The following is a 57671-nucleotide window of genomic DNA, read 5'->3' as shown; positions in this document are numbered from 1 at the left end:
CCACCCTTTTTTACATAAGGTAAACACCATTCTGCCAATATAGGCAACCGTGCCACAGCCCGACTAGTAACTATATCAAACGCTTCACGATACCCTTCCTGATGGGCCATATCTTCTGCTCGTCCATGCAAATACGTTAATTGCTGTTCACTCAACCGCTGAATGACCGATTCGATAAAATACAGCCTTTTTTGCAAAGAATCAAAAAAAGTAATCTCCAAATCAGGATTATATATAAACAAAGGCACTCCAGGAAACCCCGCGCCACTACCAAGATCTAACACTTTTTTGTGACCTAAAAAATACCGTTCATCATAACAAGATAAACTATCTGCAATATGCTTCCATGCCACATCCATAGACGATGTCAAAGCAGTTAAATTCATCACTTTATTCGTTTCTACCAACGCCTCAAAAAACAATGTATATTGTGTGATTTGTTTCTCCGTAAGTGAAATGCCTATAGCTTGCATCGCTTTCTTAAGCTCATTTTGAAACATATTCTTTTCTCTCCCGTTGATGTTGTTCCAAATAAATTAATAAAGCCGTAATATCTGCCGGCGATACTCCAGAAATTCGTGCAGCCTGTCCTAATGAACGAGGACGAATTTGAGCTAACTTTTGTCTACCTTCAACCGATACCGTATCAATGCTTTCATACTTTACATCCGTTGGCATTAATTTTTGTTCTAATTTATTTAATTTTTTAACCAGTTCTTGCTGTCGTTCTATATATCCCTCATACTTCACCATGATTTCAATTTCTTCCATTACTTCTACAGATACAGTAGGTAAAGAAAAAATAGATTGCAACGACGCATACGTAACATCTGTGCGGCGCAATAAATCATAAGCCGTTGTTCCCGTTTTAATCGGAGCGGTACCTATTTGAACTAATTTAGATTGACTATCTGCAGTCGGCGTAATGACCGTTTCTTTTAACACGTTAATCCCCATTTCTAAAGCCTGCTTTTTCTGTTTAAATAAGGTATAACGTTCTTCCGTAACTAATCCTAAATCATATCCTTTTTGCGTTAACCGTAAATCCGCATTATCTTGTCGTAATAACAGACGATATTCTGCCCGACTCGTCATCATTCGATAGGGTTCTTGCGTCCCCTTAGTAACCAAATCATCAATTAAAACCCCAATATACGCTTCTGCACGTGTTAAAACAAATGGTTCCCTTCCTTGTACATATAAAGCCGCATTAATTCCTGCCATCAATCCCTGTGCCGCCGCTTCTTCATATCCACTCGTACCATTTGCTTGCCCCGCTGAATACAATCCTTTTTTTCCTAAAACGGCTAACGTTGAATCTAATTGCAACGGATCCAAACAATCATATTCAATTGCATAAGCAGGCCGCATGATTTTAACGTCTTCTAATCCTGGAATAGTCTTTAAAAAAGCATATTGTACATCTACAGGCAAACTAGTACTCATGCCTTGAATATACATTTCGTTTGTTAAAGCTCCTTCAGGCTCAATAAACAATTGATGCCTTTTTTTATCAGCAAATCGCTGTATTTTAGATTCAATCGACGGACAATATCTCGGTCCAATCCCCGTTACAGCACCATTGCAAGTCGGTGCCCGATGCAAATTTTCACGTATAATCCGATGTGTTTCTTCATTTGTAAAAGTAAGCCAACAGTGATCCGAATTTCGATTTTTCCGCATAGATAAAAACGAAAAAGCATGTCCATCGAGATCCCCTTCTTGTATATCCATTTCTTTCGTCCGCAATGTTCTTCTATCTACACGTGCAGGAGTTCCCGTTTTAAATCGCATTAATCGAATCCCCATTTTACGTAAAGAAGTAGACAATTGGTCGGCCGATCGTTGCCCCATAGGACCACTAGCATATGAACAATCCCCAATTAAAATTTTTCCTTTTAAATAGGTCCCCGTTGCTAAAATAACACAACAAGCTTTATATATTTCCCCTAATTCGGTAACCACGCCAGTAATACGATTATTTTCATATAATAGCTCCGTTATCATAAGCTGTTTTACATCTAAATGATCTTGATCTTCTAATCTTTTGGTCATCATCATTTGATATAACTTTTTATCTGATTGTGCACGTAACGAATATACAGCTGGTCCTTTACCTGTATTCAACATACGCATTTGTATACAAGTTTTATCCGTATTAATTGCCATTTCTCCACCAAGTGCATCAATTTCACGCACTAAATGACTTTTTCCTGGCCCCCCAACAGCAGGATTACAAGGCATTAACGCAATATTATCCAAATTTAACGTGGCAATTAATGTTCGTGCTCCTAACCGAGCAGACGCTAATGCCGCTTCACACCCCGCATGCCCAGCACCTATAACAATTACATCATATGAATCGACTACAAACATAGTTTGTAAGCCTCCTTTATTTTCCTAAACAAAATCTACTAAATATTTCAGTTATAATATCTTCTCCTACAGTTTGACCTGTAATAGCTCCTAGGGCCTCCCAAGCAGCTCGAATATCAATAATAGCTAGATCAAGCGGTAAGCCTGCATGAACCGTTTCTAACGCTCTGTCTATAGATAATTTGGCTTGCCTTGTTAAATCAATATGACGTGTATTCGCCAATAAAACACTACGCTCTCCTTGTAACCCCGCATCCATAATCATGTCAAGAATTGCCTGTTTTAATTCGCTTATACCTGTTCCCTGACCAGCAGAAATAGAAATAATAGGTAATCCATATACAGCTATATCATCTGCTTCAATCACGGGCGCTAAATCAGTTTTATTTAGTATAACAACGCAAGGCTTTTGTTGTTGCTGCATTAATAAATCTCTTTCCTCATGACTCAAAGAACGCGAACTATCTAGCACAATTAAAATAATATCCGCTTTATCCATATAAGCTTGTGCTTTTAAAACACCGATTTGTTCTACTTTATCCTCCGTTTGTCTAATACCCGCTGTATCTACCAAACAAACAGGAATCCCTTGAATAGTAATCCATTCTTCAATAACATCTCGTGTCGTGCCTGGTACATCCGTAACAATAGCTCGCTCTTCCTCTAATAAACAGTTAAGCAAACTTGATTTTCCTACATTCGGAACACCATTAATAGCTACTAAAATACCATCACGAATACATTTCCCCGTTTGCGATTTTTTCAACATTTCCGCTAATAGTACTTGTATATTCTGCAATGCAGCAGAAATATCTTTTACTTCTATCTCTTCTAAATCTTCTTCAGGATAATCTACCATGACTTCAAGCCGTGTAATAAAATCCGTTAATGCTACTCTTACCTCTTGGATAGTTTTTGATAATCGCCCTTCTAATTGTTCTTCTGCACACGTTAAGCCACGTGAACTTTTAGCTTGAATAATATCCATAACCGCTTCTGCTTGGACTAAATCTATACGTCCATGCAAAAATGCCCGTTGCGTAAATTCACCCGGCCGTGCTAACCGAGCCCCATTTGCTAAAACAAGATTTAGTATATGTTGTAACACATAACGATTTCCATGGCATTGTATTTCCACCACATCTTCTGCCGTATACGAATGAGGCCCTTGCATTAGTAATAATAACACTTCATCGATTATCGTACCATCTGTATGTACAATATGTCCGTATTGAATACTACGATCTTGCCGCATTTTTAATGGGGTGGCTACATTACTTTGAAAAATAGCATCCCCAACAGAAAAAGCCTCAGGACCACTAATCCGAATAACCCCCACGCCGCTTTCTCCTAAAGGTGTAACAATGGCCGCTATTGTTTCATTAATTTCTATCATGCATGAACTCCTTTCAAAAAAACCGGTGCATAGCACCGGTTTTTTTTATAACTCATAATGAATGACCACATGACGATACGGCTCTTGTCCTTCACTATCCGTACGTACATTCATTTCATGTTGTAATGCTAAATGAATAATTTTTCGTTCATACCCGTTCATTGGCTCTAAAACAATTTTTTCTTTTTCTAAGCGCACTTTTTTGGCTAATCGAAATGCCAATTTTCGCAATGTATCTTCTCTTTTGCTACGATAATTTTCTATATCTAACATAATAAAATGACGTTCCGTTTGTCCCTGATTCGTCGTCAAATTAGTTAAATACTGCAATGCATCTAACGTTTGTCCGTGTTTTCCTATTAAAAATCCTAAATTTTGACCATGCAAAGATAAAATAATTTTATCCGATTTAATCATTTTTTCTATCATGACCGATACCCCCATATTTTTTAAAATGGAGTATACAAATTGTTTCGCTTTAGTTGCTGCTTCTTCTTGTGTAAAAAGATGTTCCTTAACAGATTTTTCCTCTAATGGTTCCTCTGCTATCGTAGAAACGTCTTCCATTTCATCACAAACAGTTGTTTGTACGTTAACACTCGCTTTTTCCGTTAATCGTACCCGTGCTAATTTACTACCAAAACCTAAAAAACCGCTTTTAGGCTCTTCTAAAATTTCTATATCAACTTCATCTTGAATTAATCCCAAATGAACTAACCCTGAACGAATTGCATCGTCAATCGTTTTTCCCGTTCCTTCCACGCTTCTCATGTTTATTCTCCTTTACTCGTATTGCGAAACATGATCATTTGTTGAGCCCACTGAAAAACATTCGATAATACCCAATAAATAACTAAGCCACTAGGAAAACGCCAACTAATCCAACCAATAAATAAAGGCATCACAATTTGCATAATCTTTTGCTGTGATCCTTGTCCTTCACCTTCATTAGCCTGTACCCCAGTCATTTGTTTTTGAATTAAAAACGTAGATACTGCTGATAATACAGGTAATACATGGGTCGGATCTGGTGCACCTAAGCTAGATAACCACAAAAAGCTTTCAAAAGCTGGGTCATACGGATATGTACGCAATGCATAAAAAATAGAAATTAAAAAAGGCATTTGAATAATAATAGGTAAACAGCCTGAAAGAGGATTAACACCCGTTTCTTTATATAACTTTCTCATTTCTTCTTGTAATTTTTTCTGATTACCCTTATATTTCTTTTGTAACTCCTTAATTTTAGGTTGAATAACTTGCATTCCTTGCATAGATTTTATTTGCTTAGCCGTTAACGGAGATAAAATTAACTTAATAATTACCGTTAACATAATAATAGCAATACCGTAACTTGGATAACCTGCATGTTGTGTTACCGTATAACAGTAGGTTAAAAACGTTGTCATAATATATGTCAATGGGCTTATAAGATGTTCAAACAATTCTGTCAACTCCTGTCAGTTATAATCGTCCTATCAATGTATGACAATATGTTATGGTACTGGATCATACCCTCCTTTATGAAAGGGATGACACTTCAAAATTCGACGAATGGATAAATACAACCCTTTTCCCAAACCATATTTTTGTATTGCTTCTATCGCATATGCTGAACAAGTGGGCATGAATCGACAACACGGTCTATGTAAAGGAGATATCCATTGTTGATAAAAACGAATTAAAAAAATTGCTGTTTTTTTCATAATTTTTTATTATCTATCACGTTAGCTATATATAATAATTTTATAATATATTGTTCTGCTTGTATATAATTAGCATGTTTCAAGGCACTGCGACCTATTAATATGAGATCAAATCCAGAAGGCAATTCATACTGATGTAAGCGATATACTTCTTTCATTAATCGGCGGCAACGATTTCTTTCTACAGCACACCCGATTTTTTTTCCTGTTACAAAGCCTATTCGTGTCGGTTGTTTAGAAGAACGTCGTAAAACATATAACACCACCAACCGACTTACATATGATTTCCCTCGACGATATACGAATTGATACTCTTTATTTTTACGTAACCTTTTTGCTTTTATTAATTCATACATATATCAAATCCCAAAAATATCAGAAGAACAGAAAAATCCACACTGGACCTTTCTGTTCCTTCCTAAAAATAATTAAGCAGAGAGTTTTTTACGTCCTTTTAAACGGCGTCTTTTTAATACCATGCGTCCGCCTTTCGTTTTCATACGTTCACGAAAACCATGCGTTTTCTTTCTCCACAATGTATTTGGCTGATATGTTTGTTTCACAAGAGACACCTCCTTTATTACATATATAGGCAATATGAATTTACACCATAACAGCATAATTATATTGAAAAAATATACTACTGTCAATTATTTTATATTCTCTTATAAAAAAAAGAACAATTTATTTTTAAATGTAGTTGCTTAAAATAATAATTTTATTGTAAAATGTGGATAGATGAACAACTTATCAACAACTTATTCACATTTTGTGGATAAGTTGTTTTATCGAAACGCTATGTATATAACCGGACTTATTACTTTTTTTCTCATCTATGCACAATACTTATAAATAATTTATCCACTTAACGATTTTTTTATCTTTAACCACGCACATTTTATCCACACGTTATCCGCTTTTATTATTTACCCTCAAAATAGTAACTATAGCGTATAATATTAAGACGCTGACTTTTTTATATATTAAATTATGCACAATATATCCACTTTTTTTTTATTACACATAGATAGGATGAATAGACATGACTGAATTAGATGTAACGACTTTATGGATTGGAATGTTAAATAAATTAAAAGAAACAATTCCACCTAATTTATACACAATATGGATTGAATCTTCTATTATTCCTTATTCATATGAAAACAATATACTTATCTTAGATACTTCACAAAAATTTTTGTGTTCCTATCTTTCTAATAATTATTTAGACGACTTAAAAAAAGCAGCATTTTCCGTCACAGGTGTACCTACAACGGTAAAATTAATTTGTAGTGCAAAAGAATCTATAGATACAACTACTCCTTCTAAAACAATAGACAAATCTGACCTTCAACCTATACCAAAACAGGTAAAAGAAACCCATACTGATTTTGAATTAGTACCTGTAAATATGACCCTCTCGACATCGGAGAAAAAAAAGGAAACGCCATCATTATCAATAAAAGAAGCAAAAAATATATCGATTCCATCAACAGAAAATCAATTAGATACAACCTATACCTTTGATTCTTTCATTGTCGGTAATAGTAATCGTATTGCTTTTGCCAAAGCATTAGCAGTTGCTGAAGCACCTGGACGAAAAGAATTTAATCCTTTATATATTTACGGTGCTAGCGGTTTAGGCAAAACCCATTTAATGCATGCCATTGGTCATAGTATTTTAAAAAAATTTCCACATATGCGTTTACGTAGCATTACTAGTGAAGACTTTGTAAACGAATTTATTAAATGTATTCAAGATAAAAATACAGAAAGCTTTCGACAACAATATAGAAATATTGATGTCTTATTAGTAGATGATATTCAGTTTTTAGGTCGAGGTGATAAAGATAGCTCAAAAGAAGAATTTTTTCATACCTTTAATAAATTACAGCAAGATAAAAAACAAATTGTCTTAACCAGTGATCGGCCTCCTTTAGATATAGAACGAATGGAAGAACGATTAAGAAGTCGTTTCCAAAGCGGATCCGTCGCATGGATTGATCCCCCTGATTTAGAAACACGTACAGCTATTTTAAAAACATGGGCAGATAAATATAATCTTTCCATTGATAATGACGCAATCAATTATATTGCTTCTAATGTAAGTGAAAATATTCGTGAATTAAGTGGTGCTTTTAATAATATTCGTGATTTAGCATCTACTGAACATACATCAATTACCTTATCGTTAACGCAACGAGCATTACGATATTTGATTCAAAATAAAACAACTAAAAAATATATTTCCATAGAAGAAATCATTAATGTAGTATGTAAATTTTATAATATTAATTATAAAGATATTATGGGCAAAAAAAAGACGAAAGATATTGCTTTACCACGACAAATAGCAATGTATTTATGCCGCGAATTAACAGAAAATACATATCCATATATCGGTACATGTTTTGGTGGGCGCGATCATACAACCGTTATGCATGCATGTACAAAAATTAATACTAAATATATAGCAGACGAACGATTTAAAAATAGCATTGATAAATTAATTAATACAATCAAACAAGTGGATAACTAGGTATATATTTTTGTGGATGGTTTGTGATATTTTAATATATTCCGAAAAACAGTGGAAATGTGGATAATTTAAATTTAATTATCCACTGATTATACACATATGTGGATAGTGTAAAATAGCTTTATCTATACACATATCCACAATTTCACAATATCTATTATTAAGAATACGATCTTATAATAAATTAATTAAAAAAATATTCATCATAAAAAAGGGGATAATCTTATGAAATTACATTTAAAAAAAAATGATCTAAACAAAGGATTGCAAGTTGTATCCAAAATTGCTCAAAATAAAAATAATAATATGAACACAGAATATGGTATCTTCATTAAAGCTGTTAATAATCAAATTGAAATACAAGCAAATGATTATGCTATGGGTATAAAAACAATTATTCCTGGTATTATCGAAGAAGAAGGAGAAACATTTGTTGCTAATCCATATTTAATTGAATTAATTCGTAAAATATCAAATGATGATATTACTTTTATAAAAAAAGATACCGATTCAAAATTAATAATTACTGGTGGTAATTTAAAATTTGAATGTGCCACTATGAATGCAAGTGATTTTAATGCTGTTGAAATCGTAGATTTAGGCTATACTCAATTGGAAACAAATAGTTTAATTTTAAAAGATTTGATTGATAGTACTACTTTTTCTTGTGCTACTGATATGTCTAAAGCTATTTTTATGGGAGCTTATTTAGATATACATGATACGAATATTTCTATGGTAGCAACAGATACACACCGATTAGCCATAAAAAAAGCATTACTTGAAACACCAATTGAAACACCATTACAAGTAGTTATTCCGAGTAAATTATTAGCAGAAATTTCAAGACAATTACCCGTTGATATACCTGAAATTGTAACTATTACAGCTATTCGTAATTATGTAGCTGTTCGTTTTGGTAATGTATATATTAAAACACAGTTAATTGAAGGAAATTTTCCTAATTATGAACGCGTTATTCCTACAGATTTTCAAAGTGAAATTATCGTAGATAGAGATATCTTTACAGGTGCTGTCGAACGTACTTCAGTTGTAGCTAAAGATGCACAATATAATGTAATTAATTTTACTTTTTCTAATCAAAAAATTAAATTAATGAGTCAACATCCTGAATATGGTATTGTTGAAGACGTGGTTCCATGTACAATGACAGGCGAAGATTTAACCATCTCTTTTAATGGTAAATATATAATTGATATTTTAAAACATTGTCGCCAAGATAAAATTTCTTTAAAAGTAAAAAATAATAGCCCCATGTTAGTAACGGATCAAGATAAAACAGATTGTTTATTTGTTGTAACACCAATGAGGAATAAATAAATGAAAACAATTACTATACATACAGCGTATATACAATTAGATCAATTTTTAAAATGGGCTAATATTACTGCTAATGGTGGAGATATACGTTTTTTTATAGAAGAAAAACGTATTTTAGTGAATAATGAAATTTGCTTAGTAAAAAGAAAAAAATTGTATCATGGTGATATTGTTACTATAAAAAATATAGGTACATGGAAAGTATTAAGGTCTGAAATATGATTATAAAATCTATACGTTTGCTTAATTTCCGTAATTACGAACAAGTAAATATAGAATTTCCTAAAATGATTCATGTATTGTATGGAAAAAATGGACAAGGAAAAACGAATTTATTAGAAGCTCTATATATGATCGGAACGAGTAAGTCATATAAAGGGATACATGATCAAGATTTAATTAATTGGCATCAAATAAGTGGATCTATTATTGTACATTGTATTCGTAATGATGTAGAACAAGAAGTAAAAATTATTCTTTCACGAGTACAAAAAAAAGAATTATGGATTAATAATACAAAATATTCATCAAAAGATTTTTTTGGCTTTGTCAATGAAGTATTATTTTCACCTGATGATTTGCAATTAATCAAAGGAACTCCTTCGTTAAGAAGACATTTTATTGATATGGAAATATCGCAAGCAAATGCTGTTTATTACAAGGATTTATTACAATATAATAGGGTACTAAGTCAACGAAATTTTATTTTAAAAGAATTAAAAAGTGGCAAACATATATCTTTAGAGGAATGGGATAAACAATTAGCGATATTAGCAGCAAAGCTTGTTAGAAAAAGAAAAGAAGTAATTTATAAAATTAATGTATTAGCTGGAATGATTCAACATCGGTTGACGAAAAAAGAAAGTATTCATTTAGTATATTATCAACCTTATGTATTAACAAAAGAAGCTCAAGAAGCAGATATATTATATGCTAAATGGTATTATGAGGCATTAAAGGCGAATGTAAAAGAGGATATATATAAAACGTATACATCTATAGGTCCGCATAGAGATGATTTTATCGTTCATATTAATGGACAGGAAGCTAAAAAATATGCTTCTCAAGGACAACAAAGAACTGCTATATTATCATTAAAGTTATCTGAATTAGAATTTATAAAATCAGAAACAGGAGAATATCCTATTTTATTATTAGATGATGTAATGAGCGAATTAGATGAACAACGTAGACTAGCTTTAATTAAATTTGTGCGAAATCGCATCCAAACATTTATTACAACTACGGATCCCTTTTTATTTTCATCTATGTCTGATTGTTATTATTTAGGTATACACCAAGGAAGGGTTTTGCATTATGGAGAAAAAGCAGAATGAGTTAAAACCAATTGGTGACTTATTACCAAAACTGTTAAAAGAGTATAAATTAGATATTCCATTAAAAATAATGAAGTTAAAAACAGAATGGGCACAAGTTGTAGGGGAGAAAATAGCATCTTTTTCATATGTCCAACATTATAATAAATCGATTTTGTATATCGGGGTTTTAAATTCAGTATGGATGCAACATTTATTTATTCAAAAAAAATCATTAATTTTTAAAATTAATGATTTTTTAGGCGGTACATTTGTTTATGATCTATGTTTTAAAAGAAGTGGGATAAAAAAAAATATATCTTCTTCAACAATACAACCAGTAGAAGAAGATAAAAAAATGGAATATGATTCATCTATCAAAGATTATGTTTTATCTTCACAAACCATAGCTAAAATAAAAAAAGATACAGAAACTATTATATCTCCCTTACGAAGACAATGGCGTAATATTCTTGTTTTACAAGAAAAAAAGAAACAGGTATTATTACAAGAAGGAAAAAAAACATGTCCTATTTGTGGTAATTGGTTAGAAAATAAAGAAAAAATATGTTTACTTTGTCAATTAAAAAAAAGAAGTGAATATAAACGCGAAATACGACAATGTTTACAACTTATGCCTTGGTTATCATTAGAAGAATTTGTTGAGCAAGGACATATTCCTAAAGGTTGTGAAAATTATATTGAATTATATAGGGAAGTTAGACGAGATTGTATTTATCATTATATGGAGAAAATTTATTTAAATGTGGATACACTTGAAGATAATATGATGCTTGCTTTATTTATTACTCAATCAAAGCCTTATGAAATAACGGATGAATTTATTGAAAGACTTACTAAAAAATATCATATGAGAAATAATAAAAATAAAAAAAAGAGGTAAGATATGTATTTACATATTGGTGGTAATTATATGGTTGATATCCATAATATTGTTGCTTTTTTTAAAACAAATCCGAAACGCATAGAAAAAACAAATTCATTACAAAAATATTATAGACCTTTTATTTTTGTAGAAGATGGTACAGATACAAAAATACGTTCTTATATATTAACTGATAATTATATTTATGGATCACCTTTAACCTTAAAAACAATTATTCATAGATATAATCAGTTATTTAAACTTTTAAAGCGTCCTATTTGACTAGCTAAGATAAGAATATGTATAATTAAGTGTTAATAGTGTAGAGGAGGAACTTATTCATGTCGGAAGACCAACAGAAAAATTATGGTGCTGAACAAATTCAAGTATTAGAAGGGCTAGAAGCTGTTAGAAAACGTCCGGGTATGTATATTGGTAGTACATCGCTGCGTGGATTGCATCATCTTGTATATGAAGTAGTAGATAATAGTGTTGATGAAGCATTAGCTGGATATTGCACTCACATAGAAGTAAATATAGAAGCTGATAATAGTATTATAGTTAAAGATAATGGTCGTGGTATTCCTGTTGCTATGCATAAAATAGGAAAGCCAGCTGTTGAAGTTGTTTTAACGGTTTTACATGCGGGTGGAAAATTTGGCGGCGACGGATATCCTATTTCTGGTGGTTTACATGGTGTTGGTATTTCTGTTGTGAATGCATTAAGTGAGTGGACTAAAATAAAAGTAAAACGAGATGGTTATTTATGGGGTATTTCTTTTGCAAGAGGTATAACGAATACCTCTTTGGTTCAAGAAAGACCGTTATTAGATAATGAAGAAACGGGTACAGAAGTTCATTTTAAACCAGACATAGAAATTTTTCCTGATATAGTTTATGATTTTGATACATTAAAAACGAGATTAAGAGAATTAGCTTTTTTAAATAAAGGTTTACATATTACCTTAGAAGATAAACGAATCAAAGATAAAAAAGAAGAATATTGTTATAAAGGAGGTCTGGTTTCTTTTGTTGAATTTTTAAATACGAATAAAGAAAACGTTCATCCGACAGTAGTTCATTTTGAAGGACAAAAAAATCAAGTCATAGTTGACATTGCCATGCAATATAATACAGGGTATAGTGAAAATATTTTAACGTTTGTTAATGATATTTTTACAGAAGAAGGGGGAACACATTTAAGTGGATTTCGTACAGCTTTAACGCGTTTAATTAATGATTATGCTCGAAATATGGGAATTTTAAAAGAAAATGAAGAAAATTTATCTGGTGAAGATGTGCGGGAAGGTTTAACAGCCATTGTTAGTGTAAAAGTAAGAGAACCACAATTTGAAGGACAAACAAAGACTAAATTAGGAAATAGTGAAGTAAAAGGCGTTGTTGATACTATTTTTTCTGATGGATTACGTGAATTTTTTGAAGAACATCCGGTAGAAGCAAAAAATATTATTAATAAAACAATTTCTGCTTCTAGAGCTAGACAAGCTGCTCGTCGTGCAAGAGAATTAACACGTCGTAAAAATGCTTTAGAAATTAGTAGTTTACCAGGAAAATTAGCAGATTGTTCTGAAAAAAATTCAGCTTATACGGAAATTTACTTAGTAGAAGGAGATTCAGCAGGTGGTTCTGCAAAACAAGGAAGAGATAGAAAGTTTCAGGCTATTTTACCTTTGCGAGGAAAGATTATTAATGTAGAAAAAGCTCGGTTAGATAAAATTTTGGCAAATGAAGAAATTCGTTCGATGATTACTGCTTTTGGAACAGGAATTGGAGAAGAATTTGATATTTCTAAGCGACGTTATGATAAGATTATTATCATGACAGATGCTGATGTAGATGGATCTCATATTAGAACCTTATTGTTGACCTTTTTCTATCGGTTTATGAAACCGTTGATAACAGAAGGACATGTGTATATTGCACAACCTCCTTTATATCAAGTTCGCAAGGGAAAGCAAGTATGGTATTTTTATACGGATGAAGAAATGAACGAGAAATTAGATGAATTAGGTCGCGATACTAATAATATTGTTGTACAACGATATAAAGGGTTAGGTGAAATGAATCCAGAACAATTGTGGGAAACGACAATGGATCCTCAATATAGGACTATGTTAAAAGTAGAATTAGAAGATGCGATTAAAGCAGATCGTATTTTTTCGGTGCTTATGGGAGATAAAGTTGAACCACGTCGTCAATTTATCCAAGAAAATGCTAAAAATGTTCGTAACCTTGATTTATAAATGTATGATTGTATAGAAAATCCCCCTATACCGTAATTACGGCTGGGGGTTTTTTATAAGAAAGGATCGATAATGGAAGTTTCATTAGGAAAACAAATTTTAGTTATTTTAATTTTAATTATAGCCAATGGTATATTTTCCTTGTTAGAAATGGCTATTGTTAGTTGTCGAAAGACAAAATTAGAAACGATGGCGGAGAATGGCAATTCAGCTGCAGCAATTGTTTTAAAATTACAAGAAAATCCGAATAAAATGTTTTCAATGGTACAATTCGGTATTACTGTTATTGCGTTATTGACAGGTGTATATGGTGGAACAGAATTAGTTAAACCGTTATCTATGTATGTAGCACAAATTCCTTTCATTAATATGTATGCCCATATTATTTCGTTAGTGGCTATTATTGGAAGTATTACTTATTTATCTATTATTTTGGGAGAAATCGTACCTAAACGCATAGCCATTGATAAACCGGAGAAAATCGCTTGTATATTAGCTCGTCCTATGTTGTATTTTTCTTTACTCTGTACGCCTATTATTTGGTTTTTAGCTATATCTACTCAGTTTTTTACAAAACTATTTGGGATATCAACGACAACTGCTAGACCCGTAACAGAAGAAGAAATTAAAATTTTATTAGAACAAGGGGCTAAATTAGGTTCATTTGCTAAAGAAGAATCAGTCTTGATCGATCGTGTTTTTCGTTTATCTGATATGGATGCTAGTGATATTATGACGAATAAAATGCAAATAGAATGGTTAGATTTGGATGATGATGATAATACTATTATGAAAGAAATGATGTCTTTTACACACAGTAATTTACCCGTTGGTAAGGGTTCGTTAGATGAATTTTACGGTATGATTTCAATTAAACAAGTATTTAAAACGTATTATGAATTAATCCAAAATAAGCATAGTATATCTATTCAGCATTTATTACAACAATGTTTATATAAGCCTATTTATATACCCGAATCAATGAATATCATAAATGTCTTAAGTTCCTTTAGAGAGCATAGTGTGCATGCTGGTATAGTATTAGATGAATATGGTAATTTTACTGGTATTATCACGTTACATGACATTTTAGAAGAATTGGTAGGTATTATGCCAGCAGGGGAAGAAGAAAAGAAAGAAGAGGCAAATAAAATTATACAAAGAAATGATAATGAATGGCTTATTGATGGCATGGTAACGATTGAAGAGTTTAAAGATTATTTTCATATCATGGATTTATTGCCAGAAGAAGATGATGATTTATATAAAACGATAGCAGGTTTTATTATTTATGGATTAGGAAGAATTCCTATTGAAACAGATTGTTATAGTTGGCGTGGATTTACTTTTGAAGTTATAGATATGGATCATTTGCGAGTAGATAAGGTATTAGTTACAAAAAAATCATAGTGAATTATAAATATGTTTACAAATAAAGAAGAATATGGTAAACTATTAATAGTAAAAATCATTTTCGATTTAAATGTGAGATAGTTTTTTTGAGGAGGTAATAGTAATGGAAAAATTGATTGAAAAATTAAACATGTATATGTCTAATTTGGCTGTATTACATCGTAAGTTACAAAATTATCATTGGAATGTAAAAGGACCTGAATTTTTTGTTTTACATGCTAAATTAGAAGAATATTATGATCATATTAATGATAGTATTGATGTTATAGCTGAAGAAATTTTAAAATTACAAGGTCAACCATTAGGAACGATGGCAGATTATTTAAAAGTAGCTACTTTAAAAGAAGCTGAAAATAAAAAAGTATCAGGTGCTGTTATTATTAAATCTTTAATTGAAGATTTTACGTTTATGAAAAAAGAAATTAGCGATATTAAAGCACTTGCTGATGAAAATAATGTTTATGAAGTTTCTGCTATGGCAGATAATTATATTGGTGAATATAGTAAATCTATTTGGATGTTACATCAGTCACAAGAATAATACAGTACAAGATAAATTATAATATAAAATAGAGAATAATGTATTTACATTATTCTCTATTTTTGTGATTAGCCGGAGGAGAAGATATATGGATACATTAGCAGGTGTTAGTTCTACATTATTGATTCCTTTATATGTTCGTGCACAAGATGCTATGCAAGATAATCCTATTTTGGGTGACATGAAGGCGATAGATATTTATTATTCTTTACGAGAAAAATATGATTTTAGTATTTTTAAGGGAAAGAAAAAATCTTATTATGGTATTTTAGCAAGAGCCACTGTGATGGATAGGGAAGCTAAAAAATTTTTAATGAAATATCCTAATAGTATTGTTATCTCTTTAGGAGCAGGATTAGATAGTCGATTTTATCGTATCGATCAAGGGAAGATAGAATGGTACAATGTTGATTTTCCAGAAGTAATACAATTAAGAGAGAGGTATTTTTCTCCTCATGAACGAATTCATAATATTGGGAGGTCTTTATTAGATTCTGATTGGGTATATGAAGTAAAAAATAAGAATAAACCTATTTTGTGCATGAGTGAAGGTGTTTTTATGTATTTTCATATTGATGAAATACTAGCATTATTTCGTATTTTACAAAGTGCTTTTTCATCATATACAATTCATATTGATTTACTTTCAAAATATTTAGTGCATAAAGAAAATATTCACGATATGTGTAAAAATATGGATATCCCTTTTACTTGGGGATCACAAACGGGAAAAGAATTAGTTGAATTAGTTCCACACTTAAAACAAGTAGATCTTATTTCTTTTACACCGAAATTATTAGCAATAGGGCCATGGTATTGGAAGTTATTCGCACCTATTATGTATATGATGAATAATCGATTAGGCATTTATGAATATTCTACTAAAAACTAGGTTGTTCTCTTAGAGAACAACCTAGTTTTTAGTTATGAGCCAATGCCCTTATAATGGCTTGTGTATATTCTTCTGTTGTTGCTGTGCCACCGATATCAGGTGTACGAATAGTCGTATTTTTTAGTACATGTTGAATCGCTGTACGAATTTGTTCTGCTATGTCATTATGGTTTGTATGGTCTAATAATAAACAAGCTGATAATAAAAGAGCAGTTGGATTAGCAATATGTTTTCCTGCAATATCCGGAGCACTACCATGTACAGCTTCAAATAAAGCATAATCATCACCAATATTCATTGAAGGAAGTAACCCTAGACCACCGATTAAACCACTAGTGAGGTCAGATACAATATCACCATATAAATTAGGCATGACTAATATATCGAATTCGTCTGGTTTCATTACTAATTGCATACAGAGATTATCTATAATTTTGGTATCACTTTGGATATGGGGATATTCTTTAGCTATTGTATTAAAACATTCTAAAAATAAACCGTCACTCTTTTTTAAAATATTTGCTTTATGAACACAGGTTATTTTTTTTCTTTGATGCTTTTGTGCATATTGATAGGCCGCGTTTATAATTCGCAAACAAGCTTTTTTTGTTATTTTTTTTATTGCATGAATTGTATCGGCATCCATATTATATTCTACGCCAATATATAAATCTTCTGTATTTTCTCTAAATGTAATGATATCAACATGAGAAAAAGGTGTTTTGATAGCTGGGGTACTTTTAGCGGGACGAATATTAGCAAACAGATTGTATTTTTCACGTAATAGTACATTTAAGGAGCGAAATCCACAGCCAATAGGAGTAGTAATAGGTGCTTTTAATAATAGTTTTGTTTTTTCAAAGGATGCAAAAGCTTGTGGTGGAATTAGAGCACCATGGGAATGATATTCCTTTTCACCCACTTCAAATATTTCATAAGTAAAAGGAGCTTTTACTTCGTTTAAAATAGTTAGTACGGCATCGGTAATTTCAGGACCAATGCCATCTCCTCTAAATACGGTAATTGGTTTCATTATCTTTCCTCCCAAGGTATATATGATTCTGTATTGCCTACATATTTTGTAGCGGGTCGGACAATACGGTTATCGTATAATTTATGTTCTATATTATGGGCTAACCAGCCTACAAAACGGCTAATAACAAATAATGGTGTATATAAATCACGTGGTATACCTAGTAATTGATAAGCAAACCCACTGTAAAAATCAACATTTGTGCAGACCGCGGTTTGATTTCTTTCGGATAAAAATGATTTAGCTAATTTTTCAAATCGTACATAAAAATCAAATAATTCTTTTACTTCTGTACGTTCTTTTGATAATTGTTGGCAATACATTTTAATGAGTTCTGCTCGTGGATCAGTTAAGGTATATACAGCATGACCAAAGCCGTATATCAATCCTTGGTTATCAAAAAATTCATGATTTATTATTTTCTCAATTATTTTTTTTATTTCTTTTTCTGAAGCATGTAAGCCAAGCGTTTTTATAATTTCTTCCATCATAAGGGATACTTTTATATTAGCACCACCATGACGAGAGCCCTTTAAGGCACCGATAGATGCAGCCATACTGGAATATAAATCGGTGTTTGTAGAAGAAACGACTACATTGGTAAATGTAGAATTGGTACCGCCACCGTGATCGGCATGTAGAAATAAGAGTAAATCAAGTAATCGTGATTCTTGTGGTGTGAATGTTGACTGTGGTCTGAGAATAGATAAAATATTTTCTGCGGTAGAATAATCTGCTCGGGGATAATGAATAATAAGACTTTTGCGATGATAGTAATGCATTTTCGACATATATGCATATACTGCAATAGAGGGTAATTTACCCATAATGTTAAGTCCTTTTTGCAATGTAGGATATACTTCTGTATTATCAGGATCGCTATCATAATTATAAAGTGTTAACAAAGCATGTTGCAGTTTGTTCATTAAATGTTTTCCCGGCAAGCGAAGTAAGTTCATTTCTAAAAACTCATGAGGTAATTCGTAATTTTTTTGTAAGATAGAACAGAAATCGTCGAGTTCTTTAGTTGTGGGTAAATACCCAAATAATAGCAAAAAAGACGCTTGTTCATATAAATATTTTTGGTATATATCGTTTGTTACTAATTCATTAATATCTATACCACGATAATAAAGAACGCCATTACAATTTATTTTGTTGCCTGTATCATCACGAGTGTAACCGATAACATCGGCTATACGAGTTAAACCAACGAGGACGCCTGTATGATCTTCATTGCGTAATCCTCGTTTTACATTATACTTATTATATAAAGTACGGGAGATTTTTGTGTAATTTTGTGATTTCCCATAAAATTGAGCTAAGCAAATATTATTATCAATCATAGCCATACCTCTCTTATTGATGATTTGAAAATTGTAATTATAGTATATTATATCATAAAAATAAAAAAAAAAGTGATTATTTTTGAATTATATGATATTATATGTAATAAAATATCATTTTATTTTATAATAAGAAAATAATAATATATTATTTTTTATAATAAGAAAATAATAATAAAAAGGTGATTTTATATGATTATATTGCATGATGATGGTGTATATGTATTGCAAGGAAAAAAATGGATAGAAAAAGAAATATATGAAAAAAAATATGGGCGAGAAGAAAAAATAATAATGCGAAAACGAGCAAAAAAAGGAACTATTTCTTATGGAATTTTGCAAAAACATAACATGGGAACTGATAAAAATGCGTTACGCATTCGGTTTGATGCGATGGCTTCACATGATATTACCTATGTGGGGATTATTCAAACGGCAAAAGCTTCAGGGATGGAATCATTTCCGGTACCGTATGTATTAACAAATTGTCATAACTCATTATGTGCTGTGGGTGGTACGATTAATGAAGATGATCATGTTTTTGGGTTATCTGCTGCAAAAAAATATGGTGGTATTTTTGTACCACCTCATATTGCCGTTATTCATCAATATATGCGTGAACGAATGGCAGGTTGTGGAAAAATGATCTTAGGTTCAGATAGCCATACGCGTTATGGTGCGTTAGGAACCATGGCGATTGGTGAAGGAGGCGGTGAACTAGTTAAACAATTATTATTGGATACATATGATATAGCTTATCCAGAAGTTATTGGAGTATATGTAACTGGTAAACCCTCACCTGAGGTAGGCCCGCATGATATTGCGTTAGCTATTATTGGTGCTGTTTTTAAAAAGGGATATGTAAAAAATAAAGTAATGGAATTTATTGGTCCAGGAATTCAATATATGAATACAGATTTTCGTAATAGTATTGATGTTATGACGACAGAAACAGCTTGTCTTACATCTATTTGGCAAACGGATGAAGATACGGAAGAGTATTTAGCGTTACATGGACGAAAAGAAGCGTATGTAAAATTAGAGCCACGTGAAATTGCGTATTATGATGGTTTTATTGAGATTGATTTATCTACGATAAAGCCGATGATTGCTTTGCCTATGCATCCGAGTAATGTATATACAATTGATGAATTTATACAACATGCTAGCGATATTTTACGTACTGTTGAGAAAGAAATAGAAGAACGCATAGGGATTAATGTTGACTATTCGTTGACAGATAAATTAAAAAATGGTCGCTTTTATGTACAACAAGGTGTTATAGCCGGGTGTGCTGGTGGAAATTATGGTAATATTGTAGCGGCTACACATGTGTTAAAGGATGCTAATTGTGGAAATGATCTTTTTTCCTTAGAAGTTTACCCGTCTTCACAACCTGTATATATGGATTTAATTCGTAATGGTTGTGTAAGTTCACTAATGGCGGCCGGTTCGGTTGTGAAAACGGCCTTTTGTGGACCTTGTTTTGGTGCAGGCGATACGCCAGCAAATAATGCGTTTAGTATTCGGCATACGACTCGTAATTTTCCAAATCGTGAAGGCTCTAAACCAGGAAATGGACAATTTTCAGCAGTTGCTTTAATGGATGCTCGTTCTATTGCGGCAACGGCTAGAAATGGTGGCTTTTTAACATCGGCAGAAGGCTATTTTGATGATTATGTAGAAACTTCTTACGCATATGATAATACGTCTTATGAAAAACGTGTGTATGAGGGATTTGGTAAGAAAAAAATAGAAAGTCCTTTGATTTATGGGCCGAATATAAAAGATTGGCCAATATTACCGCCTTTATCGGAACATTTAGTGTTAAACGTTTGTGCAAAAATTATGGATGCTGTTACTACTACAGATGAATTAATTCCCTCTGGAGAAACATCTTCTTATCGTTCTAATCCGTTAGGATTAGCAGAATTTACGTTATCAAGAAGAGAGCCACTTTATGTATCACGAGCTAAGGCCGTGGCAGCATTAGAAAAAACACGCCGTCAAGAAAATGAGATGTTAGCATATACAGATAGCACATTAATTGAAATAGGCAAAAAAATAAATACAATTGAAGGTAAGGCAAATTGGAATAATACAAGCATAGCAAGTTTGATTTATTGTGTTAAGCCTGGTGATGGATCTGCGAGAGAACAAGCGGCTAGTTGTCAACGTGTGTTAGGTGGGGGTGCGAATATTTGTCAAGAATATGCAACCAAAAGATATCGCTCTAATGTTATTAATTGGGGCATGTTACCTTTACAAATGAAGGATATACCTATGTTTGATGTGGGTGATTATATTTTTATTCCTTATATTCGTCAATATGTAATGGAAGGGCGAAGGGAATGTAAAGCATATGTTTTAGGAGAACAAATATACGAAATTACATTATATATGGAAACGCTTACAGATATGGAACGGGATATTATATGTGATGGTTGTTTAATTAACTTTAATAAGAAGAGAAAATTAAACATAGAATAACAAAATATTTTCATATATTATTTTCTAGTTTCTATAAAATTAAGTATAATGTAAGTAGTAAAGGAGGAAGATTTATGAAATTTGTGAAAATGCATGGTTTAGGAAATGATTTTGTTTTTTTTGAAGATAAAAATGGAATGAATAAGGATTTTTCACAAGTAGCTATTACGTTGTGTGATCGGCATACTGGTATAGGTGCAGATGGCATTATCGTTATTGTGCCTAGTAATGTAGCAGATATACGTATGCGTATTATTAATGCGGATGGTAGTGAAGCTGAAATGTGTGGTAATGGTATTCGTTGTTTTGCTAAGTATGTATATGACAATGGCTTTATTAGCAAAAAAGAGTTTACCGTAGAAACATTAGCTGGTATTATGAAACCAAAAGTTATTGTCGGGGAAGATGGTAAGGTTAGCTTAGTTACTATTAATATGGGAAAACCTTATATGGAACGGGAACAAATTCCTATGAATGGACCAGAAGGAAAAGTCGTTAACGAACCATTAATTATTGATGGTGACACTTATTATATTACGAGTATTTTAATGGGTGTTCCACATACAATGACATATGTAAAAGATGTAGAAAAAGTTGATTTACTTACACTTGGACCAAAATTTGAAACTAATCCTGTTTTTCCTAAAAAGACCAATATGAATTTTGTTCAAGTGATAGACGATCATACGATTAAAGTTCATACATGGGAACGCGGTGCTGGTGCTACTTTGGCGTGTGGAACGGGATCTTGTGCTTGTGCCGTTGGATCCTATTTAAATGGATTTACAGGGAGAAGTGTTGATGTCCAATTGTATTTAGGCACCTTACATATAGAATATAATGAAGACGATGGAAATGTTTATATGACGGGACCGGCGGCTGTTTCGTTTGTAGGGGAATGGAAAGAATAAAATAAAAAGGCATAATTGGTAAGGTTGTTTACGATTATGCCTTTTCCCTTGCTAAATATTTATTAATAAGCTATAATAATATAGCTTATTAATAAAAGTACTGATGTATGGTAATTCGTTGGGGCCTATGCAATGAAAACCTATGAACCTCGTCAGGTCTGAGAAGAAGCAGCGATAAATAGTTATTTTTATGTGCCATGGGGAAACCTGGCGAATTATCATACACGAGTACTTTTAAAATAGAGTGAAGCAGCGGTAGCTGCTTTTTTTGTATATTATGAGAGGTATCTTATGGCTTATATTGCGTTATATCGTAAATGGCGTCCTAAAAGTTTTTCCGATGTAGTAGGACAAAAACAAGTAACAGAAATATTGCAAAAAGCTATTTGCTTAGATAAGATTGCCCATGCTTATTTGTTTTCAGGCCCTCGTGGTACAGGAAAAACAAGTATGGCTAAAATATTTGCAAGAGCTATTAATTGTGAACATGAACAAAATGGAAATCCCTGTAACACTTGTTCTATTTGTACTCAAATTATAGAGGGAGATTCATTAGATGTAGTAGAAATTGATGCAGCTTCTAATCGTAGTATTGAAGATATTCGTACCTTACGTGAAACGATAAAATTTTTACCTGCAGAAGGTAGAAAAAAAATATACATTATTGATGAAGTACATATGCTTACGATTGAAGCTTTTAATGCATTATTAAAAACATTGGAAGAGCCACCAAGTCATGTTATTTTTATTTTAGCAACAACGGAGCCGGAACGTATTCCGATTACTATTTTATCTAGGTGTCAGCGGTATGAGTTCCATCGTATTTCTAGTGACGATATTATGTCTCGGTTATTATATATTGCTAAAGAAGAAAATATATCTTTAACTGTTGAAGCGGCAAGGCTTTTGGCTGTACAAGCTGAAGGAGGTATGCGAGATGCGTTGAGCATGTTAGATCAATGTGTGGGAAATGGTACACAATATATTGATGATAATATGGTCCGACAAGTTTTAGGATTATTGGGAAAAGAGTGGATTTTTTCTTTAAGTACGGCTATATTTCATAATCAGGGTAAAGAAATTATAAAACAAATAGATCACATTATTCATTTAGGAAAAGAGCCATATATTATCCTGTCTAGTTTTATTGAACATATTCGGGCATTAATGTTTATGCAAGTTCATGCTACATCAGACGTCATGGCAGATTATGCCGAACAAATGCAAGAATTAGAAAAACAAGCACAATCAATAACATCGGAACGATTGTTTTATATATTAAAAGTACTACAAGAAACCCTGTTACAAGTTAAAACATCGCCTATGCCGAGAGTTATTGTAGAAATGGGTTTATTAATGGCGGCACAAGGAGAAAATAAGAATACCAATATAAGTGATAGTGCCTTAGCTTTGCAGGTAAATCAATTAGAAAACATGGTATTACAATTACAAACAAAGGTCGATACATTAATAAAAAATAAACCGATTATAACCTCTGTAACTTCAAATATACCTGAAGATAAGGATGAAATTGATGATTATGAAGAGGATTATACAGTTGCTTCTGAGATAGATGTACCATGTAGTCAAGACAATATAAAAGAAGCACGCACAAAAGAAGCAAAAGAAGCAGTAGTTTTATCAGAAAAAGTGGTTTCTACGGGGAATATAACCAATAAAACTACATCTGAAAAGAAAGAAAAATTATATTCTTCTATAGAATACGAAGAAATTTTTCAACAGGTATTAAGGTATTTAAATGATAAAAAAAAGAAGAGAATTGCTTATGCTTTTGGACAGGGAAAAATCGTATGCATAGAAAAAAATACGATTGTGATAAGTTTGAATGATAAATTTAGTTTTGGTTTTAATTTACTTAAAGAAGAGAATGCTCGGAAGATGCTAGAAGAGGCCTTTGGTTCTATTTTACAAGGTACATGTTATGTACAGGTTTATTTAGATAGTGATTCTCAAATAAAAGCATGGGAGAAAAAAAGTACCGCTTTATTAAAAAAAAATAATGATAATGTACAAAAAAAAGAAGTTTTTCATCAAAAGAAAGAAACGCTTGCAGCAGTAGTATCGGCAACTCATGTGCATATGGATAATACTGAAACGAATACAGTGCTTGATGCACAAGTGAACGATGTAAAAAAAATGAATTTAAAAGAAAAGAGTGTTGTCGAACCATTGCTCAAAAGGTTAGGAGAATGTAATATATATATAGAAGAAGATCCTTATAAAGGCGAGCATGAATAGGAGGAAATAATATGTTTGGTGGAAATATGCAAGGTATGATGAAAAAAGTACAAAAAATGCAAAAAGAAATGCAAAAATTACAAGAAGATTTAAAAAAACGTACGGTCGAAGTGACTGTTGGTGGTGGTGCATTGGTTGTTGTTATGAATGGAGAAAAAATGCTTGAAGCTGTTCATATTGATAAAAATATTTCAGTTGAAGACGATATGGAAATGTTAGAAGATTTATTTTTAGCTGCAGTAAATGAGGCAAATCGAAAAATAGATGAATTAACAGCAAAAGAAATGGGAAAAATTACTGGTGGCATGAATATTCCGGGGCTCTTTTAATGGATCATTCATTAGAACGATTAACCGAACAATTTCGTCGTTTACCTGGAATTGGTGTAAAAACAGCACGTAAATTAGCTTATTATATTGTGCAGGAACCGAATGAAAAGGTTGATGAATTTATTAGTGCGTTGCAACAAGCGAAGGCAAGTATGTGTTTTTGTTCCCAGTGTTTTAATTTGTCTGATCAAGATCCTTGTCCTATTTGTAGTGATGTAAAAAGAGATCATACTATTATTTGTGTGGTTGAAACAACACAAGATGTGTTGGCTATCGAACGTAGTGGTAATTATCATGGTTTATATCATGTTTTACAGGGAGCTTTATCTCCGCTTGATGGCGTGAGTGTTGATGATTTGCGCATTAAAGAATTATTGCAACGGTTAGGGAATACGGATATTAAAGAAGTAATACTTGCAACGGATCCGGATGTAGAAGGCGAAGCAACTGCGTTATATTTAGCAAGATTATTAAAAACAGCAGGTATAAAAGTAACAAGAATTGCTCGCGGTATTCCTATGGGGGGCGATATTGAATATGCCGATGAAGTGACCTTAGCTGGTGCCGTAGAAAATCGACAGGAGATGTGAGAATAATAATGCAGTATGGATGGATTATAGGGGGTATAATTATTTTATTTATTATTAATAAAATATTTTTAATGCCATTGCGTAAATTGACTATGCATATTATTATGGGAATTGTTGTGTTATATGTTATTAATACCTATGGTTCTATAATTGGCTTAGCAACTGTTCCTATTACAGCTGTTACGGGAATCATTATAGGTATTTTAGGATTTCCCGGAACTATATTGTTGACATTGTATTATACGTTTTTACAATAGATAGCGGAGTGATATTGTGCTAGGTAAAAAATGGATAAGTTGTATAGTTATCATAGTTTCTATTGTTATTGGAATAACGGGATGTCATACGAATGGAAAAATGCAGGTTGAAAAGATTTCTGTTTCCAATCAACCTGCAGTGGTAACATTAGAGGGACATATATCACCTTTAGTAAGTATCAATATTATACCTAATATATCAGGAAAGATAGTGACTAAACCGTTAATAAAAGGTCAATTGGTGAAACAAGGAGAATGTATCGTTAAAGTGGACGATACATCTTATAAGAAGCAGTTAGCTTTATCTCAGCAAATGGGCACATCACAACAATTAGTAGCAGCTCATAAAGTAACGATAAAAGAAAAAGAAGAACAAGATAAATGGTATCGTTTATATAAAGAAGGTATTATTTCGCGAGTAGAATATGATTCGTTGACACAGCATATGAAAACATCTAATGTAACGACATCATCTACCTCTACGGCATTACAAGAAGCGATGAAAAATGCTCAGTTTATGGTTCAAAATGCTACGATTATAGCACCTGTTAGTGGATGTATTACTATGGTTGCTAAAAATCCAACGATGGCTGTTGCAGGGCAAGTGCTAGCTATGGTTCAACAGACTTCTCCATTATTAGTAAGTGTAGCTATACCTGAACAATACATAAGTGTATTAAGAAAAGCACAGCAAACAGGTAATTTAACAATTCATATAATATCTGATATAGGAATGATGGAAGAGGGAAAATTGACTTATATATCAGCTGCCAAGGATCCGTTGACAGGACTTTTTGTAGGTAAAATTTTATGTAATAATAGTAAGCAAATTTTTCGTTCGGGAGAAGTATGTAAAATTAAGTTGATAACCAATCAATTAACGCCTCAAATTACAGTTCCTAAAATGGCTATTCGTACTAAAGATAGCGGAGATTTTGTATATATTGTAAATAAAAAAGGTATTGTTGATGTTCGCTCTGTATTAACGGGAGAGGGTATAGGTGGCCGTGTTATTATTTTATCTGGTTTAAAAAAAGGCGATACTATTGTGGTTAATCCATCTGCTACATTACAGATTGGAATGCGTATTACATAGTTGGCATGGAAAGGAGAGTATAGTGCGAGATATAGCATCACATTCAATGGTTTTATTAAAATCGTTAGAAAAAAGCTTAGATGTGTTAGATATTTTTTTAGAATGTAATAAAGAAATGAGTCTTAATGCTATTGCTAATAGAGCAAAGTTAAATATATCAACGACATTTCGTATTGTAAGTACATTAGAACGGCGGCAGTATTTACAACGAGATCCAATCTATCGAAAATATAAATTAGGCCCTAAAGCATTAGCTTTAGGGTATTCGTCACATTGGACAGAAAATATTGTAACATTAGCAAGACCTTATTTATACAGGTTACAACAAGATTTTAATGAAACAGCTAGTATTTATGTAGCTGAAGGAGATAGTCGTATTTGCTTGGATTTTGTTGAAAGTTCTCGTTCATTACGACGAGTTATTCCGGCGGGAGAGTCTCTACCTATATACAAAGGGGCGGCAGGTAAAGTATTATTAGCTTGGTCGACAGAAGAGGTACAACAACGTATTTGTGAAGATTATGGTGTGGTAACATTAGCTGATTTAAATGTTATACGGCATAATGGTTATGCTGTTACACAGGATGAAAGTGAACACGGACTATTTGCTATTTCTGTTCCCGTTTTCAATTTTAATAGCACTATTGCCGCAGCTTTAACTATTGCTGGTCCAACGATGCGTTTTTATGAGTCCGTACGCCAAAAAATGTTATTTGCGTTAAATCAATATGCAGGAGAATTATCTCATTTATTAGGTCATCAGCGAGGCATATAATGTATATACCGTGGAAGTATACCGATTTTCAAGATAAGGCAACAAATGTTGCTCAAAAATTATTAGGTATGTATTTAATTCATCGTACATCTGAAGTAGAATATATTGGTAAAATTGTAGAAACAGAAGCATATGGGGGGAGTTATCGGGGGAAGATAGATGATGCTTCTCATGCCTGGAGAAAACGGACGAATAGAAATGAGCCAATGTTTCAAAATGGTGGTATCAGTTATGTATATTTGATATATGGCATGTATCATTGTTTTAATGTTGTGACGAGCCTTAAAGATGATGCTCAAGCAGTATTAATTCGTGCTATTGAACCCATTCAGGGAAAGGAATATATGTTGGCAAATCGAAAGTTGTCTATACCAGACAAACGTATTTCTAATGGTCCAGGAAAACTTTGCACAGCAATGAATATTACGATAAAAGAAAATAGTATTCCATTATGGAAAGCTCCTTTATTTATTGCTACACCGACTAACAAGGAAATGATACGCATTGTAAAGGGAAAGCGTGTCAATATTTCGTATGCTGAAAAAGGAAAGTATTTTCCTTGGCGTTTTTTTATTCAAGGTAATCCCTATGTTTCAAAGGGATAATCATTCGCATTAAGGAGGAATTATTATTATACAGTTTAAAGAAATTGGGATAGAGGATAAAATTATTTTAGATTCATATTTTCATCAAAGGAGATATGAGCAGGCAGATGCTACATTTATGACCTTATTCGCATGGCAAAAACCTTATCAAATACAATGGGCAGAGGAAAATAATATTTTATATATTCGGTCTGGTCGGGGAAATAAACAGTTTTGGATTCCTCCGTTTACTCGTAGAGATAGTGATTTTGCAAAAGGGATGGAACGCATGCAAAAATGGTTTAAAGAACATGATTATCCTTTTTTGTTAAAAGGGGTTACGCCTAAAACAGCACAACGAATATATGAATGCTGTCCAGATTGTTATGTTTTTACGCCTGATCGTGATAACTATGAATACGTTTATTTGACACAAAATTTAATTAATTTATCTGGAAAAAAATACAGACAAAAGAAAAATAATTTAAATCATTTTCGTAATGAATATATTGGTAAATGGGAATATGTTTCTATTACGGATGAGCTTTTTGAAGAATGTTTAGCAGCGGAAATGAATTGGTATAAGCAGCATCAAGATAAAGACGATGCAGAAGATCTGGCAGGAGAAAGACAAGCGATTGAAATGGTTTTTAAACATTGGAATGAATTGGGCGTTACGGGTGGAGCTATTCGTATTTTTAATCGTATTGTTGCTTTTTCTATTGGTGAAATGATGAATGAAGATACAGCTATTATTCATTTCGAGAAAAGTGATCCTACAATTCGAGGTTTATATCAGGCAATTAATCATGAATTTGTAGTACATGCATGGAGCCATACTACATATATTAATCGAGAGGAAGATATGGGTATTCCGGGGTTACGACATTCAAAAGAATCTTATAATCCCTGTCATTTTGTAGAAAAATTTGAAGTGACTTTGCGTAATACGTAAGAGGCATGAATGGCTGTAAGGAGAGGATGATATGAATTTTCGTATATCTACATTAGCAGATAAAAATCAAGTTGAGAATTTATGGGCATATTGCTTTGAACCTCGAGAAGATCCTTTTTTTCGCTGGTATTTTACGCATTATTATCGACCTGAGCAGGTATTGATTGGAGAAGAAAACGGAGTCATGTGTTGTGTAACCCATTTAAACCCGTATCGCTTGGTTCTGCGGGGAATACAAGTGAATACATCATATGTTGTAGGGTTAGCTACACATCCAGCGGCACGTTCACAGGGCGTAGGAAAACAATTATTGCAGGCTACGTTAGAGGAAATGAGAAAGAAACAAGAATATGTTCAGATTTTGATGCCGTCTAATGCAGGTTTTTATCAGATGTATGGGTATGAATTATATTGTCACCAGTGGCAAGAAACGAGAAATGTGGGATCATTATGTGTAAAAGTTCCGGACTCTCTTCAATATGCATTCATTTCTTCTCCTGAACAGTGGCGTTATTTAGCGTCCGTATATGAGCAGTATACGCAAGGATTGTCAGGATATGCTATACGGGATGAAGTTTCTTGGCGCAGTCATATTGCGGCACAATTGGCAGAAGGATATATTGTTGCTTGCTTTATGGATAAAATGCCTATTAGTTATGCTTTTTATCGTATTAATACACCTATGATTCAGTGCGGTGAGTTTATATATACATCTTTTCAAGGAAAAAAAGGTTTGCTTCATTATATGTATAATCATCGTTCTCAAGGGGAAATTTTGCAATGGAATGAAGGGTTGCATGATCAATCATACCGATTTTATTCTGATGGGAAAAAGGGACATCAAACTATTCCTTTTATGACCTGTCGTATTGTAGATGTGAAGGGAGTATTAGAAATGATTCCTTATCCCGCTGAATGGACAGGAGAAATTATTTTTCACATAAAAGATCCGTTGGTAGCATGGAATGGTGGTAATTGGAAGTTACAGGTTAACCATGGACAAGGACATGTAAAACGAACAGAGGATACGCCGACTGTAGAAATGTCAGTAGGTGCGTTAGGAATGTTAATTTTTGGCACGGTTTCGGCGAAAGCGTTAGCATATAATGAAAAAATACATGGAAATGATGAGGCTATTTTATTGTTAGATAGGTTATTTCCCGTAGAGCATTGTTTTATTAATGAGTGGTATTAGTAGTGCATAGTGAGATAAGTTAAATCTTTTAAAATTTAATTAAAAAATACGGTTATATTAAATTTGAAGTATACCATATACTATCGTATAATAATTTTGTGATTTTAAGATAGACATATTATTTTGAAAGGAAGTTTTTGTTATTGTGAAAAAATTAGGGTTAAGTACACAAATTTTAATAGGTCTTATTCTAGGTGCTATTGTTGGATATTTATTTCCTGATGTGGGAGATAAATTAAAACCATTTGGTGATGCTTTTTTAAGATTAATTAAAATGATTGTTGTACCATTGATTTTTAGTACGTTAGTTATGGGGATTGCTGGAACGGGTGATTTTAAAAAATTAGGTCGTTTAGGAGGAAAATCAATTATTTGGTTTGAATTTGCTACGACTATCGCACTGGCTATTGGCTTGATCGTTATGAATGTAGCTGAACCTGGTGTAGGGGTACATATTACAGCAGCAGCGGGAGACGCTGATAAAGTTGCTACTGCAAGTCAACATAGTATTAATTTAGTAGATTATGTGGTACATATTATACCTACGAATATCATTGATGCGGCAGCTCGGCAAGATATGTTGCAAATTATTTTATTTTCGTGTTTCTTTGGTGTAGGTGTAGCCCATATTGGTAAAGATGGAGAGAGCATCGTTAATGCTTGTCGTTGCATTGCTGAAACCATGTTTAAAGTTACTAGTTATGTGATGCATTTAGCACCGATTGGTGTATTTGCTATGATTGCTTATACAGTAGGTAGTTATGGTATTGAGATGTTAATTCCTTTAGGCAAGCTGATTCTTTCTGTTGCAATTGCAACGCTTATTTTTATTTGTATTATTGCTTTAGTGGCGAGTGCTTTTACTCGGATTAACTTCTTTTGTTTATTAAAAGCGTTGAAAGACATTTTGTTATTAGCTTTTTCAACTGCTAGTAGCGAAGCGGCATTACCAGGAGCGATGCAACGCCTTGAAGAATTAGGCGTGCCTAAAAATATTGTTACCTTTGTTATGCCTACGGGATATTCTTTCAACTTAGATGGATCTACTTTATATAGTTCCGCATGTATTTTATTTATTGCTCAATTATATGGTATTCACATGCCGATGGAACAACAAATTTTGGTGATGTTGACTTTAATGCTTTCCACGAAAGGGATTGCTGGAGTTCCTGGAGCAGGTATTATTGTTGTAGCCGCTACGGCCGTAGCTTTTAATTTACCAACTGAAGGAGTAGCTATTTTATTAGGGATTGATCGTTTGTTAGACATGATTCGTACGATTTGTAATGTTAGTGGCAATTGCATGGCAACGATGGTAGTTGCTTGTTGGGAAGGAGATATGAATAGTCAAAAATTCAAGGAGAGGTATCATTTATTTTTGGCAGAAAAAAGATAAAAAATATAGTCATTATTGATTAAATCTGTTATACTATATACAAATAAGCGATTCATAAGAAGTTTCTGACGAAAAGCTTTATATTTACGCATTTGTTCTTACTTGTAAAGAGTTGTCTGCACAAGCAAGGCGAAAGCACTTAAACATATACTAGGCTCTGTGCTTTCGCATGGAGTCTTTTTTTTGGAGGTATATTTGATGGATACTAGACTAGCATTAATTGGTATTATTGTAGGTAAGCGTAATATTACGGAAAAATTAAATGAAATTTTACATGAGTATGGAGAATATATTGTTGGACGGATGGGCATTCCTTATCATGAGAGAGGTGTGCATGTGATTAGTATTATTGTTGATGCACCGCAGAATATCATTAGTGCATTATCGGGAAAATTAGGTATGCTTCCAGATGTAAGTACGAAAACAATTTATCCGCCTATGCCTTAAAGGGAGGATGTATGTTAAAAATTGCTGTGTATGGTAAAGGCGGCATAGGCAAATCAACGATTACGAGTAATTTGTCGGCGGCTTTTGCGTATAAAGGTATGAAAGTAATTCAAATTGGTTGTGATCCTAAAGCTGATTCTACCTTTAATTTATTGGGTGGAAAGCCATTGGAATCGGTAATGCAATATATGCGTGTTCACGATGAAGATCCACAATCATTAGAAGATATCTCTTGTAAAGGATATGCAAATATTTTATGTATTGAAACAGGGGGACCTACACCTGGTTTAGGTTGTGCTGGAAGAGGTATTATTGCTACGTTTGATTTATTAGAAGATTTAGGTTTATTTGAAATATATAAGCCAGATATTGTTTTATATGACGTATTAGGGGACGTAGTTTGTGGCGGTTTTGCAGCACCGATTCGTGAAGGATATGCTGATGATGTATTGATTGTTACATCGGGAGAGAAAATGGCTTTATATGCTGCAAATAATATTGCGATGGCAGTTAAAAATTTTGCTGATCGTAGTTATGCGAGCGTACGAGGAATTGTTTTAAATCGGCGTAACGTGCCAGATGAAGAAAAAAAGGTGAACGCTTTTGCTTCACAAATTGAGGTTCCGATTGTTGCAGATATTCCGCGTAGTGATGATATCAATCATGCTGAAGAACAGGGAAAAACTGTGATTGAAGTAGATGTCAATCTTATGATCAGTCAAAAGTTTATTGCCTTAGCAACGTTATTAAGTAGTAATGATAGTGTAAGGAAAGGGTAAGATATGAAACCATTAATACCATATAGTATAACCATTGAAGAATTAGCACAGTTAGGGAGTGCGAATATTCCAAAGGAACTTATTTCTTCATCACATTTAATATATAATTCGCCAGCTGCATTGGCTTTTAATTCGCCAGGAGCACAAGGCTTTGGCGTGAAACGTGCAGGATTAGCTATACCGGGTTCGATTATGTTGTTGATTGGGCCAGGATGCTGTGGCCGTAATACGACAATATTGAGTGAAATGGGTGGATATAGTGAGCGGTTCTTTTATTATCAAATGGATGAAACAGATATTGTAACAGGTAGACATTTGCGGAAGATAGCAAGTGCGATAGAAGAAATATTAGCAACTCAAACGGTCTGTCCATCTGTTGTTATGGTTTGTATGACCTGTGTCGATGCATTATTGGGAACCGACATGGAACAGGTATGTAAAAAAGCGACGCAAAAAATAGGGGTGCCTGTTGTTCCTTGCTATATGTATGCATTGACGCGAGAAGGTCGTAAACCGCCTATGGTAGATGTACGGCGTGCCGTATATTCATTGTTGGAAAAACAAACGAGAAATAGAAGAACTGTAAATTTAATTGGTTATTTTTCACCTTTACAGGACGATTGTGAACTATATGAATTATTAAAAAATATGGGAATTCATACTATTCATGAGTTAGCTCGTTGCAAGGATTATGATTCATATAAAACCTTATCTCAAGCTAATTTTAATATTATTTTACATCCCGAAGCTCGGTTAGCGGCACAGGATATGCAGGAACGATTAGGCATTCCTAGTATTGAATTAACTCGTTTGTATCAAGTCGCTAAAATACATACACAGTATCAGGCTTTGGGACGTACATTGGGAGTTTCTGTCGAAGACACCGCTTGGTGGGAACAAGCAAAGGAAATTGTTTCTGAAATAAAACAACGTTGTGCTGGTATTCGTGTTTCGATTGGGGAAATGCAAAATGGCAATGCTTATGAAATGGCATTAGCACTTACTAAATATGGTTTTGCGGTAAAAGAAATTTTTGCTAACATTTCAGAAAATGATTATGTATATATCCGGCATTTAACAGAGCTTACACCGCTTACAAAAGTGTATTCTAATTTATCACCTAGCATGATTTATTATGAGGATGGACATGAACATATTGATGTAACGATAGGTAAAGATTGTTCCTATTATCATCCACATGCAGTGCATGTACATTGGGACGAAGATATCCAGCCCTTTGGGTATGCTGGGGTGATTTCTTTATTAAAAAGAATACAATTTTCCCTTAGAGAAAGGAATATAGCATGAAAGGATTATGGAAATATATCTCGCCCTTTGCTCCTGACCAATCGGGGGCGGCCTCTGTTTTTTATGGATTACAAGGCATTGTTGTGATTTGTGATGCAGGAGGATGTGCTGGCAATATTTGTGGTTTTGATGAGCCGAGATGGTTTAGTGGTCGCAAAAGTGCGGTATTTAGTGCGGGTCTTCGTGATATGGATGCTATTATGGGACGAGATGATCGATTGGTAGCGAAAATATGTCAAGCCGTAGATCATGTGCAAGCTGCTTTTATTGCTATTGTTGGGACACCTGTACCATCGGTTATTGGTACGGATTATCAAGCTTTAAAAAGAATGATTGCGAAGAAGGTATCTATTCCCGTTATTACAGTCGATACAACGGGTATGGGGTTATATGATAAAGGAATGGAAGCAGCATATAAAGCCGTTTGTTCACAATTCATTGAACCTTTAGCTGTACCAAAAAAAAACATGGTGGGTGTATGGGGAGCGATTCCGTTAGAATTTATGCATCCTATGGATGGAAATAAAATAGTAGATATATTACAAAAAGATGCGGTTGATAAAGTAGTATTATTTGATTGTTTAGATGATTATCGGCAGGCCGGTGCGGTAACGAAGAATATAGTTATATCTCCAGCCGGCTTAGAAGCAGCACAGTATGTGTATAAGATATTTGGGATTCCTTATGAATGTCGGTATTTTGGTAATGATAATCTTCTTACTAATGATATAGTATTGCAAGATAAATCTGTTTTGATTGTACATCAGCAAGTAGCGGCTTTGGATATGGCAAAAAAAGTACGTGCCTTAGGTGCAAAGCAGGTTATAACGGCTTCTTGGTTTATGGCAAAAAAAGAGTTGTTGTCATTTCCTCATATTTATCTTAAAGAAGAAGATGATTTTTGTCAGTTAGTACAGGAGGGCTCATTTGATGTAATTATTGGTGATATTTATTTTAAACGAGCTATCCCGCATTTTACAGGTGTTTATATTGATTATCCTCATTTTGCTGTTTCGGGAAGGGAGTAAAGGATGAAAACGGAGCGAGTATGTGTGGTTGGAATTGTTCAAGGCGTTGGTTTTCGTCCTTTTGTTAGTCGCATCGCGATGAAATATCAGTTAAAAGGGACAGTTTGTAACAAAGGGTCTTACGTAGAAATATTAATTCAAGGAAATGAATTTGCTAAAAAACAATTTTTAAAAGACCTTAAAGACAAAGCACCAGCTCGTTCGTCTATTTTGCAGGTTAAAGTAGAAACGATAGATGTTTCTGCATATACTTGTTTTTCAATTGTTGAAAGTGAACGGAAAGAAGGAGATATTTTTGTTTCTCCTGATATTGCTACCTGTCTTACTTGTCAAAAAGAATTATTTGATCCATCGAATAGAAGATATTTACATCCTTTTATTAATTGTACGGCTTGCGGGCCACGTTTAACGATTTTAGAGGGCATGCCATATGATAGAGAACGAACGAGTATGAATGATTTTCCTATGTGTCATGAGTGTGCAGCTGAATATGTTGATTCTCATAGTCGTCGTTATGATGCCCAACCAGTTTGCTGTCCTAATTGTGGCCCTCAAGTATATATATTGGATAGGCAAGAAAAAAATAAAGACGCTATACGAGCAGCACGACGAGCTATTTGTGCTGGAAAAATTATCGCGGTAAAAGGATTGGGAGGATTTCATTTTTGCTGTGATGGTACGAATGAACAGGCGGTGTCTTTGTTACGTAAAGTGAAACATAGACCAGTTAAACCTTTTGCGGTTATGATGAAAAACCTTGCTGTTGCTATGAGAGAATGTGTCGTTCCATTATCGGTTCAAGAAACCTTAGATGGACATCAAAAGCCAATTATATTATTAGAAAAGAAAGAAAATTCAAAAATAGCCCCATCTATCGCTCCCGATAATCCCAAGGTGGGAGTAATGCTTCCTTATACGCCGTTACATTTGTTGTTGTTTACATATGATGATGGGTTAACTATGCCTGATATATTGGTTATGACAAGTGCCAATCAATCAGGGGCACCTATTTGTAGAACGGATGAGGATATTCGTACGGAAGTGCAAGGATTGTGTGAATTAGTTTTATCTCATGATCGACATATTAGGTTGAGGGCTGACGATTCGGTAATGGATTGGTATGATGATAAGCCTTATATGATCCGTCGATCGCGGGGATATGCACCATTGCCTTTTTTTCTGGGAAAACGCAAAAATAAAGAAGTGCTCGCGATTGGGGGCGAGTTAAAAAATTGTTTTTGTATAGGAAAATATAATTTATATTACTTATCTCCATATATAGGGGATATGAGCGATACTAGAACGATGACCGTTTTAAAAGAATCTGTTCAGAGATTAACGACTCTTTTAGAAGCGAAGCCTCAAGTAGTTGCTTGTGATTTACATCCTAACTATAATTCGCGAGCCGTAGCAGAAACGTTAGGTATTCCGGTGATATCGGTACAACATCATTATGCCCATGTTCTTTCTTGTATGGCGGAAAATGGGTATACCGATAATGTCATTGGCGTTTCTTTTGATGGTACTGGCTATGGGGGAGATGGAACTATTTGGGGTGGTGAAATTTTACTTTGTGATGTACATCGGTTTTCACGATTTGCTTTTATATCTCCTTTTTGGCATAGGGGGGGAGATATCGCCTCTAAGGAAGGATGGCGGATAGCTGTTAGCATATTAGATAGTTTATACGGGCAAGAAAAGCGTAAGGAGATACGAGATATTTTATGGCGATTAACGAAAGGAGATGATAACGCGTTAAATGCGCAATTGTTTTTAGCAGATCAAGGAATTAATAGTATTATTTCTACTAGCATGGGACGTATTTTTGATGCGGTTAGTGCGATACTGGGATATTGTCGTATATCTACGTTTGAAGGAGAAGGGGCGATGAAGTTACAATTTGCCGCAATGAGATGGGAAAGAAAACATCCGTTAGAGGCTGTAAAACCGTTATTACCTAAAGTTTGTCAATCTCAGCGGATATTAGATGTTAATTCTTTTATTACTTATTTGATTCGAAAAATAGGGGAAGGCGTTGCGGCAGAACAGTTAGCCTTTGAATTTCATGTATATATTGCCCGATTAGTAGGAGGTGCATGTTTAGCTGCAAGACAGGAAACAAAGTTACAGACGGTCGTTCTTACGGGTGGGGTATTTCAAAATACATTACTATTAAAATTGTGCGAACAAATTTTAGTAGAAGAAGGATTTTTGGTATTAAAACATAGTTTAGTTCCACCGAATGATGGTGGCTTAGCATTAGGACAAGCGGTATATGCAATGTATCATGATTAAATAATTTATTTATAATTAGGAAAATGTATGTCGATAAATTAGGAGGGATAGTATGTGTGTAGGATTACCAGCACGTGTTATTAATATAAAAAATGGAATGGCTTTAGTAGATGCTTCGGGGGTAAAGCGGGAAATTTCAGCAGCATTAATTTCCAGTTTAGATCCGGGCGATTATGTCATGGTGCATGCTGGCATGGCTATTGCTAAAATTACGAATAATGAAACGGATGAAACGGACGATATTTTGGAGGATTTGTAAGATGGATGGGCAAAAAAAAAGAACGGCTTTGGAAATTATTCAGGGCTATGATGGACCGCCTATTCGTATTATGGAGGTCTGTGGAACACATACGCATGAAATATTTAAGTTAGGAATTAGACAAATTTTACCACCGCAAGTTGAACTTATTTCAGGACCAGGGTGCCCCGTTTGCGTGACTCCGATTGAATATGTAGATGAAGCACTTTGGTTAGCTTTAGAGAAGAATGTAGTTGTATGTACATTTGGCGATTTATTGCGTGTACCAGGTACGCATATGAGTTTGGCCGATGCACGGAGTAAAGGGGCGGATATTCAAATTGTCTATTCTCCGATTGATGCTTATGATTATGCTTTAGCAAATCCTGATAAAGAGGTTGTTTTTTTAGCCGTAGGCTTTGAAACGACTACACCGGCGTCTTGTTTAGCTGTTAAACAAGCTTTCGCAAAACATATAAATAATTTTTCCTTATTAACGGCAAATAAGACTATGCCGATGGCTTATAATTCGTTACAGGGAAGTGCTGATGTATTTTTATATCCAGGACATGTTGATGCTATTATGGGTACGGAGTATGCGGAAGCATTAGTGAAACGAGGGGTATCTGGAGTTGTAGCTGGTTTTACGAGTAAAGAGTTAATGACGGCTTTTGCCGTTATTTTAGCAAAGTATCCCAAGGGGACTCCATTTTTTGTTAATTGTTATCCGCGTGTGGTTACACGTGAAGGAAGTATTGAAGGTAAGAAATTAATGGCTGAAGTGATGGAGCCATGTGATTCAGAATGGCGTGGATTAGGGGTTATTCCCCTTTCGGGTTTGATGTTACGCCCCGTATTTGCTTTATATGATGCTCGTAAAAAATATGAAATTCCTACGTTAAAAGGAAAAGTTAATCCGTTGTGTCGCTGTGGTGACGTATTGCAGGGAAAATGTAGACCACCGCAATGTAGTGTTTTTGGTAAAGGGTGTACACCGGATCATCCGATTGGTGCATGTATGGTTTCGCAAGAAGGTGCATGTTCAGCATATTATCAATATGGAGGAATATAATTATGGAAAAATTTATTACCTTGGCACATGGAGCAGGTGGAAAGCATACAAGTGAGTTAATTGAAAGCGTTTTTAAGGCACATTTTTATAATCCCTTATTTACAGGAGATGATGCAGCTATACTACCTATTCCAGGGGAAAAGTTAGCTTTTTCGACCGATGGTTTTATTGTTTCCCCCCCAGATTTTGCTGGTGGAAATATAGGAAAATTAAGTATTTGTGGTACGGTCAATGACTTAGCTTGTATGGGAGCTAAACCAATGTATTTATCTTGTGCTATGGTTATTGAGGAAGGATTGCCTGTTGAGGATTTAAAGCGGTATGTTACCTCTATGGAAGATACAGCAAAAGAAGTAGGGGTTTTGATTGTTGCAGGTGATACGAAAGTTGCGGGTAAGGGACAGGTTGATAAATTATTTATTACGACGACGGGAATAGGTAAAGTGACACCAGGATTATCCCTTTCGGGGACAAAAGCAAAACCAGGTGATGTGATTATGGTTACTGGTGATATCGGTCGCCATGGATGTACGATATTGTTAGCACGAAATAAATTTGGTATTGATGCAGAAATTACTAGTGATTGTGCACCATTATGGTCGTTAGTAGACAATATGCTAAAAGCAACAAGGGATATTCACGTCATTCGAGATGCCACTCGCGGTGGTGTGGGTACAGTATTATATGAAATTGCTGCACAAAGCCAAGTAGGTATTTGTTTGAAAAGTACAGCAATTCCTGTTCATCCTTCTGTTCGTGGTGTTTGTGGTTTATTAGGTTTAGAGCCGTTATATTTGGCTTGTGAAGGGCGTATGGTGATTATTGTTCCAGAAGAACAAGCAATGAAGGTTCTAGATACGTTACGTCATTCGCCACATGGTGAAGAAACGGCTATTATTGGACGCGTAACAGATGAATTGGTAGGCCATGTTGTGATGGAAACAGAAATTGGTACGAAAACGATGTTACCTCCACCGCGGGGGGAATTATTACCTCGCATATGTTAAGGGCTGGGGTATAGATATGGAGTATATTATATGAGAAAAATAGCCATTTATGGTAAAGGTGGGATTGGCAAATCGACAACGGTTTGTAATATGTCCGCAACGTTAGCCGATATGGGATTAAAAGTTATGCAAATTGGTTGTGATCCAAAAGCTGATTCGACATCTACGTTACATGGAAAGGGAAAAATATCAACAGTACTTGACTTAATTCGTGAATATGAAGATGATGTACCATTAGAAAAAATGGTTACTTTAGGGTATAAAGATATTGTTTGTGTAGAAGCGGGGGGACCTATACCTGGAACAGGCTGTGCAGGTAGAGGGATTATTGCCGCATTAGAGATGTTAGAAGAACAAGGTGCGTATGATGTTTATCAACCAGATGTAGTTTTTTATGATGTATTAGGTGATGTTGTATGTGGTGGATTTTCTATGCCTATGCGTAATGGTTATGCTGATACAGTTTATATTGTTACGTCTGGGGAAAATATGGCTATCTATGCAGCCGCTAATATTGCTATGGCCATACATAGTTTTCGTGATCGTGGGTATGCTCGATTAGGTGGCCTTATTTTAAATAAACGCAATGTACATCACGAAGAAAGAAAGGTTAATGAATTAGCACAGGAAATACAAGCACCTATTTTGGGTATATTAGATCGCAGTGAAACCGTAACGAAAGCCGAAGAATTAAAAAAAACAGTTGTTGAAGCATTTCCTGAAAGTAAGATGGCACAAGAATATCGTGTGTTAGCTCAGGCAATATATAAAGATGCGTTGAGGTGAGATGATGTTAGTACATGTTCAAGAAACAGAAAAAAAGCAAAAAAATTGCTTTGTTCTTCCTATAAAAGACGCATCTTTTCCTACTTTTTTTTATGATGGGTTGCAATATTCACCGCCCGCAAGAGGTACATGGAATATTGTGCATACGAATATGTTAGTGCCTGGATCACATCAAATTTATATTTGTGCATTAGGATGTTTGCGTGGGGTTGTATTGACAGCTGCAGAAATGGGGGCTTTATCACGTTTTTCTTCTATTGTTATAGAAGAAAAACAATTATTCGATGGTACGATGGAAGATGTTATTATTCGTGGTATTGGAGAAATCTTAGCACGCTTACCAAGTATGCCGACCGCTTGTTTTTTATATCCTTCGTGTGTGCATCATTTTATGGGATGCGATTTACGAGGAATATGTAAACAACTAACAACCTTATATAAAGAAACAAAATTTGTTCTTTGTTGGATGGATCCCATTCGGCGTAATTCAAAATTAACAGCGGAAATGCGTACACGAAGGCAAATTTATAGTTTAATTGAACCACAACAAAAAGATCCCTTGGCGATTAATATAATTGGTAGCAATTTACCTATTCTGAACACTTGTCAATTATATGAGTTGTTACAACAAAATGGATATCATGTGTATCAATTGCCGACATGTAAAACGTATGATGAATATCAAAAAATGGGGTCTAGTATATTAAATATTGGGCAAGAACCATTAGCTCATGTAGCGTTGGATGCCTTAGAACAACGATTAGGACAAGCACAACTATATATTTCTAATTCGTGGAATTATGAGGAAATAGAACAGCATTTACAACAAGTAGCAATGCAACTTCACATTCCATGTCCTGCGTATGAGCAAGAAAAAAAACAATGTGATGCAGCCTTGTTAGGGGCATTACAAGTGGTGCAAGATAGACCTATTGCCATTGATTTTACGGCTGTAAGTAGACCATTTTCTTTAGCTAGGTTGTTGTTAAAACATGGTTTTTTGGTAGACCGTATATATTGTGATGTAGCCAGTGCTGATGAAGCGGCCGATGTTTCGTTTTTACAGATGCATTATCCAGATGTCATGATTTACTCAGTTCGGCATGTGAATATGAAAGGGCAGGTGGAAAAAGGTCAATCGGAATATATAGCTATTGGGCAAAAGGCGGCTTATTATACAGGAACTAGTCATTTTGTGAACATTGTAGAAGGTGGCGGCTTACGAGATTTTGCAGGTATTATTGAATTAGCGAAAAAATTATCTGAAGCAGTTCGTCAGGAACAGCGAGCGGAAGAGGTTATTCAACATAAAGGGTGGGGGTGTACATTATGTCAATGAAAGAAGTCGTAAGTCGTGTTTCGACTTATTCGGCAGATACGTTTGGGGTCTGTTCGGCGTTGTTTGAATTGGGTGGAATGACGGTTATTCATGATCCTTCTGGGTGTAATTCTACGTATACAACACATGATGAACCACGTTGGTATCATTCAGATAGTTTAATTTTTATTACGGGACTGACTGAAAAAGATGCGGTTTTAGGCAATGAAGAGAAAATGATTCAAGATGTTTTACAAGCGGCGGATACATATAAACCACGATTTATTACGTTGTTATGTACGCCTGTACCGTTAATGATGGGAACGGATTTTAAGGGAATGGCAAAGCTTATTGAAGAAAAAGCACAGGTACCAGTATTTTGGGCAACAACGAATAGCATGAATACGTATGAAAAAGGTATCTCATGGGCATATGCGATGATTGCGGAACGATTAGTTACGGCACCCAAAACGCCATCTACTTGTTGTTCGTGGCAGCCTTCTTTTGCTAGCACAGGACAAGGTAACAAGATTAATATAATTGGTATGACACCGCTTGATTTTGCCCTTAATGGTAGTGAAAAGGCACTTCGACGCTGTTTAACGAGGATGGGATTAGTCGTGACATCTATTTGGTCCATGGGAAGTGTTTATGAAGAAATTATAGGTTCTGCCATGGCTGATGTAAATTTAGTTGTTTCATATGGAGGGGAAAGGGCTGCAAAGATATTGCAGCAACGTTTTGCCCAACCGTATGTTGTAGGCATTCCTTTATATCCGATACAGTCGGTGTTAGAAAAAGCGATTTATAAGGCAATAGAAACGAAGCGTGTACAATATCCATTAGTAGAGATAAGAGCAAAAAAAAAGGGTGAGCATGTAATTCTTGGTGAAAGTGTATATGCTACATCTATTGCTGCTGCTTGGGAGCAATGCACGGGTCAACATATGGATGTATTTTGTCCCGTTACACCAGCAAAAGGAACGCTTCTTGAAACGGATTGGCAGATTACTTCAGAAGGGGAATTGATGGAACGATTACAGTCGTATAAAATGATTATTGCAGACCCATTATATAAAGCGATTATACCGTCATCTGCTACGTTTGTACCCTTAGGTCATGAGGCTTTTTCAGGTCGTATGTATCAAGATGACATACCTAATTTAATGAAAGCGTTTAATGATTTTTTTGCGACTTATATAGAAAGTGTGAATAGACATGGGAATGAATGAAACGCCGTCGGGAGAACGTATTCATATTGGTTTTTTTGGGCGACGAAATGCGGGAAAGTCAAGTTTAGTCAATGCTATTACAGGGCAAACTGTTTCTATTGTTTCCGCTGTAAAAGGGACGACGACGGATCCAGTGAAGAAAGCGATGGAAATTTTACCGTTAGGTCCAGTAATGTTAATTGATACACCGGGGTTTGACGATGTTGGTGTATTGGGAAAAAAACGAATAGAGCGAACCGAAGCGGTACTTCATCAAACGGATATAGCGGTGGTGGTGGTAGATGCTACGCTCGGCATGACGGATTTAGAAAAAAAGTTGATTGAGCTTATTCATAAAAAAAATATTCCTTATCTATTGGTATACAATAAAGCTGATAAAGTGATTTCTTATCAGAAGCATGGCGATGATAAGGCGGTGTATGTAAGTGCGGTTACACGGGAAGGTGTAGAAGAAGTAAAACAAAGGCTTATTCAATTGAAGCCTAAAGAAGAAGACTATCCTATTGTGAAGGATATCGTAACGGTCGGACAATTTATTCTTTTGGTGGTTCCCATTGATACGGCCGCACCTAAGGGACGGTTAATTTTACCGCAACAACAAACGATTAGAGAATTATTAGATGCACAGTGTACCGTGTTGGTCGTACAAGATGTGATGTTAGAAGCCACGTTAAAAAAATTGCAATATAAAGTAGATATGGTGATTACTGATAGTCAAGTATTTTCATTAGTCGCACAAGTAACACCGGTAGATATTCCTATGACTTCTTTTTCCATTCTTATGGCTAGACATAAAGGTTTTTTGGAAACGGCTATTCGTGGCGTAGAAAAGATTCGTCATCTTCAAAATGGTGATAATGTGTTAATTTCGGAAGGTTGTACACATCATCGTCAATGCGATGATATTGGTACGGTAAAATTACCGCGGTGGATAGCAGAGTTTACGGGAAAAAAATTACATATCCATACTTCTTCGGGAAATGAATTTCCGTCTTGCTTAGATCAGTATGATGTAATTATTCATTGTGGCGGGTGTATGCTGAATAGTAGGGAATTGCAACATCGCATGGAAAAAGCAACTCGACAAGGTGTATTCATTACAAATTATGGCACAGCAATTGCTTATATGAAAGGTATTTTAGGCAGAAGCTTAAGTGTTTTTCCTGAATTGCAAAAATTAATAAAATAAAGATGATTTTTATAAAAAATAAAATGACGTTGTCTTGACGGCGTCATTTTTTTAGTGATAAAATTTTATTATCATAATAAAGAGGTAAGGTGCGATGAAATCTATTACAGAATATATTCCGTTAGTGCATTTTTTAGGTAATGCGTTAGGTAAACAATGTGAAGTTGTTTTGCATGATGTGACGAATTTAGAACATTCGATTGTAGCTATTGCAAATGGTCATGTTAGTGGTAGACAAGTAGGGGGACCGTTAACGGATTTTACGTTAAAATTATTAAAAAATGAGGTTACGAAGCATGAAAACTGGGTAGTTAATTATTGGAGTCAAAGTAAAACGGGTCGAAAATTTAGATCGTCATCTTATTTTTTGCGGAATGCGAAAGGACAGGTCATCGGAGTATTATGTCTAAATTATGATATTCAGAATTATTTAGATATAAGAGATGTATTAGATAAGTTGGTATTAGGTCCTTTAGCTGTAGATTTTATGGAAAAACAAAGTCGAGCGTGTGAAAATTTTAATACGGATGCACAAAGTGTAATAGATGCTATGATTATGAAACGATTAGCACCTTATGAAATAGAGGCAAAGCGATTATCTGTGGGGGAACGGATTAAAATTACAAAGCAATTAAATCATGATGGTTTATTTTTATTAAAAGGGGGAATTAGTGCTTTAGCACGGCATTTATCTGTATCAGAACCGACCATTTATAGATATTTACAACAGATACGGTAATATAGGGGCATAAGAGGTGATGAGGATGAAAAAGGATTGGGAAAAAATAATTGATATATTGCATGATGAGGTAGTTCCAGCTACGGGATGTACGGAACCTGTGTCGTTAGCATTTGCTGCAGCAGTGGCAGCTAGTAAGTTACAAGAACCGGTAGTACGTATACAAGCAAGAGTATCACCTAATTTAATGAAGAATGGAATGGGGGTGATGGTGCCTGGTACGGGTCGACCAGGGTTATATATTGCTGCGGCAGTAGGGGCATTAGGGGGAAATCCTAATGCTGATTTACAGGTTTTAGAAGGCATTACACAAGATCATGTGAATAAAGCTATAGATATGGTTGAACAGCAATTGGTTTCTGTAGATATCGCCTATGATGTGCCTTATGTGTTATATGCAGAAGCGGTTCTTATAGGGAAAGCACATTGCGTCAAAGTTTGTATTTCTGATAGGCACACAAATGTTATATATATAGAAAAAGACGGGAATGTTTTATTTCAAAAATCAGCAGATGATACGAATGACAAGGAAAATAAAGAGGCATTTTTACAGTCATTGACGATAAATAAGATTATTGATTTTGCAGAACAGGTGCCGATAGAAGCGATTCAATTTATAGCTGAAGCGGGTGATATGAATGAAACACTTTCACAGGTAGGTCTGGCCGGAAAATATGGATTGCAAATTGGTGCAACCTTAATGAAGCAGCAACAAAGTGGTCTTATGGGAACGGATTTACAATCAAATGTTATTATCCGTACGGTAGGTGCTTCCGATGCTAGAATGGGTGGAGCCAAGTTACCGGCGATGACCAATTCTGGTTCGGGAAATCAAGGAATTTCTGCTACGATGCCTGTTGTTGTGGTGGCTGATTATGTACACGCCACTACGGAAGAGCGGTTGCGTGCTATGGTTTTATCTCATGCTACGGCTATTTATGCTCATGCGTTTTTGCCTAAGTTATCGGCACTTTGTGCAGCGATGACGGCTTGTATAGGTGCAGCCGTTGGTATGGCCTGGCTACTTTCTAAAAAACATGAACGTTCGGTTATTTGTAATGCGATCTGTAATATGACGGGGGACTTATCTGGCATGATTTGTGATGGTGCAGCAAATAGTTGTTCTATGAAAGTCGCCTCGGCGAGTGCGGCCGCATTTAAAGCGGTGCTGTTAGCGATGGAAGGGATCCGTGTCAGTGGGCATGATGGGGTAGTGGCGTTTGATGTGGATGAATGCATTCGTAATATAGGTATATTGGCTACTTCTGGTATGAAGCAAACGGATGAAGAAATTCTACATATCATGTTAAATAAAAATAAAATGAAAGTGTAGGCATACTATATAGGCTGTATGTATAGGATACAGGTGGTATAATATACATAGCAATAAGCATAACGGAGATGGTGAGGTGGATATTATGCAAAAAAGAAAAGTTGCTGTAATTGGAGCTGGTCATGTAGGATCTCATGTTGCTTTGAGTTTAGCTCAAGCAGGAACAGCAAATGAGATTGTTTTATTGGATTGCGTAAAAGAAAAAGCTGTCGCACAAGCAATGGATATAGATGATTGCTTAAGTGGAGCTTTGTGTGGTTATTCTGTTTCTATTGCGGCAGGTACTTATCAAGATATAGAGGATGCGGATATTTTGATTCTGGCATTTGGGCGTAGTCGTCGTGCTGGTGAAAATAGATTGGATTTATTTGATGATTCTATTCGTATGGCTAATGATATTATTAAACATTTGAAAAGCATACAGTTTAAAGGTATCATGATTAGTATTTCTAATCCCGCCGATATTATTTGTGAATATATCCGACGAAAAATGGGATGGGATAGAAAACGTTGTTTTTGTACTGGTACAGGGTTAGAAACATATCGTTTATTACGGGTATTATCCAGACGTACGGGTATTAATCGACGGGATATCAATGGATTTTGTATGGGTGAACACGGAAACTCGGGATTTATTGTGTGGTCGCATGTATATTTACGCAACACCCCTATTTTGCATATTCACAAAGATGCGTTTTCTGAAGATGTTTTGGATAAACAGACTATTCAAGAAGAAGTTCGTTGGGCTGGCGATATGGAAGTTGAAAATAAAGGATGCACTGAGTTTGGGATTGCTAATGTAGTCAATCAATTAGTGGCGGATATTTTTGGTGATCAAAAAAGAATGCATCCTTGTTCGGTGGCATTAAAAGGAGAGTATGGACAAATTGATGTTGCTGTTGGGGTTCCTTGTATAGTAGGAAAAAATGGGATTGAAAAAGTACTTGAAATACCTTTGACAGCGGAAGAACAAGAAGCGTTTGTACACACGTGTGAGATTATCAAGGGATTTTTAAAACGTGCCGATGAAGTGCAGTAATGGGATAAATCAACCGTATGATAAAGTAACTTGATAGGGAAAGGTTAAATTGCTCTTTCTTTTTTATCAGCATATCTTGACTACATTGGTATAGTATTTTATAATGTAGAATAATAAAAGATATTTATAATTAAATGTATAATAAAAAAAAGCTGGTCATGATGTAATCATGACCAGTTGATGTATAAGGAGAACAATATGAAAAAAATTATGGCATTTTATTTAACGGACTGTCCTTATTGCAAAAAGGCTAAGGAAGCATTACAAGAGTTAAAAAATGAATATGATGAGTATCGTGATATTATGGTGGAATGGCATGAAGAAATGCAAGAACCTGAAATGGTTACAGGGTATGTTTATACGTATGTACCTGTTATGTATTGGGAACAGGAAAAATTATATGAAGCTCAGCCAGGACAAACATATGATGAAATTAAGGCATTTGTAAAAGCTGCATTAGATAAAGTGTCAAAAAAGGGTTAATACGGTAAGATTGACTCTATAGCGGTAGCACATTTTTCGACAGCAATACGCAATGTTTCTTTTGATATAATTAAGGGAGGATTAAAATATAAGACATCGCCGATAGGTCGTAAAACGAGTCCGTCTTTCATGGCATTTCTAAAGATATGCCAACCGATCCTTCGCGTGGAATTAAAAGCTTTTTTTGTTTTTTTATCTTGTACTAATTCGATGGCGTTAATCATATTTATATGACGTATTTCCCCTATATTGGGATGATCTTTTAGACGATTTTTTAAGCAAGTATGTAAATAAAGTGCTTTCTCTCTTGATTTTTTTATTACTTGATCGCGGTTGAGTATTTTTAATACTTCTACAGCCGTGGTACAAGCTAGTGGATTGCCAGCATAGGTGTGACTATGCATAAATGCCTTGTGCTTATTGTAATCAGCATAGAATGATTGATATATTTTTTCGGAGGTAATCGTCAAAGCCATGGGTAAATAACCGCCCGTTAGTCCTTTAGAAGTACATAATATATCGGGACTTACATGGGCTTGTTCAATGGCAAACATTGTTCCCGTTCGACCGAAACCCGCTGCAATTTCATCGTCAATTAATAATACGCCATAGGCCGCACACAATTCTTTTAATTTTGTTAAATAGGCAGGCGGATACATCCGCATACCGGCAGCACCTTGTAATAATGGTTCAACGATGAGGGCAACCGTGTCTTGCCCGTGTAGATCAAATGCGTGTTCCGCATATTCAAAACATTCACATTGACAAGTCGTGCGTGTTTTATGATAAGGACATCGATAGCAGTCTAAGCCGTCAATGCGAATATTTTCCATTAATAGAGGCTTATATAAACGGGCATATAAATCCATCGCACCCACGGATAAAGCACCGATGGTTTCTCCGTGGTAGGCACTATTTAGACACATATATTTTGTTCGATGGGTTTGTCCAATTTGTAATTGATATTGAAAAGCCATTTTTAAGGCGCATTCCACGGCGGAGGAACCGTTATCACAAAATTGAAAACGAGTTAACCCTTCAGGTAAAAGTGGTAATAAGGCTTGGCAAAGTCGTATTGCTGGTTCATGGGAAAAATTAGAAAAAATAACATGCTCCAAGGTGTCGAGTTGTTTTTTTATAGCTGCATTGATTTCAGGATGACAATGACCAAGTAAATTACACCACCAAGAACTAATGATATCAATATATTCTTTACCTTCATTGTCATATAAATAGCAATCTTTGGCATGATCAATAATAATAGGGGGGAAGACTTCTCCGTCTTTCATTTGTTGTGCTGGATGCCAAATGTGCATCTTATCTAGCATTGTTAAATTCGTTGATAACATGGTTATACTCCTTCGTATAAGGCGGCTAGTTTAGTTATATCTGCATCAAGTAATTGGGCATTTTCTGGAACTTTGGCGATAAGCGGTAATTGCGTTAATTCTTGTATGAGTGCGATATTATCATTTTCCATCAAGGTGTCATGATAATAGTTGGCAATAAATCCTTTTACAGGAAGATTATAAGATTTCATATAGTGGGCAGTTAAGACAAAGGCGTTGATAGAACCTAGCCCAATAGGCCCAACAATGATAGATGGGATATGCAGCCAACGAATAATGTCGGCTAAATAGTAGGATTGAGTAGAATCATGACGAATAGGACAAATAATTCCGCCACTACCTTCTACGGTTACATACGGATAGGTAGATAATACTTGCCGCCAGCCAGTTAAAATTATCTCTTTTTCAATTGGTCGGTTTTCTAGTTTACTTGCTAAATGAGGAGAAACTGCATGTTGAAAAAGATAAGGAACTAACATACTTTCGGGTTCGTTGATTTGAGCGATACGGTTTACGTAGCCTGCATCACTTTCATATAGCGACGTAGCACCACTAATAGCGGCTTTATAATAGCCAACATTGTAATTGGCTTGGCGAAGTGTTTTGATTAATAGGGCAGTTATATAGGTTTTTCCTACATCAGTACCTGTTCCGGTTATGAATAATCTATTAGACATAATAGACTCCTTTTTATAAAATTAACTTATTGAAATGTAATTTTTTGGCAATTAGGGCAGCTAATGCACAAAGGCAAATATCGCCAGGAACGGCTAGAATAAAGCAGTATAAAAATAATGACCACAGTGTCATTTCCTGGCCTAAATATAAGGTAGTTATAGCATATAGATATACCATTCCACCAGCGTAGACAATTAAAAGTCCTACGATATTAATAAAAAATAAATTAATAAATGACCAATGGGATATTCGCCTAGACATATAACCAATGGCAATTGAACCAAGCATAAAGCTGAGTAAATAACCAAAGGTAGGTTGGAAGATGTATGCAGGACCACCACCGGCAGTAAATATAGGTAATCCGAAAAGACCTAATATAATGTAGAGTCCTACGGCAAGACCACCACCATAGCTACCCAATAATAGTCCAGCTAATGTAGTAAACAATAATTGAAGTGTAAATGGACATATGGGAACGGGAATACGAATAAAAGCACCGATAGCTATTAACGCGGTGAAGATAGCAATAAATACTAGTAATCTTGGATTTGATAAAGAGTTTGTTGATGTGTTTTTCATTAAAAGACACTCCTTTTTTTGAAAGTATGATTTTTCTGCCTATTAGTATACGAATAAAAAAAAGATATGTCAACATTTACTACTATAATCTAAGTTAACAATATAACCGATTTTGATACTTGATTAGGAGGATAATATGCGTGTTGGAGAAGGAATTATAGAAGAAATTTTAGAAGATGGGTTGGCTAAAGTTAGAGTGAATAAAGATAGTGTATATGTAGTGTGTGGGTCTTGCTTTGGTGCAGAACGAGTGGTTATTACAGCACATAATAAAATTGGTGCACAAAAAGGCGAAAATATACAGTATCATGTAGAAGATAGCCATTTAATTTATGGATCTTTTTTATGTTTTATATTGCCTTTGTTATTTATTGCTGTGGGAGTAGGTAGTGGCTATGGTATTGGTATAGAATTAGGATATAATATGGTTCTTTGTGCGATAGGAGGAGCTATTATCGGCATTTTAGTATCTATGGGATTTTGGAAGTTAGTAGATCGAAATATTTCTGCTATGGTAGATTCTAGACCTTGTATTTGTAAGATTTTAGAATCAGAAGAAAATGATGGGATGGAAGAAGATATATAAAATAAGTAGGAGAGCATCTACGCTCTCCTACTTATTTTATTCAAAAAAAAAACTCCTCATAAAAGGAGTTTTTGGAGCCACTTATTGGATTTGAACCAACGACCCTCTCATTACGAATGAGATGCTCTACCAGCTGAGCTAAAGTGGCAAGTACTTGTTTAGTATAATATTTAAAACTAGTTTTGTCAATACATTGCAAAGGAACATTGAAGGAGAAATGAGGAATCGGTATGGAGTATAAGATTACATCTAGGTGTGTGCTTTGTTATTATTGTGTGCAAATTGCTCCTATGGTGTTTTTTTATGATTCAGAAGCAAAACATATATGTATACAAAATATTGTGAACGATGAAGCAACGGTGGAATTGTTAGAAGATGCTCGCAGTTGTTGTCCGACTGGAGCTATTATAAAATGATGTAGAGCATGTTGACAGAGAAAGAAAAAAATGGTATGTTTAAAATAAGTTAGGTACGTGAAGCAACCTAGCTTTTTTAAGTTGCATACATTCGCTTGACTTTGTTGATAGCTTGTGATAAATTATAAAAGCAGTCTTAGACAAGCAAGAAAGCTTGTAAGTATTTTTAAGTGAGGTGTAAGGAATGCGTACAGCGATTACATTGGCATGCACAGAGTGCAAACAACGTAACTACCAAACGAACAAGAATAAGAAAAACAATCCAGATCGTTTAGAGTTAAGAAAATACTGCCCGTTCTGTAAAAAGGAAACATTACATAAAGAAACAAAATAATAAGGGTTATTATGCTTATTTGATTGCGAGAGGGAATATGGCAAGTGTAGCTAAAAAAACAGCACAAAAGAATAAGAAAAAGCCAAACAATTCTTTTTTTCAAGGCGTAAAAGCGGAAATGAAAAGAGTCATTTGGCCGACAAGACGAGAATTGATTAACTACGTTATTATGGTAGTAGTAACAACAGTGATTGTAATGGCTGTTATGGGCATCTCGGATGGAGTGTTTTCACGTATATTTAATATACTCCGTTTAATTGTCGGATAGGAGGCTCGCACGCATGGAACATGAAATGAAATGGTATGTTATTCATACGTATTCCGGCTATGAAAACAAGGTTATGGCCACATTGGAACGGAAAGTAAAATCAATGGGTATGGAAAATGTAATACATCGGATTTTAGTACCAATGGAAGATGAAGTGGATATGAAGGACGGAAAAAAACGCATTGTTAAGCGTAAAATATTTCCAGGTTATGTCCTTGTAGAAATGGAAGTCAATGATCGTTCATGGTATGTTGTTCGTAATACTCCCGGGGTTACAGGATTTGTCGGCTCAGCAACAAAGCCTACACCTTTGAATGAGGCGGAAGTTAAAAATATTTTGAAAACTCAAGGGGTAGATGAGGAACCTAAAGTACAGATTTCTGTTGAGATAGGAGAACAAGTACGCATTACATCTGGTCCATTTGAAAATTTTGTGGCGACTGTTACAGAAATTAATGAAGAAAAGGGAACCATTAAAGGTCTCATTGATATGTTTGGTCGTGAAACAACCGTTGAAGTCGATTATTCTCAAATTGAGAATAATCTGGAATAAATACTTCTTAATACGAGAATATTCTCGTGAGTGGGAGAATGAAAATTCGCTTACCACATCTTGTAATGTAAGGAGGTGTAATACACCGTGGCAAAAAAAGTAGCAAAAATGGTAAAACTTCAGTGTGAAGCAGGCAAAGCAACTCCAGCACCTCCGATTGGTCCGGCATTAGGCCAAGCGGGTGTAAATATTATGGCGTTTGTAAAGGAATTTAACGAACGCACAGCAAAACAGGCTGGTTATATCATTCCAGTTGAAATAACTGTATATGATGACCGTTCTTTTACTTTTATTACGAAAACTCCGCCTGCAGCTGTTCTTTTGAAAAAAGCAGCTGGCATTGAAAAGGCATCGGGAGAACCGAATAAAAAGAAAGTCGCTAAAGTTAGCCGCGATCAAGTTCGCGAAATTGCAACGACAAAAATGCCCGATTTAAATGCTAACGACGTGGATCAAGCTATGAAATTGATTGAAGGTACAGCACGTAGCATGGGAATTGAAGTTGTCGACTAAGTAGAGGCTGGCGTGGAAGGGGAGGCCCCCGTTAAACCACAGAGGAGGATTTTAGATGGCTAAAGTAGGTAAAAAATATGCCGAAGCCGTAAAATTGTTTGAAAGAGATAAACAATATGATCCGGCAGAAGCAATTGATATTATCAAAAAAATGGATACTGCTAAATTTGACGAAACGGTAGAATTAGCAGTTAATTTAAATGTAGACCCCAAGTATGCGGATCAGCAGGTCCGTGGTGCTTTGGTTCTTCCCCATGGGGTAGGTAAAACAAAATCTGTTTTAGTATTTGCTCAAGGGGAAAAAGAGAAAGAAGCAAAAGATGCAGGTGCAGATTTTGTTGGGGGAGAAGATTTAATTGAAAAAATTAAAGGCGGCTGGTTAGATTTTGATGTTGCTATTGCCACCCCTAATATGATGGGAAAAGTAGGACGCTTAGGTAAGGTGTTAGGTCCAAAAGGATTAATGCCGAATCCAAAAGTGGGGACTGTTACGATGGACGTAGCAAAAGCTGTATCAGAAAGTAAAGCTGGTAAAGTTGAATACCGTACAGATAAAGCGGGCAATATTCATTCTCCCATTGGTAAAAAATCATTTGAAGTAAATAAATTGGTTGAAAACTTAACCACTTTAGTAGATACGTTGGTAAAAGTAAAACCCGCGGGTGCTAAAGGACAATATATTAAGTCGATCACGGTGAGCTCTACGATGAGTCCGGGAGTTCGAATTAATCCGTTTAGCGTAAAAGGCGTTATTAAAGCGGAAGAAAATTAATATCTCTCTTAGCTGTAGACTGAAGGTATGTATAATGGACGAAAGTCCGCCATCTGAGGCTATGATACTAGTGTTTTAATTAATGATGTACTAGTTGGCCTCTTATATGAGGCCTTTTTTTGTGCTAAGATGATATAAATCCTAAAATGAGGAGGTGTATTAAAGAATATGTCTATGTATGCAAAACATGAGGTTTCACCTGAAAAAGCGGCCGTAGTAGCAGATATGAAAGAAAAGTTACAATCTGCAAAAGGAGCAGTCTTAGTTGGGTTTACAGGTTTAACGGTAGCCGAAGTCACAAAACTGCGTCGTAAATTTTTAGCTGGAAATGTGGAATATAAGGTTATTAAAAATACGTTAACTCGTATTGCTGCCAATGAAGTTGGTTATGATAAATTAGGTGAATTTTTAGAAGGACCAACAGCATTAGCTTATTCTACGGAAGATGTTGTGGCACCAGCTAAAATTCTTAAAGAATTTATTAAAGAAACTAAAACAGAAGCCATTACGGTAAAAGTAGGGATTGCAGACGGTCAAGTTGTTGATGCAAAAGCCGTAGACGCATTGGCTAATTTGCCAAGTCGCGAAGAACTCTTGGCAAAAATTGTGGGCAGTATGCAAGCACCTATTTCTGGATTGGTCAATGTATTGCAAGGCAATATTCGTAATGCCGTATATGCATTTGAAGCGGTACGGGCTAAGAAGGCTGAACAAGAAAGTGCATAATGTATGTATCTTAGAATTTAATTCATAATATATTTATTTGGAGGAATTTAAAATGACTAAAGAAGAAATTTTGCAAGCCATTGAAAGTATGACTGTATTAGAACTTTCCGAACTCGTGAAAGATATGGAAGAAAAATTTGGTGTATCCGCTGCTGCTCCTGTAGCTGTAGCTGCTGCTCCTGCAGCTGGTGGTGCAGCTGGTGAAGAAAAAAGCGAATTTGATGTAATTCTTGCTGCTGCTGGCGATAAGAAAATTAATGTTATTAAAGTAGTTCGTGAAGCTACTGGACTTGGCTTGAAAGAAGCTAAAGCATTAGTTGACGGTGCTCCTAAACCTGTAAAAGAAGGTGCTGCAAAGGCTGATGCAGAAGCTTTGAAAGCTAAACTTGAAGAAGCCGGTGCTACAGTTGAATTAAAATAAGTTTATTTTTAAGCCTCGTTCTATTTATAGGTCGAGGCTTTTTTTTATTATTTATAATTTGGTATAATAAAAAATAATAAGCATAAAGGAGTATGGTTATATGAATAACATAATGGAGGCAATGAAAACACGGCGTAGTATTCGAAAATTTCTTGATAAAATGGTACCAGAAGCACAATTAGAAGAAATTATTCAGGCGGGATTATATGCTGCGAGTAGTCGGAATCGACAAGCGACTAAAATTGTTTCTGTAACTAATTCAGTCATATGTCAGCAATTAAGAGAATTAAATAGAAAAGCATGGGGAAAACCAGAAGGAATAGATCCTTTTTATGGAGCACCTGTTATATTGGTAGTTTTAGCAGATCGGACGTTTCCTAATGGGGTATATGATGGAAGTTTGGTGATGGGAAATTTGATGTTGGCAGCACATGCATTGGGTGTGGGAAGTTGTTGGATTCATCGTGCTAGAGAGGTTTTTGATACAGCAGAAGGAAAACAGTTATTGGTACAATGGGGGATAGAAGGGGATTATGAAGGTATTGGACATTGCGCTTTAGGCTATGTCGACGGAGGAGTACCGGGCGATATACCGCGTAAACCCAATAGAGTTGTTTATATAAAATAATAAAACTTGTAGCTTTTTTGCTACAAGTTTTATTATTTTATATAAGTTAACATATCGTCAATTTTTCAACAATTAATTGTATTAAAAAGTACAAAATAATGCGGTTGACATATGATATTGAGAGTGGTAGTATAGCACTATACTCAAGGCAAATACTATATAGTAAGTGATAATTATTACAATAAATTATATGCTAAAAAGCACATAATAAAATTATGTTTTACAGAAGTTAACTTCTCTCTTTGGGTATTATTGGTATAAAACAATACTATTTAGTAGGAGGGATTTTATGGTAGATATAAAGCCACATGTTACGCTAAATAAACAAGCTAAAGACATTATTCACCAAAGTTATAAAAATCATCAAGGTAAGCGGTTAGCACTTTGGATACTTGCTTTGATTATCGGTGGTATTTTGGGAACATTAGGAAATGGTGTATTAGATCAAATTTTTGCTTTTATTGCAACCGTATTTACTCGTTTATTTCAGTTTATTGCTTTGCCAACCATATCTTTGGCAGTGATTACAACCCTTGCAGCTTTAGGTGGTAAACGAAATACGGGCCGTATTTTTGCACACGCGGTTACTTATACATTGTTAACAACTGTTTGTTCTGCTTTCATCGGATTAATTTTATTTATTTTTATTAGACCAGGAAACCTACCTTTAGATTTAGTTCATGCAGGGGTGGAACGTGTGCCAGAAAAATTGGTTAATGTATCATATTATGAACATTTTTTATCGGTTATTCCTAATAATATCATACAACCATTTTTAGATGGTAATGTACTTTCTGTTATGATTATTTCTGCAGCCATTGGCTTGGCCTTGGCGTTCATGCCTAAAAATGAGCATCAAAAAGCATTATTACAAGCTATTTTAGGATTACAAGATGTTTTATTTGTTTTAATTCGTGCATTGTTATGGATTTTACCGCTTGGGATTTTATCCTTTTCTGCTCAACTTTCTGCACAAATCGCTGCCGGTATTTTAGTTGGCGCATTGGGGAAATACACGCTGGTTATTATTATGGGAAATATGATACAATTTTTCATTGTTTTGCCGCTGTATTTACTTGCTCGAGGCTTAAATCCTTTTCATGTATTTAAAAATATGTTACCAGCGATCGCCGTTGCTTTATTTTCTAAGAGTTCAGCGGGAACTCTACCGGTTACATTAGCTTCAGCGGAAAACAATTTGCATGTAAATCCTGAAGTATCTCGATTTGTTTTACCTATTTGTACGACAATTAATATGAATGGATGTGCTGCATTTATTTTAGTGACATCTTTATTTTTGTTACAGAATGGGGGCGTAGTTCTTACTTGGCCTATAATGATTTTGTGGTTGTTTATTGCTGTTTTCGCAGCAATTGGTAATGCAGGAGTTCCGATGGGATGCTATTTTTTGACGTTATCATTAATGTCTTCAGTCGGAGCACCGATAGGTATTATGGGTATTATTTTACCTATTTATACTATTATCGATATGATTGAAACCGCAGAAAATGTATGGTCTGATTCGGTAGTTTGTGCAATGACAGATCATGATTTAAAAGGAAAATTAATAGAAGAGTAGTAAAATAAGTGAAGGCATGTAGTCTTCACTTATTTTACATAAAAATGTCTTGACAGTAGAATAAAAGTAAGATATACTAAATAAGCTTTA

General features: G+C 34.7%; 62 protein-coding genes, 1 tRNA gene and 1 other RNA gene (1 of these 64 running past the window's edge). 50 read left to right on the top strand and 14 right to left on the bottom strand.

All coding sequences use genetic code 11. The features are described 5' to 3' along the window. The 8 genes from rsmG to rpmH form a co-directional block, all read right to left on the bottom strand. Positions 1-500 carry the 5' portion of a 16S rRNA (guanine(527)-N(7))-methyltransferase RsmG gene (gene rsmG / locus HMPREF3182_RS06010; RefSeq protein WP_062486201.1) on the bottom strand. The gene continues 214 nt to the left of window position 1, outside the view, so only the first 500 of its 714 coding nucleotides appear in the window; its start codon is at positions 498-500; its stop codon lies beyond the left edge, outside the window. Continuing rightward, positions 487-2376, bottom strand: coding sequence for a tRNA uridine-5-carboxymethylaminomethyl(34) synthesis enzyme MnmG (gene mnmG, locus HMPREF3182_RS06005; RefSeq protein ID WP_062486198.1), 1890 nt, complete (start codon positions 2374-2376; stop codon positions 487-489). Before mnmG ends, rsmG begins: the two co-directional genes overlap by 14 nt. Positions 2377-2392: 16 nt before the next feature. Further along, on the bottom strand, positions 2393-3772 hold the full coding sequence (mnmE, locus tag HMPREF3182_RS06000; RefSeq protein WP_007393190.1) for a tRNA uridine-5-carboxymethylaminomethyl(34) synthesis GTPase MnmE: 1380 nt from the start codon (positions 3770-3772) through the stop codon (positions 2393-2395). A 45-nt stretch (positions 3773-3817) separates the two neighbouring features. Then, entirely contained in the window at positions 3818-4543 is a 726-nt protein-coding gene (jag, locus tag HMPREF3182_RS05995; protein ID WP_062486196.1) for an RNA-binding cell elongation regulator Jag/EloR, read from the bottom strand. A gap of 2 nt (positions 4544-4545) precedes the next feature. Continuing rightward, a complete protein-coding gene (locus HMPREF3182_RS05990; protein WP_050791372.1) occupies positions 4546-5181 on the bottom strand; it encodes a YidC/Oxa1 family membrane protein insertase in 636 nt (211 codons plus the stop codon). 87 nt (positions 5182-5268) lie between these two features. Next, on the bottom strand, positions 5269-5478 hold the full coding sequence (gene yidD / locus HMPREF3182_RS05985) for a membrane protein insertion efficiency factor YidD (RefSeq protein WP_007393235.1): 210 nt from the start codon (positions 5476-5478) through the stop codon (positions 5269-5271). Next, positions 5475-5834 carry a ribonuclease P protein component gene (rnpA, locus tag HMPREF3182_RS05980; protein WP_007393223.1) on the bottom strand — a complete coding sequence of 120 codons (360 nt, stop codon included), beginning with the start codon at positions 5832-5834 and terminating at the stop codon, positions 5475-5477. The genes yidD and rnpA overlap by 4 nt, the downstream gene beginning before the upstream one ends. Before the next feature lie 72 nt (positions 5835-5906). Beyond that, positions 5907-6041: a 50S ribosomal protein L34 gene (gene rpmH / locus HMPREF3182_RS05975; RefSeq protein WP_007393186.1), complete on the bottom strand. Its 135-nt coding sequence runs from the start codon at positions 6039-6041 to the stop codon at positions 5907-5909. A gap of 479 nt (positions 6042-6520) precedes the next feature. Here rpmH and dnaA point away from each other — a divergent pair, with 479 nt between their 5' ends. From dnaA to HMPREF3182_RS05925, 10 genes are all read left to right on the top strand, one after another. After that, positions 6521-8017, top strand: a complete 1497-nt coding sequence (dnaA, locus tag HMPREF3182_RS05970) for a chromosomal replication initiator protein DnaA (RefSeq protein ID WP_062486193.1) — start codon at positions 6521-6523, stop codon at positions 8015-8017. 225 nt (positions 8018-8242) lie between these two features. Next, positions 8243-9358: a DNA polymerase III subunit beta gene (dnaN, locus tag HMPREF3182_RS05965; protein ID WP_062486190.1), complete on the top strand. Its 1116-nt coding sequence runs from the start codon at positions 8243-8245 to the stop codon at positions 9356-9358. After that, on the top strand, positions 9359-9580 hold the full coding sequence (locus tag HMPREF3182_RS05960; RefSeq protein WP_007393210.1) for an RNA-binding S4 domain-containing protein: 222 nt from the start codon (positions 9359-9361) through the stop codon (positions 9578-9580). Beyond that, positions 9577-10695 (top strand): DNA replication/repair protein RecF, encoded by a 1119-nt coding sequence (gene recF, locus HMPREF3182_RS05955; RefSeq protein ID WP_072270834.1) that lies wholly within the window; start codon positions 9577-9579, stop codon positions 10693-10695. Before HMPREF3182_RS05960 ends, recF begins: the two co-directional genes overlap by 4 nt. Next, a complete protein-coding gene (locus tag HMPREF3182_RS05950; protein WP_007393181.1) occupies positions 10676-11578 on the top strand; it encodes a DciA family protein in 903 nt (300 codons plus the stop codon). Before recF ends, HMPREF3182_RS05950 begins: the two co-directional genes overlap by 20 nt. 3 nt (positions 11579-11581) lie before the next feature. Next, positions 11582-11842 (top strand): DUF370 domain-containing protein, encoded by a 261-nt coding sequence (locus tag HMPREF3182_RS05945; protein WP_062486187.1) that lies wholly within the window; start codon positions 11582-11584, stop codon positions 11840-11842. Positions 11843-11901: 59 nt separating this feature from the next. Further along, entirely contained in the window at positions 11902-13824 is a 1923-nt protein-coding gene (gene gyrB, locus HMPREF3182_RS05940; RefSeq protein ID WP_062486184.1) for a DNA topoisomerase (ATP-hydrolyzing) subunit B, read from the top strand. 72 nt (positions 13825-13896) lie between these two features. Beyond that, a complete protein-coding gene (locus HMPREF3182_RS05935; RefSeq protein WP_007393139.1) occupies positions 13897-15234 on the top strand; it encodes a hemolysin family protein in 1338 nt (445 codons plus the stop codon). Positions 15235-15340: 106 nt separating this feature from the next. Then, entirely contained in the window at positions 15341-15778 is a 438-nt protein-coding gene (locus HMPREF3182_RS05930; protein WP_062486181.1) for a Dps family protein, read from the top strand. Positions 15779-15866: 88 nt separating this feature from the next. Then, on the top strand, positions 15867-16670 hold the full coding sequence (locus HMPREF3182_RS05925; RefSeq protein WP_062486180.1) for a class I SAM-dependent methyltransferase: 804 nt from the start codon (positions 15867-15869) through the stop codon (positions 16668-16670). 28 nt (positions 16671-16698) lie between these two features. On the opposite strand, the gene HMPREF3182_RS05920 is transcribed toward HMPREF3182_RS05925, so the two are convergent. Both HMPREF3182_RS05920 and HMPREF3182_RS05915 read right to left on the bottom strand, forming a co-directional pair. Then, entirely contained in the window at positions 16699-17703 is a 1005-nt protein-coding gene (locus tag HMPREF3182_RS05920; RefSeq protein ID WP_007393141.1) for an isocitrate/isopropylmalate dehydrogenase family protein, read from the bottom strand. Then, positions 17703-19049 (bottom strand): citrate synthase, encoded by a 1347-nt coding sequence (locus HMPREF3182_RS05915; RefSeq protein WP_062486177.1) that lies wholly within the window; start codon positions 19047-19049, stop codon positions 17703-17705. The genes HMPREF3182_RS05920 and HMPREF3182_RS05915 overlap by 1 nt, the downstream gene beginning before the upstream one ends. A 192-nt stretch (positions 19050-19241) precedes the next feature. On the opposite strand from HMPREF3182_RS05915, the gene HMPREF3182_RS05910 reads away from it, so the two are divergent. From HMPREF3182_RS05910 to HMPREF3182_RS05770, 29 genes are all read left to right on the top strand, one after another. Further along, positions 19242-21539 (top strand): hydratase, encoded by a 2298-nt coding sequence (locus HMPREF3182_RS05910; protein ID WP_062486174.1) that lies wholly within the window; start codon positions 19242-19244, stop codon positions 21537-21539. A 74-nt stretch (positions 21540-21613) separates the two neighbouring features. Then, on the top strand, positions 21614-22450 hold the full coding sequence (dapF, locus tag HMPREF3182_RS05905; RefSeq protein WP_062486171.1) for a diaminopimelate epimerase: 837 nt from the start codon (positions 21614-21616) through the stop codon (positions 22448-22450). A 46-nt stretch (positions 22451-22496) separates the two neighbouring features. Then, positions 22497-22700: signal recognition particle sRNA large type (gene ffs / locus HMPREF3182_RS05900), an RNA gene on the top strand. Between the two features lie 41 nt (positions 22701-22741). After that, complete coding sequence (dnaX, locus tag HMPREF3182_RS05895; RefSeq protein WP_072270833.1) at positions 22742-24709, top strand: DNA polymerase III subunit gamma/tau; 1968 nt, start codon at positions 22742-22744, stop codon at positions 24707-24709. An 11-nt stretch (positions 24710-24720) separates the two neighbouring features. Next, complete coding sequence (locus HMPREF3182_RS05890) at positions 24721-25038, top strand: YbaB/EbfC family nucleoid-associated protein (RefSeq protein ID WP_007393198.1); 318 nt, start codon at positions 24721-24723, stop codon at positions 25036-25038. Continuing rightward, on the top strand, positions 25038-25628 hold the full coding sequence (recR, locus tag HMPREF3182_RS05885) for a recombination mediator RecR (RefSeq protein WP_062486168.1): 591 nt from the start codon (positions 25038-25040) through the stop codon (positions 25626-25628). Before HMPREF3182_RS05890 ends, recR begins: the two co-directional genes overlap by 1 nt. After that, the gene (locus HMPREF3182_RS05880) at positions 25625-25885 is read left to right on the top strand and encodes a pro-sigmaK processing inhibitor BofA family protein (protein ID WP_235808660.1); all 261 of its coding nucleotides are present in this window, start codon (positions 25625-25627) and stop codon (positions 25883-25885) included. The genes recR and HMPREF3182_RS05880 overlap by 4 nt, the downstream gene beginning before the upstream one ends. Positions 25886-25901: 16 nt before the next feature. After that, a complete protein-coding gene (locus HMPREF3182_RS05875; protein ID WP_062486164.1) occupies positions 25902-26981 on the top strand; it encodes an efflux RND transporter periplasmic adaptor subunit in 1080 nt (359 codons plus the stop codon). Between the two features lie 22 nt (positions 26982-27003). Then, positions 27004-27756 (top strand): IclR family transcriptional regulator, encoded by a 753-nt coding sequence (locus tag HMPREF3182_RS05870; RefSeq protein ID WP_007393240.1) that lies wholly within the window; start codon positions 27004-27006, stop codon positions 27754-27756. After that, positions 27756-28361, top strand: coding sequence for a DNA-3-methyladenine glycosylase (locus tag HMPREF3182_RS05865; RefSeq protein WP_062486162.1), 606 nt, complete (start codon positions 27756-27758; stop codon positions 28359-28361). Before HMPREF3182_RS05870 ends, HMPREF3182_RS05865 begins: the two co-directional genes overlap by 1 nt. A 19-nt stretch (positions 28362-28380) precedes the next feature. Then, positions 28381-29295 carry a DUF2156 domain-containing protein gene (locus HMPREF3182_RS05860; RefSeq protein WP_082718216.1) on the top strand — a complete coding sequence of 305 codons (915 nt, stop codon included), beginning with the start codon at positions 28381-28383 and terminating at the stop codon, positions 29293-29295. A 31-nt stretch (positions 29296-29326) separates the two neighbouring features. Beyond that, complete coding sequence (locus HMPREF3182_RS05855) at positions 29327-30490, top strand: GNAT family N-acetyltransferase (protein WP_062486159.1); 1164 nt, start codon at positions 29327-29329, stop codon at positions 30488-30490. Positions 30491-30635: 145 nt separating this feature from the next. Further along, positions 30636-31886 (top strand): dicarboxylate/amino acid:cation symporter, encoded by a 1251-nt coding sequence (locus tag HMPREF3182_RS05850; protein WP_007393174.1) that lies wholly within the window; start codon positions 30636-30638, stop codon positions 31884-31886. A 198-nt stretch (positions 31887-32084) separates the two neighbouring features. After that, positions 32085-32333 (top strand): TM1266 family iron-only hydrogenase system putative regulator, encoded by a 249-nt coding sequence (locus HMPREF3182_RS05845; protein ID WP_007393163.1) that lies wholly within the window; start codon positions 32085-32087, stop codon positions 32331-32333. An 11-nt stretch (positions 32334-32344) separates the two neighbouring features. Continuing rightward, complete coding sequence (locus HMPREF3182_RS05840; RefSeq protein ID WP_062486156.1) at positions 32345-33112, top strand: nucleotide-binding protein; 768 nt, start codon at positions 32345-32347, stop codon at positions 33110-33112. Between the two features lie 3 nt (positions 33113-33115). Beyond that, positions 33116-34420 (top strand): nitrogenase component 1, encoded by a 1305-nt coding sequence (locus HMPREF3182_RS05835; protein WP_062486153.1) that lies wholly within the window; start codon positions 33116-33118, stop codon positions 34418-34420. Continuing rightward, positions 34417-35448 carry a nitrogenase component 1 gene (locus HMPREF3182_RS05830; RefSeq protein ID WP_062486150.1) on the top strand — a complete coding sequence of 344 codons (1032 nt, stop codon included), beginning with the start codon at positions 34417-34419 and terminating at the stop codon, positions 35446-35448. The genes HMPREF3182_RS05835 and HMPREF3182_RS05830 overlap by 4 nt, the downstream gene beginning before the upstream one ends. 3 nt (positions 35449-35451) lie before the next feature. Next, complete coding sequence (gene hypF / locus HMPREF3182_RS05825; RefSeq protein ID WP_062486147.1) at positions 35452-37743, top strand: carbamoyltransferase HypF; 2292 nt, start codon at positions 35452-35454, stop codon at positions 37741-37743. Between the two features lie 52 nt (positions 37744-37795). Then, positions 37796-38002, top strand: a complete 207-nt coding sequence (locus HMPREF3182_RS05820; RefSeq protein WP_062486144.1) for a HypC/HybG/HupF family hydrogenase formation chaperone — start codon at positions 37796-37798, stop codon at positions 38000-38002. A gap of 1 nt (position 38003) precedes the next feature. Next, on the top strand, positions 38004-39053 hold the full coding sequence (hypD, locus tag HMPREF3182_RS05815; RefSeq protein WP_062486141.1) for a hydrogenase formation protein HypD: 1050 nt from the start codon (positions 38004-38006) through the stop codon (positions 39051-39053). Positions 39054-39055: 2 nt separating this feature from the next. Continuing rightward, entirely contained in the window at positions 39056-40060 is a 1005-nt protein-coding gene (hypE, locus tag HMPREF3182_RS05810; RefSeq protein ID WP_062486138.1) for a hydrogenase expression/formation protein HypE, read from the top strand. A gap of 30 nt (positions 40061-40090) precedes the next feature. Beyond that, the gene (locus HMPREF3182_RS05805) at positions 40091-40846 is read left to right on the top strand and encodes a nitrogenase iron protein NifH (protein WP_007393156.1); all 756 of its coding nucleotides are present in this window, start codon (positions 40091-40093) and stop codon (positions 40844-40846) included. 1 nt (position 40847) lies between these two features. Further along, positions 40848-42185, top strand: a complete 1338-nt coding sequence (locus HMPREF3182_RS05800; RefSeq protein WP_235808659.1) for a nitrogenase component 1 — start codon at positions 40848-40850, stop codon at positions 42183-42185. Beyond that, positions 42176-43396 carry a nitrogenase component 1 gene (locus tag HMPREF3182_RS05795; RefSeq protein ID WP_062486132.1) on the top strand — a complete coding sequence of 407 codons (1221 nt, stop codon included), beginning with the start codon at positions 42176-42178 and terminating at the stop codon, positions 43394-43396. The genes HMPREF3182_RS05800 and HMPREF3182_RS05795 overlap by 10 nt, the downstream gene beginning before the upstream one ends. Further along, on the top strand, positions 43383-44585 hold the full coding sequence (hydF, locus tag HMPREF3182_RS05790; RefSeq protein WP_062486129.1) for a [FeFe] hydrogenase H-cluster maturation GTPase HydF: 1203 nt from the start codon (positions 43383-43385) through the stop codon (positions 44583-44585). The genes HMPREF3182_RS05795 and hydF overlap by 14 nt, the downstream gene beginning before the upstream one ends. A gap of 94 nt (positions 44586-44679) precedes the next feature. Continuing rightward, a complete protein-coding gene (locus tag HMPREF3182_RS05785) occupies positions 44680-45324 on the top strand; it encodes a helix-turn-helix transcriptional regulator (protein WP_062486126.1) in 645 nt (214 codons plus the stop codon). A gap of 25 nt (positions 45325-45349) precedes the next feature. Next, positions 45350-46657, top strand: a complete 1308-nt coding sequence (locus tag HMPREF3182_RS05780) for an L-cysteine desulfidase family protein (RefSeq protein ID WP_062486123.1) — start codon at positions 45350-45352, stop codon at positions 46655-46657. Positions 46658-46742: 85 nt separating this feature from the next. Next, positions 46743-47696 (top strand): lactate/malate family dehydrogenase, encoded by a 954-nt coding sequence (locus tag HMPREF3182_RS05775; protein WP_007393239.1) that lies wholly within the window; start codon positions 46743-46745, stop codon positions 47694-47696. A gap of 198 nt (positions 47697-47894) precedes the next feature. Continuing rightward, the gene (locus HMPREF3182_RS05770) at positions 47895-48179 is read left to right on the top strand and encodes a glutaredoxin family protein (protein ID WP_007393142.1); all 285 of its coding nucleotides are present in this window, start codon (positions 47895-47897) and stop codon (positions 48177-48179) included. Here HMPREF3182_RS05770 and bioA read toward each other — a convergent pair. The 3 genes from bioA to HMPREF3182_RS05755 are packed head-to-tail and all read right to left on the bottom strand — an operon-like array spanning position 48176 to position 50785. Next, positions 48176-49528, bottom strand: coding sequence for an adenosylmethionine--8-amino-7-oxononanoate transaminase (gene bioA, locus HMPREF3182_RS05765; protein WP_062486120.1), 1353 nt, complete (start codon positions 49526-49528; stop codon positions 48176-48178). The two genes, HMPREF3182_RS05770 and bioA, sit on opposite strands and share 4 nt — an antisense overlap. A gap of 2 nt (positions 49529-49530) precedes the next feature. After that, positions 49531-50205, bottom strand: coding sequence for a dethiobiotin synthase (gene bioD / locus HMPREF3182_RS05760; RefSeq protein ID WP_062486118.1), 675 nt, complete (start codon positions 50203-50205; stop codon positions 49531-49533). Positions 50206-50218: 13 nt separating this feature from the next. Beyond that, positions 50219-50785, bottom strand: coding sequence for a biotin transporter BioY (locus HMPREF3182_RS05755; protein WP_062486115.1), 567 nt, complete (start codon positions 50783-50785; stop codon positions 50219-50221). 136 nt (positions 50786-50921) lie between these two features. On the opposite strand from HMPREF3182_RS05755, the gene HMPREF3182_RS05750 reads away from it, so the two are divergent. Then, positions 50922-51371, top strand: a complete 450-nt coding sequence (locus HMPREF3182_RS05750) for a SoxR reducing system RseC family protein (RefSeq protein WP_062486113.1) — start codon at positions 50922-50924, stop codon at positions 51369-51371. A 72-nt stretch (positions 51372-51443) separates the two neighbouring features. Here HMPREF3182_RS05750 and HMPREF3182_RS05745 read toward each other — a convergent pair. Beyond that, a tRNA-Thr gene (locus tag HMPREF3182_RS05745) sits at positions 51444-51519 on the bottom strand. A gap of 82 nt (positions 51520-51601) precedes the next feature. Here HMPREF3182_RS05745 and HMPREF3182_RS05740 point away from each other — a divergent pair. From HMPREF3182_RS05740 to HMPREF3182_RS05700, 10 genes are all read left to right on the top strand, one after another. Beyond that, positions 51602-51787, top strand: coding sequence for a ferredoxin (locus tag HMPREF3182_RS05740; RefSeq protein ID WP_062486110.1), 186 nt, complete (start codon positions 51602-51604; stop codon positions 51785-51787). A gap of 184 nt (positions 51788-51971) precedes the next feature. Further along, the gene (gene rpmG / locus HMPREF3182_RS07485; RefSeq protein WP_071777862.1) at positions 51972-52121 is read left to right on the top strand and encodes a 50S ribosomal protein L33; all 150 of its coding nucleotides are present in this window, start codon (positions 51972-51974) and stop codon (positions 52119-52121) included. Positions 52122-52158: 37 nt separating this feature from the next. Continuing rightward, positions 52159-52389 carry a preprotein translocase subunit SecE gene (gene secE, locus HMPREF3182_RS05735; RefSeq protein WP_007393262.1) on the top strand — a complete coding sequence of 77 codons (231 nt, stop codon included), beginning with the start codon at positions 52159-52161 and terminating at the stop codon, positions 52387-52389. Between the two features lie 13 nt (positions 52390-52402). Next, positions 52403-52942 (top strand): transcription termination/antitermination protein NusG, encoded by a 540-nt coding sequence (gene nusG / locus HMPREF3182_RS05730; RefSeq protein ID WP_007393261.1) that lies wholly within the window; start codon positions 52403-52405, stop codon positions 52940-52942. An 87-nt stretch (positions 52943-53029) separates the two neighbouring features. Further along, positions 53030-53455: a 50S ribosomal protein L11 gene (gene rplK / locus HMPREF3182_RS05725; protein ID WP_007393257.1), complete on the top strand. Its 426-nt coding sequence runs from the start codon at positions 53030-53032 to the stop codon at positions 53453-53455. A 55-nt stretch (positions 53456-53510) separates the two neighbouring features. Next, positions 53511-54227: a 50S ribosomal protein L1 gene (rplA, locus tag HMPREF3182_RS05720; protein WP_062486107.1), complete on the top strand. Its 717-nt coding sequence runs from the start codon at positions 53511-53513 to the stop codon at positions 54225-54227. Positions 54228-54395: 168 nt separating this feature from the next. Then, positions 54396-54953: a 50S ribosomal protein L10 gene (rplJ, locus tag HMPREF3182_RS05715; protein ID WP_007393259.1), complete on the top strand. Its 558-nt coding sequence runs from the start codon at positions 54396-54398 to the stop codon at positions 54951-54953. Between the two features lie 52 nt (positions 54954-55005). After that, complete coding sequence (gene rplL, locus HMPREF3182_RS05710) at positions 55006-55374, top strand: 50S ribosomal protein L7/L12 (protein ID WP_007393258.1); 369 nt, start codon at positions 55006-55008, stop codon at positions 55372-55374. A gap of 100 nt (positions 55375-55474) precedes the next feature. Next, positions 55475-56002 (top strand): nitroreductase, encoded by a 528-nt coding sequence (locus tag HMPREF3182_RS05705; protein ID WP_062486104.1) that lies wholly within the window; start codon positions 55475-55477, stop codon positions 56000-56002. Positions 56003-56291: 289 nt separating this feature from the next. Beyond that, positions 56292-57581, top strand: a complete 1290-nt coding sequence (locus tag HMPREF3182_RS05700) for a dicarboxylate/amino acid:cation symporter (RefSeq protein WP_062486101.1) — start codon at positions 56292-56294, stop codon at positions 57579-57581. The last annotated feature ends 90 nt before the right edge of the window (positions 57582-57671 follow it).

Origin of the sequence: Megasphaera hutchinsoni, from assembly GCF_001553405.1 — a bacterium.
Lineage (GTDB): Bacteria > Bacillota > Negativicutes > Veillonellales > Megasphaeraceae > Megasphaera > Megasphaera hutchinsoni.
Note: the sequence above shows the minus strand (reverse complement) of the source record. Positions and strands in the feature narration are given on the sequence as shown.

Excerpts from the sequence above, each read along its gene's own strand:
- mnmG (WP_062486198.1), bottom strand. The coding sequence starts at position 2,376 with ATGTTTGTAGTCGATTCATATGATGTAATTGTTATAGGTGCTGGGCAT.
- mnmE (WP_007393190.1), bottom strand. The coding sequence starts at position 3,772 with ATGATAGAAATTAATGAAACAATAGCGGCCATTGTTACACCTTTAGGA.
- jag (WP_062486196.1), bottom strand. The coding sequence starts at position 4,543 with ATGAGAAGCGTGGAAGGAACGGGAAAAACGATTGACGATGCAATTCGT.
- HMPREF3182_RS05990 (WP_050791372.1), bottom strand. The coding sequence starts at position 5,181 with ATGACAACGTTTTTAACCTACTGTTATACGGTAACACAACATGCAGGT.
- yidD (WP_007393235.1), bottom strand. The coding sequence starts at position 5,478 with ATGAAAAAAACAGCAATTTTTTTAATTCGTTTTTATCAACAATGGATA.
- rnpA (WP_007393223.1), bottom strand. The coding sequence starts at position 5,834 with ATGTATGAATTAATAAAAGCAAAAAGGTTACGTAAAAATAAAGAGTAT.
- dnaA (WP_062486193.1), top strand. The coding sequence starts at position 6,521 with ATGACTGAATTAGATGTAACGACTTTATGGATTGGAATGTTAAATAAA.
- dnaN (WP_062486190.1), top strand. The coding sequence starts at position 8,243 with ATGAAATTACATTTAAAAAAAAATGATCTAAACAAAGGATTGCAAGTT.
- HMPREF3182_RS05960 (WP_007393210.1), top strand. The coding sequence starts at position 9,359 with ATGAAAACAATTACTATACATACAGCGTATATACAATTAGATCAATTT.
- recF (WP_072270834.1), top strand. The coding sequence starts at position 9,577 with ATGATTATAAAATCTATACGTTTGCTTAATTTCCGTAATTACGAACAA.
- HMPREF3182_RS05950 (WP_007393181.1), top strand. The coding sequence starts at position 10,676 with ATGGAGAAAAAGCAGAATGAGTTAAAACCAATTGGTGACTTATTACCA.
- HMPREF3182_RS05945 (WP_062486187.1), top strand. The coding sequence starts at position 11,582 with ATGTATTTACATATTGGTGGTAATTATATGGTTGATATCCATAATATT.
- gyrB (WP_062486184.1), top strand. The coding sequence starts at position 11,902 with ATGTCGGAAGACCAACAGAAAAATTATGGTGCTGAACAAATTCAAGTA.
- HMPREF3182_RS05935 (WP_007393139.1), top strand. The coding sequence starts at position 13,897 with ATGGAAGTTTCATTAGGAAAACAAATTTTAGTTATTTTAATTTTAATT.
- HMPREF3182_RS05930 (WP_062486181.1), top strand. The coding sequence starts at position 15,341 with ATGGAAAAATTGATTGAAAAATTAAACATGTATATGTCTAATTTGGCT.
- HMPREF3182_RS05925 (WP_062486180.1), top strand. The coding sequence starts at position 15,867 with ATGGATACATTAGCAGGTGTTAGTTCTACATTATTGATTCCTTTATAT.
- HMPREF3182_RS05920 (WP_007393141.1), bottom strand. The coding sequence starts at position 17,703 with ATGAAACCAATTACCGTATTTAGAGGAGATGGCATTGGTCCTGAAATT.
- HMPREF3182_RS05915 (WP_062486177.1), bottom strand. The coding sequence starts at position 19,049 with ATGATTGATAATAATATTTGCTTAGCTCAATTTTATGGGAAATCACAA.
- HMPREF3182_RS05910 (WP_062486174.1), top strand. The coding sequence starts at position 19,242 with ATGATTATATTGCATGATGATGGTGTATATGTATTGCAAGGAAAAAAA.
- dapF (WP_062486171.1), top strand. The coding sequence starts at position 21,614 with ATGAAATTTGTGAAAATGCATGGTTTAGGAAATGATTTTGTTTTTTTT.
- dnaX (WP_072270833.1), top strand. The coding sequence starts at position 22,742 with ATGGCTTATATTGCGTTATATCGTAAATGGCGTCCTAAAAGTTTTTCC.
- HMPREF3182_RS05890 (WP_007393198.1), top strand. The coding sequence starts at position 24,721 with ATGTTTGGTGGAAATATGCAAGGTATGATGAAAAAAGTACAAAAAATG.
- recR (WP_062486168.1), top strand. The coding sequence starts at position 25,038 with ATGGATCATTCATTAGAACGATTAACCGAACAATTTCGTCGTTTACCT.
- HMPREF3182_RS05865 (WP_062486162.1), top strand. The coding sequence starts at position 27,756 with ATGTATATACCGTGGAAGTATACCGATTTTCAAGATAAGGCAACAAAT.
- HMPREF3182_RS05855 (WP_062486159.1), top strand. The coding sequence starts at position 29,327 with ATGAATTTTCGTATATCTACATTAGCAGATAAAAATCAAGTTGAGAAT.
- HMPREF3182_RS05845 (WP_007393163.1), top strand. The coding sequence starts at position 32,085 with ATGGATACTAGACTAGCATTAATTGGTATTATTGTAGGTAAGCGTAAT.
- HMPREF3182_RS05840 (WP_062486156.1), top strand. The coding sequence starts at position 32,345 with ATGTTAAAAATTGCTGTGTATGGTAAAGGCGGCATAGGCAAATCAACG.
- HMPREF3182_RS05835 (WP_062486153.1), top strand. The coding sequence starts at position 33,116 with ATGAAACCATTAATACCATATAGTATAACCATTGAAGAATTAGCACAG.
- HMPREF3182_RS05830 (WP_062486150.1), top strand. The coding sequence starts at position 34,417 with ATGAAAGGATTATGGAAATATATCTCGCCCTTTGCTCCTGACCAATCG.
- hypF (WP_062486147.1), top strand. The coding sequence starts at position 35,452 with ATGAAAACGGAGCGAGTATGTGTGGTTGGAATTGTTCAAGGCGTTGGT.
- HMPREF3182_RS05820 (WP_062486144.1), top strand. The coding sequence starts at position 37,796 with ATGTGTGTAGGATTACCAGCACGTGTTATTAATATAAAAAATGGAATG.
- hypD (WP_062486141.1), top strand. The coding sequence starts at position 38,004 with ATGGATGGGCAAAAAAAAAGAACGGCTTTGGAAATTATTCAGGGCTAT.
- hypE (WP_062486138.1), top strand. The coding sequence starts at position 39,056 with ATGGAAAAATTTATTACCTTGGCACATGGAGCAGGTGGAAAGCATACA.
- HMPREF3182_RS05805 (WP_007393156.1), top strand. The coding sequence starts at position 40,091 with ATGAGAAAAATAGCCATTTATGGTAAAGGTGGGATTGGCAAATCGACA.
- HMPREF3182_RS05800 (WP_235808659.1), top strand. The coding sequence starts at position 40,848 with ATGATGTTAGTACATGTTCAAGAAACAGAAAAAAAGCAAAAAAATTGC.
- HMPREF3182_RS05795 (WP_062486132.1), top strand. The coding sequence starts at position 42,176 with ATGTCAATGAAAGAAGTCGTAAGTCGTGTTTCGACTTATTCGGCAGAT.
- hydF (WP_062486129.1), top strand. The coding sequence starts at position 43,383 with ATGGGAATGAATGAAACGCCGTCGGGAGAACGTATTCATATTGGTTTT.
- HMPREF3182_RS05785 (WP_062486126.1), top strand. The coding sequence starts at position 44,680 with ATGAAATCTATTACAGAATATATTCCGTTAGTGCATTTTTTAGGTAAT.
- HMPREF3182_RS05780 (WP_062486123.1), top strand. The coding sequence starts at position 45,350 with ATGAAAAAGGATTGGGAAAAAATAATTGATATATTGCATGATGAGGTA.
- HMPREF3182_RS05775 (WP_007393239.1), top strand. The coding sequence starts at position 46,743 with ATGCAAAAAAGAAAAGTTGCTGTAATTGGAGCTGGTCATGTAGGATCT.
- HMPREF3182_RS05770 (WP_007393142.1), top strand. The coding sequence starts at position 47,895 with ATGAAAAAAATTATGGCATTTTATTTAACGGACTGTCCTTATTGCAAA.
- bioA (WP_062486120.1), bottom strand. The coding sequence starts at position 49,528 with ATGTTATCAACGAATTTAACAATGCTAGATAAGATGCACATTTGGCAT.
- bioD (WP_062486118.1), bottom strand. The coding sequence starts at position 50,205 with ATGTCTAATAGATTATTCATAACCGGAACAGGTACTGATGTAGGAAAA.
- HMPREF3182_RS05755 (WP_062486115.1), bottom strand. The coding sequence starts at position 50,785 with ATGAAAAACACATCAACAAACTCTTTATCAAATCCAAGATTACTAGTA.
- HMPREF3182_RS05750 (WP_062486113.1), top strand. The coding sequence starts at position 50,922 with ATGCGTGTTGGAGAAGGAATTATAGAAGAAATTTTAGAAGATGGGTTG.
- HMPREF3182_RS05740 (WP_062486110.1), top strand. The coding sequence starts at position 51,602 with ATGGAGTATAAGATTACATCTAGGTGTGTGCTTTGTTATTATTGTGTG.
- rpmG (WP_071777862.1), top strand. The coding sequence starts at position 51,972 with ATGCGTACAGCGATTACATTGGCATGCACAGAGTGCAAACAACGTAAC.
- secE (WP_007393262.1), top strand. The coding sequence starts at position 52,159 with ATGGCAAGTGTAGCTAAAAAAACAGCACAAAAGAATAAGAAAAAGCCA.
- nusG (WP_007393261.1), top strand. The coding sequence starts at position 52,403 with ATGGAACATGAAATGAAATGGTATGTTATTCATACGTATTCCGGCTAT.
- rplA (WP_062486107.1), top strand. The coding sequence starts at position 53,511 with ATGGCTAAAGTAGGTAAAAAATATGCCGAAGCCGTAAAATTGTTTGAA.
- rplJ (WP_007393259.1), top strand. The coding sequence starts at position 54,396 with ATGTCTATGTATGCAAAACATGAGGTTTCACCTGAAAAAGCGGCCGTA.
- rplL (WP_007393258.1), top strand. The coding sequence starts at position 55,006 with ATGACTAAAGAAGAAATTTTGCAAGCCATTGAAAGTATGACTGTATTA.
- HMPREF3182_RS05705 (WP_062486104.1), top strand. The coding sequence starts at position 55,475 with ATGAATAACATAATGGAGGCAATGAAAACACGGCGTAGTATTCGAAAA.
- HMPREF3182_RS05700 (WP_062486101.1), top strand. The coding sequence starts at position 56,292 with ATGGTAGATATAAAGCCACATGTTACGCTAAATAAACAAGCTAAAGAC.